This is a genomic window from Holdemanella sp. DFI.5.55 (assembly GCF_020593575.1).
GTDB classification, from domain to species: domain Bacteria; phylum Bacillota_I; class Bacilli_A; order Erysipelotrichales; family Erysipelotrichaceae; genus Holdemanella; species Holdemanella hominis.
The window spans coordinates 57672-104410 of record NZ_JAJDMK010000003.1; the positions used below are offsets into that span (position 1 = coordinate 57672).

Genomic DNA, 46739 nt, shown 5'->3' on the forward strand with positions numbered 1-46739 from the left:
CGTCAATCTTCTTACCTGATACAGAACCATAGATAAGTTCATTCTTGATTTCTTTTCCGTCATTCACTTTGATTTCAACCGTTGCGGTATCCTGACCTGCGTATTCAAATACAACCGGATACTTCGTATCAGAGAGAACATAATGCTCATCAGTTGTAATCTCTTTGACATAGTATTTGCCAAACGGAAGGTCTGACTTCATAACAGCAGTTCCATTTTCATTTACGCTGACAATCTCAATCAGTCCATCAGCCGGAATAACTGTACCGCTTGCAGATACAATATCTTCTGCGGCATAAAGACCAAAGCTGATATTTTTGATTTCTCCGTTGTCGCCAATACCAAATGTCTTATCCTTTTCAATGGCTTTTGCAAGGCTTACCTTCACTTTCTGTCTTTCGTTATAGAATGATGTGGAAGTTTCGGTAACAGAGATATTCTGACCTGCGTAAGTAAACTCAACCGTATGTGTTTCGCCACTGATTACCATTCCATAAGGTGCGGTAATTTCCTTGACCTCGTATTTTCCGAGATAAAGTTCTTTGCTCTTCACAAATCCATCGGAGCTTGTTGTGATAGTATCTACCACTTCGCCCTTTGAATAGCGGAGTGTACCGTCCGGTGTACTAATATCTTCCGCAGCACGGACTTCATAAACTGCACCCTCAAGTCCTGCCACTTCATAAACAGGCTGATAAATAACATCACTGTCCTCAGAACCACTTACATTGACACCACTAAATACTTCTCCGGTCTTTTCAACCGTGATAGTACCTTTCTGTGCCATATTCGGCTTATTGACTTTCACAACAGTTACGCCGCCCTCCTCTGTGGAATTTTCTTCGGTAATATCAAAATATACCGGAGTATCATCAAGTACATATCCGTATGGAGCTTGTACCTCTACGATAGAATATCCCTTGCCGTAATCCAGTTTCTCAGGTGTGACAAGAGAACCATTTGCATCGGTATAGAACACATCAATCGTGGTCGGTGTCGGATAAGTAAAGGTCATTTTGACCTGATTACCCTGCGGGTCGTAAATCTTAAATCCTGCTCCTGCATACGGAATACTCTTTCCGCTTTCTGCGTCCACCTTAACTACATTGACAAAGCTCTCGAAGTTACGGTTATTGATGAGATAACGATAAGTCTGTGCGTTCTGTGAAATGAACACATCAAAATCATCCATCATCTCTCTGCCTTCCCAACCGGAAGTCTGGTGTACGGTATAAATACCATACGGCATATCTTTTGTCTGACCGAAGCCATTTTCATCGCAAACGATAGTATCTCTCTCATCTTTATTTGCTGCGTCATAACTTCCGGCAGATTTCAAATAAATCTCAAAGGAAGCACCCTTTTCAGGAGTTTCAATCTTTGTTTCTCCATCATCAGTGTGTTTAATGATAGCCACATTACCTTTGATTACCTGCTCGGTTACATCATTGGAAGTAAGGTTGTGTTCCACTTCATAAAGTTTCGGGTCTGCACCTACTTCATGGATAGTCTTATCAAGCAAATATCCCTCTGACGGTGTAATTTCTCGGATTGTCCAGTCGGTATCACAAACATATTCTTTAGTAGTGAACTGACCGTTTTCATCCGTAACATACTTATCTACAAGCGTTTCGCCCTTATAGATACCGTAAACTGCTCCTGAAAGTTTGGCATTGCCCTGTGCTTCGCCCTTCTCAGCGTCGCTCTTTGTGACTGTTACAGTAAACTTCTTCAAAATGTTATTGAAGTTTCTTGTGGTTACTTCTTTCCACTTCACTGGTGCAGTCTGATTTTTTGGTACGACATAACGGATAGCTGTGTCCACTTCTTCAAGAGTATATGGTTCAGAACCACTGATAAGCACATCTTTGAAAGTTGCCACACCATTTTTGTCTGTAACTGCATACTGGTCAACAGCATCACCGGAAAGAGAAGTACCGTAAAGATGGAACTTCACACCTTCAACAAGGTTATCTTCTGAGGACTTCACTACCTGAAGGTCGCCACGCTTCAATTTGTTATTGAAAGTGACCTTTGCAACCTGTCCTGCTACAACAGTAACTCTATGTGTTTCCTGCGGCTCGTACTTATCGTATGCCTGCTCGGTTACGGTATAGATACCCGGCATAAGGTTATCAATCTGGAACTTACCGCCATTAGCTGTTGTAACCGTCTGATTGATACCGTTTCCGGTAATCGTGAAGTTGATACTGTCAACCTTGCCGTCCTCACTGGTCTTTACAATCTGACAAGAACCATAGCTGACTTTCATCTTCACAAAACCGTTGATACTGTCGCTTACTTCCTGAGCATAGCTGACAACATCCTGCACACTGGAGTTCTGACCGTGTTTACCCTCTGACCATACAACCACACCTCTTCGTACTGCATTTTTCTTCGTTGCGGTAATGGTAAATTCCTTACTCGGTGCAGTATCCATAGAAACAGTAAGTTTGTTACCATTCACTGAAAAGCTCACTCCACTGATGCTTGCCTTGAAATTATACTTAGACAGCACATTATTGGAATCTGTCAGAGTAGTTGTGTACTTGCTTCCGTTCCACTCAAGTTCTATTGTCTTTGCCGAACCGGATGATTTATTACAAAAACTCGGTATGGTCGCATGGTTCTGTACACTCTGCACCATACTGTTGTAATAACTAAAAATCTTATTGCGGAGCGGATGCTTTGCATTGATGACATCTTTCACATTGCTGCAACCACTGGCTGCTACATGATTGAAGTTCGCATCACGCTCTCCGATAACAGTTTCCCAGATAAGAAGCTGTGTGGCATAAGCCTGTGCAATGCTGTTTGCTGCCGCTTCATTCTGTGACCTCCAAGATGTCGAAATAGTCCCACGGTAGCCATACTGTAAAATACGACCAACGAAAAGACGGATTTCATCTCCGGAAATAACCCTGTTGGCTGCAAGGTTATTAAAATAATTTTCGTCATACTTATTCATTGTCTGACCGACCTTGAGCGAAATTCCCGGCTCAATACAATAAGCAACATTACCTGAGTATGAGCCAATAGCCTTAAGATTGGTAAAATTGGAACGTCCGGTATGCCAACCATTTTTCAAGGTCAAATTGCTATGTCCCCATACCCCATCGTAATTAGCATCGCCATCACGAGGGAAATCGACCATATAAACATCGGCTTTTTCTCCCGAAGCAGCATATGCTGTTGTCGAGCCAATGCCTGCAAAAGTGGTCACACACATAAGGGTCGCCAAGAAAAGCGATGTGACTCTTTTGAATTTTGACTTTATCATTGCGTTTCCTCCTGTAAAAATTGAAAACACACCGTATCGCTACGATGTGCCTTTGTGGATTTTTTCTTACGGCAGAATTTACCTGCCGAAAAACAAATGCGGATTTTTCGTTAATTTTTCATTTTACCATACACCTCCATTCCGTTCATACTGTGCGATTCCCCCTTAGAGATAGACATATACTTTGAGATAGTTATATTCAAGTGAGATAGTATATATCATTTTCGATAGGTAAAAGTACAACTAAGGGGTTAGAGTGTGAGAAAGGGGAACTGTAAAACAGGCTATCTGCTGTCACGCTCTGCACGGTTACGCAAAAACTTGTTGTAATGCTCCAATGCTTTGCAGACAAAATCCTCCGTCTGACTGACGGGAATGTTTTTCGGGATAAGCTGTCTTACTCTGTCACCCCTCAACACGATTTTTTCCTTTTGGTTCGGCTTTTCCTCAGACATAACAGCGTGGATTGCTTCTGTTGTAAGGTTCCCCTCGTTGAATAACTTTCGCATACGGATTGTCTGGTCGTGTGACGGGGTAGCGTCATTCAGGTCGATTTCATCAACCACATCACGCTGGCAATCTTCGTCAAGATAGGAAAGTTCTACGGCAGGACGCATTTTAATACGCCCCTCGTCAACAAATTCAAGCAGCTCGGGAACAAGGTTTGTCAGGCGGACATAACGGTGTATCTGATTTCTACTGTCGCCACATTCCTCGCTCATTAAATCAAGACTTTGCTTTCCTCGTAAATCAATCCCCACTGGGGATGCATTTTCTTTGCTCGGTCTGCCTGCTTGCCTTTTCATTGCTTCCAAACGCATTTTATAGGCAAAGGCTTTTTCACTCGGCAATATCTCTGACCTCTGAAAATTACTCTCAACCATTAAAATGGTCGCTTCATCTCTGTTCAGGTCTACAATCTCACTTCTCAGGGTTTCAAATCCTGCCAGTTCACAAGCTCGCTTTCGTCTGTGTCCTGAAACAAGTTCATATCTGCCGTCCTCTTTCTGCCTTACCGTTGCCGGAGTAATAACCCCTCTTTCCTTGACACTCTCCACAAGCTGCATCATATCTTCATCGTCCCTGACCTTAAACGGGTGGTCGGGGAAATCATCAATCAGCTCTAACGGAATATCTCGGATTTTTGAAAGCTGTTCTTCATCTCTCTGTGCCTGCGTGGTAAATAAATCATCGAGCTTCGTGAGAGTGAAGTCGCTCTTTCTTCCTGCCATCGGCTAACACCTCCTTTGTAAATTCAGCGTATGCCTTAGACACTGTGCTGTTTGGCTCATAAGCATAAATGCTCTTGCCTTTGGAAGAAGTTTCAGCGGCTTTTACGGCAATCGGGATTTGTGTTCGATACATCCTTATCTGATTACCGAAGTTTGCCCTGAGTGCTTCCACCGTACTCTTTGCAAGGTTTGTTCGGCTATCCACCAAAGTAAGCAGCATACCGTCTATCTTAATATCCGGATTGATATACTTCTTTACTTTTGAAATGGTCTGCACAAGCTGTGTCATACCCTTTGCAGGCAAATACTGAGCCTGAACCGGAATGATAACACTGTCTGCCGCCGATAAAGCATTGAGAGTAACCATACCAAGTGAAGGCATACAGTCTATAATTACATAATCATATCTGTTCTTCACTTGACTCAGATAGTTCTTGAGTGTAGTTTCTCTGCTCATTGCGTTCATAAGGTTAAATTCCATTGCTGAAAGCTCAAGGTTTGCCGGAACAAGGTCAACACCTTCTTCGTGGTGCAGGATACCAACCATAGGGTCTGTCATCGTTTCATTGATTACATCTGTGAGTTTCGTTGCAAGCGTGATACCCAAGCCGTCTGTATCCTGCCAACCAAGACAAGTCGTTAAATCTCCCTGCGGGTCTGCGTCAATAAGCAATACTTTCTTGCCCTGCATTGCAAGCCCGACTCCGAGATTAACTGTTGTGGTGGTTTTTCCGACTCCGCCTTTCTGGTTACATACGGAAATCGTTTTACAGTTTGACACTTCTTTTTGCCCTCCTTTCTGAAAATTCATAGCCACCGCATTATGGCTATGTACCTGACCGACTCATTTCCTAATCGGTCATAGCAATATTTGTTCTCAACACCCCTTGCCAAGCAAAATGCTTATGGGAAGTCACTAAGGAACAGACTGCTTATCTGTATCATAGGATTCTAACCTCTGCCGGGTACTCCGCCAGCTCCGTAGAGAAGTATCATTATCATTCTGACTGTCATCGCCATATCAGGAGCAACCTGATACTCATAACCGGAGTTCTCGCTATTCTGAAATACAGAATTCACGGCGTACCTGCTAAAGTGGCTATCATCAGAAATAAAGTCTTAGTGAATGACTTATTCAATTTTCAAGCGAAAAGGCTTCCGTTTTTGCTATCCGGAATGAACCCCTTCACTCATTTGGACAAAGGGGTATGAAATGCACACCCAAAATCTCCGCTTTTCCAAAAATATTTCAAAAAAATTTTTGGAAATTAAAAAAGCCGCCTGCTCCGGTTAGGAAACAGACGGCAAAACACGTTCTAAATGTATTCAATTTTAAATTTCTTTTTCTTTGCTCCAAGCACTTTGCAGAGGACATCATCTACTGCATCGGTGTATCGTCCCTGAGCTGCTAAATTGTTCTTCAGTTCAATGAGCGATTGTATCACTCGGCTTCGTTCTTCTTCATTTAAGTATAGATGATAGGTTTTCTCCCTCATTGGCTGTCCCTCCATCTTTCAAATGTATTTTTGATTATCTCCACATCTTCCTCTGTATCAGAAGAAATAAATATATGTACGCTCTGAAAAGCTTTCTTTAAGCTATTGGCATAATCCAGTTCTGTACCTTTCATCGGCAGTTTAATCAGCCTTATTCCTCTTTGCTTGCACATATATGCTTTCATTATTTCTATATTCTCGTCAGCACTTCCCGACTCAATAGCCAACTTTTCTGAAGGTATGTATGTTTCAAGCGAAACTCCAAGCAATCGGTCAGAACCAAGTTCTGCTTTCAAGCCTTTCTTATTAGAATAATAGCTGACAGCCAACGCAGGAAATAGAGATAAATATTCTTGCTCACAAATTCGGCAGCCTTTATTCAATATCGTCCTTTCATTTATCTTCATACTCCATGAATGACCGTGCCTGCATTTCCACCACGCTCTCTTTGCTGAAGTTCGTGATACCTCTGTCGGCTTCAGTTTATTCTGTTCATAATCCCATTTGCTAAGAAGCTGATTATCTGTTGTCGCCAAATCATTATATCCGGCAAGGACTTCTCTCTCCGCACAAACGGGGCATACCGTTCCTTTCACACGGGCATTGATAACTGATTTCCACTCATTACCGCATTTACTGCATCTCCACCAGACATTTTTCCTCGACTTTGCATTTACTTCATCAGGCTTCAATGGCAAGTTCTTCTTCGACCATTCAGAAGCAATTTCAGGGTATGTTGTCTGCAAATCGTTAAACCCTTTCAGGAATATGTACCCACTGCAATACGGGCATTTACTGCCACCAGAACGGGTAGAAATAAGGGTGTTCCACTCTCTGCCACAATCCTTACACTTCCACCAAGCCTTACGATTTGCAAAGACCGTAACCTGAGTTGGAAGTAACGGATAATTTCTGTCCGACCACTCGGCAGCTATATCCGGCAGAAGCGTTGCAAGGTCATTAAATCCTGCCAACACTTTATTGTGGGAGCAATATGGGCAACCAGTTTTATTTATTGTCCTGCTCTTAACGACAGCTTCCCATTCGTGACCTTTCTCACATTTCCAAATTACTTTCTTATGAGAACCAATAGAAACCTCTGTCGGTTTTATCTTATTCTTTTTCGACCACTGCTTTGCCAGTAATGGCTCTAATGTCGCCAAATCGTTAATACCTGCAATCACTCTCGCACCGGAGCATATCGGGCATTTCTCTCCACTGGAACGAGCCTTAACGCTTGTCTGCCATTCGTGACCGCAAGCACCTTTCCACCATACTTTTTTATTTGAACCGAAAGTAATGTCATCAGGTGTAAGCGGTAAATTCTTCTCTGACCACTCCGAAACAAGTTCCGGGTGTACTTCTGCTAAACTGTTATTCATAGCCAAACCTCAACCTCCTTGTGCTTAGAGTATATGAAGTTTTAGCTTTATCTTGTAGTTTGCGAATATCCGTATAAATAGAAAAAGCCCTTTGAGAAAAGGATTTCTCCTCTCTCAAAGGGCAAGTTTTATAAGCTTAAAATCTATCATCATTTAATAAGCTTTGCAATTCAATAAATCTTCTTTGAATTTTTCTAAATCAAATTTTCCTTTTGTTTTTACCTTTTTTATAGCTTTGATAAGCATTTCTTCAATTAACTGAATTTTTCCATCACTATCTGCATTATAATAGCTTTCAAAATCCATTCTAACATCAATCATTGCACAAGTTCCCAAAGATACTATTTGAACTTTCTCTTTCCATAATCCTTGATTATATACTTCCTTTGGAGCAACAATGGGTGTTATTCCAATTATAGTTAAAGTTTCACTGTATTCTTTTGTTTTGAAGTAATTATGTAGATTCTGACAATATCTATATACCTCATCATCTACTCCATAATGATTTGTAAAATAAGCCGGAGAATTTATATTCAATTCCATTTAAAGCACCTCCCCAAAACTATTTCTTTATGTCCTTCTGCAACATACTATCTCCATCATTTTACATTTTTATATGAAATCACAATATGACTTGGTGCAAATAATACTGATGCAATAATCAATAGCACTGACCTACTCATAATACCACTAAATAAGAACAACATTGAAGGAATAATAGAAAGTGCTAATGCTCTGAAAACGCTGTTTTTCTTAAAACATATAATCCAAATAGCACAATAAAGCATTACCAATATGGTATCTACAATCAGATATAGTGCAAATGCTTCGTCAGACCACCACCCGAACCAAGTTCCCGGAATATTGATTATCATGAATCCGAAACAACCCAATCTCCCTACTTGTTCTGTGACCTCAACATATTTATTGTTCCACTTATTATCAAATCCATCTTTGCACTTAATCGCAAATACAACATTGGGTATCATAATGACTGCAATAAAAATCAGCCCAAAAACATTAAACCATTCCATATTATCTACCATCACAAACTCTGATTTTCTCAATTCTCCAAACCGGAATTTACTTTAATAAATATTTTTCAAACGCTTTATGATTATCAAAGTGGACTTCTCTAAAAAACAGAACTAACCAAATAATATAGGTTGGTATAGCTATATATGGGGTTAAAAAGCAGGATAATAATGCTCCTGCCAACATTATAATAGCCCACATAAAGCACTGATTTCTTATATCACGAGAGATATGAGCTTTATCATACAATGCCTGTTCTTCTTTAGAAAATGAATTAAATCCTGAAACAAATTTTGCTGCTTTTTCCTTAAAAATCGCAAATAACACACCTATAATCAGAAATGGTATTACCAAAATTATACACGACCAAAATCCTATATTCATAATACATACCTCCGCTTCAAACTCCGATTTGTATTTCTGTTTGTTTTAAAAATGGGCAACTCCGATTGGAATTGCCCACTCATTGCACTAATTATGCGATTTTTTCTTACTTGCACCGATTTCTGCATCAATTGATGTAAGTTTGATGTAAATCGCTGTTTTTTTAGTTTTTTATCAAATGAAGTACGTCCCGTCTATTCGGTAAAACGGTACATCTTTACATCATCTTAATAGAGCTTTGCACCTGCCGGAATATGGTCATCAACCATCAGAAGATGGAGCTTTTCTTCGCCTTCTTCTTCGTGGATAGCACTGAGGAGCATACCGCAAGAGTCAATGCCCATCATAGCTCTCGGTGGAAGATTTGTGATAGCGATAAGCGTCTTTCCAACCAGTTCTTCAGGCTCATAATAAGCGTGAATACCGCTTAAAATGGTTCTGTCTGTGCCTGTTCCGTCATCAAGAGTAAACTGTAACAGTTTCTTTGACTTCGGTACTGCAACACACTCTTTAACCTTTACTGCACGGAAATCTGACTTGCTGAATGTATCAAAATCAACAAATTCCTCAAATAAAGGCTCTACCTTTACCTTAGAAAAATCAATCTTTTCAGACTCAGTTTTTACATTTTTTTCAGGTGCTTCAGAAGCTGTATTATTTACATCATTTTTCTTATTTACACCATCTAAGGACTTCATTGTCGGGAATAATAATACTTCACGAATTGTTCTTTGATCTGTCAACAACATTACGAAACGATCAATTCCAAGTCCTACACCACCAGTTGGAGGAAGACCATATTCCAATGCTTCTACATAATCTGTATCCACTTCGTTGGCTTCATCATCACCTAATTCACGAAGTTCTAATTGTTTTTCGAAACGTTCTCTTTGATCAATTGGATCATTTAATTCAGAGAATGCGTTCGCATATTCATGTCCACAAATGAACAATTCATAACGATCCGCAAATCTAGGATCCTTCGTATTCTTCTTAGCTAATGGAGAAATGGATGTTGGGTGACCATATACAAATGTTGGTTGTACAATAGTTTCTTCAACATATTTTTCGAAGAATAAGTTGATAATGTGTCCAACTGTATTTTGAATCTTTTCAACTTCGATATCATGTTCCTCAGCTAATTTCAAAGCTTCTTCATAACTCATATCTTGCCAGAAGTCTACACCACAAGCTTCTTTGATCGCATCCACCATGTGAATACGTTTAAAAGGAGCCTTTAATGATAATTTTGTTCCTTGATATGTAATATCTGTAGTACCCAATACTTCATTTGCAACAGAATCAAATAAACCTTCAATCAAGTCCATCATTCCGTGTAAATCGCTATAGGCAACATACGCTTCTACTGTAGTAAATTCAGGGTTATGCATCGCATCCATACCTTCATTACGGAATAAACGTCCAATTTCATAAACACCTTCTAAACCACCAACGATTAAGCGCTTTAATGGTAATTCAGTCGCAATACGCAAATAGAAGTCCATATTTAATGTGTTGTGGTGCGTTACGAAAGGTCTAGCACTTGCACCACCTAAGATTGGTTGCATAACTGGAGTTTCAACTTCCACTAAACCTTGACCATCCAAATAATGTTGGATTGCACGAATAATTTTTGGTCGAGTTAAGGCAATTCTTTTTGCCTCTGGATTCATGATCAAGTCTACATAACGACGACGGAAACGCTCTTCAACATCTGTCAAACCATGGAATTTTTCTGGTAAAGGACGAAGTGATTTTGAAAGGTGTGTATAGTTTTTAGCACGAACAGACAATTGTCCATGATCTGTCTTCATGACAGTACCTTCAATACCTACGATATCTCCAATGTCATTTTTCTTGAAGATTTCATATTGATCATCACCAATTTCATCTTTACGAACATAAATCTGAATTTGACCTTCACGATCCTGGATGTTCATAAAACCAGCCTTACCCTGACGACGCTTCGTCATGATACGACCTGCAATCTTAACTGTTACTTGTAATTCATCTAATTCTTCTTTTGTCTTGTCTCCATAAGATGAAGTAATAATACCCGAATTTGAAGTACGATCATAGCGAGATCCAAATGGATCAATACCCATGTCAATCAAATCTTGCATCTTTTGACGACGAACTTGTTCTTGTTGCGTTAACTTTTCCATTGTTTTCTCCTTTTTCTTTTATCCATAAAAAAAGGCACTTGCCACAAAGGGACGAAGTGCTCGTGTTACCACCCTAATTTACCAAACAAATCACTTTGCCCAGCCTTAGTCACTGTCTATAAACAGCTCTTCCTTTAATGCAGGAAATACAAATAGCTCCAAGTCTTTATTCCCAATTAGTCCTACACTTTTTTTCACCAACCAAAAGCTCTCTAAAGTATTTCTAAAAGGTACTCGCCCTCTTCATTGCCTTTTTATACGCTCTTATCCTACTAGACAATACACAATTTGTCAATTTAAGATTTATCCATATATCGAATATTTAATTCTTTAATACAGTTTTTAAATAAAACATCGATCTTGGCATAATATGTTTCTACATCCGGTTCGAAATCATGAGAAATCCAATACTTTAAAAAGTATAATAAATCATTCGCATAATAATCCACTAAAAAATCTACTGTGAACCTTGAATCCATACCAGTCACATCTAAATAAGAAAATACATTTCTAAATATTTCTTTAAACACATTACTCATTAAATCTTCAAAACCATTCTGTCCTGTGATTCTGTAACAAGACTTAAAAAAATCACGATTATCACTTACAGTCTGAAAGATGTGTTTTATAATTTGAGGATTTGATTCATGCTCCATTCCTTTATAAAACATACGATGAATCAAGTATTCTAAAGCCTCATACTTATCCATAAAATGATTATAGAAAGTTCCACGAATAACACCTGTTTTATCGCAAATCTGTTTGATTGTGATCTTTTCGAAAGGCTTTTGTTGCATCAAAATATACAATCCCTCACTCAGAAGATCTTTCATCGTCACCTTTTCATTAAATGTCATGAAATCACCTCTACAATCGAATTAATCTAAAAATTAACGATAAACTCATAAATAAGTATACGATTCCGCAAAGAAAATAATAAGCCTTTTGATATCCGGCCCCATTATAATATCCAATATAAAAATGAATCATATAGCCAGCAAGTACAATTAAAAATAAGACTAAAGACTCCATCAAATAAGGAAGATTCATATAATAACAGCCAACTCCAACAAAGAAACAGTCCAGTCCTCCAATAAGAGCCAATTTAATAATTTGTTTTGTATCAAACTCTTGTAGTCTTTCCACAAACTTTCCACGCTTAAAACTATAGATGACCATTCCAATTCCAAGAATCAAAAAGACAAATATCGCAACATATTTATTCAATATTGCCCAAGGACGTCCAAAAATATATGTGGACATTCCATGTCCTAATAAAAATATACCCGAACTGCATAGCGCAAAAATCAATCCATAAACCAATGCTTTTGAAAAGCGAATATTACGAATTGAAGCCCCCTGTTCTAGTGCACATACAAATACGTCTAAACTCAGACAAATACTCAAAATTCCAAATATCAACATAACAATCCACCCTCACTAACTTTATTGTATACGAACTTTAAAAATTTTAAAATTATGGATGAACATATTTCATTAAATGTATTTATGCACTACAATAAACCTATGAAAAACATCATTGACCACATCAAAGAATACGGAAATTTAACCCTTGAAGAATACCCATTTAATAATGTGGACTCTTTGATTCTCTCACAAATCTCCTATATTAAATTTGAAAACTCCACTATTGATGTTGAATCCGAAGTCCATTTATTAAATGAATTTGAAAATGAAATTAATGATTTATGTACTAATACACGAGTACCCGAATTAAACGAGGAATTATTCCTTCAAACGATTCATTCACTACGATATGAAGCTATTACGATTTCTCATCTACAAACCAATTTTGACAAAGACAACGAAAAACAATTCTGTGCTATGACTTTTCATTTGCCCAACCAAACAGACTACATTGCCTTTCGCGGTACAGACGCAAGTTTTGTGGGATGGAAAGAAGATTTTAATCTATGTTTTCAAGAAAATATTCCCAGTCAAATTTCTGCATTAAACTATGTAAACAACTATAAGACAAAACACAAACTCATCTTAGGAGGACACTCCAAAGGAGCTAACTTAGCACTTTATGCCACTATCCATACACACAATCCAATTTATTGTACATACAACCATGATGGGCCTGGATTTCTTACACCTTATCAAACTAATAAGAAAGTATTCAAGACCATACCACAATCGAGTGTTATTGGACTCTTACTTGAAGAAACAAATAATTATCAAATCATCCAAAGTGATGCCATATCCATCCTTCAACATGATCCATTTACGTGGTGCGTTGAAAATGGTGACTTTATTTATCTAGAACAAAATGATCAACTATCCAAACATACACAATCCACACTATCAAAATGGCTTAAATCCATTGATATCAATACTCGCAAACAAGTTATTGATACCATTTACTCTATCTTTTCAGATTATGAAAACCCAAAAGATTTAAGGAAGAATATCGATATGGTTGAGATGGTCAAATCCATTCAAAATATGGATAGTCAAACGAAGAAAATGATTAGTGAAACCATTCAAGTCTTATTCAAATGCATTCAAAACGAAATCAAGCGAGGAAACTAAATTCCTCGCTTAAATAATATATAACTATAGATACACGGAATAATAGTCGCTACAAGAATCACAACAATGCCCATTGTCACATAACCAAGTAATCCAAGTACTATATATAAGATTCCAGCAATGACCATACAATAGCCACCTACACGATTTGACAACACCCAGTTTTCATCGCTATTCAAAGACCACGAAGTTTTAATTCCAACCGCATAATTTCGCTTTACCTTTGGCAAATAATTACCGAGTATAATCAATAAAATGCCAACTAAAATATTCATCACAAAACTAACATCAAAAGAATACCCCAAGCCAAAATAAATAATTGTCATACTTGTCACAATACAAACAACTGGACAAATCATAAATAGAATATTCATCATAAAATCTGGAATATTATTTCGCTTTGGATCTTTTACCGTCACAAAACAAGTAAATACATGAATTGCCAAGCACAAAAACAACATACCAAATAAACCCATAAACTTAGGCATTGTACCATCAACTTGTCCATTTACATCAAAATGGGTTGGCACAACATCTGGTAATTGATTATAGAAAACTAGATTCAATACGAATGGAACCACAAACAAAGCTAAACTAAATTGAAACCATTTATTTTTCAACATCTTCATTCCCTCCTAAAAAAGACTTAAAATAACACAACATCTCCTCAAAAACAGATGCGTTGATTTGATAAAAAATAAAATTTTTATCCTTCTCTTCACAAATCAAACCTGCATCCTTTAATAAGGATAAGTGATAAGAAACAGTTGCCTGAGACATATCAAAATGACTTGCGATATCTCCAGCTGACATCTTGCCTTTTTTTAATAAACTCAAAATGTCTCTTCTGACTGGAGCACCTAAAGCTTTAAACGTTTTTTCAAACAAAACACCACCTCCTATTTAGAAATATTTCTAAATAGATTATACATCGTTTCTTGATAATTTCAACTATATTTAGAAAATTTTCTAAATAGATAATAAAAAGAATCAGGAAGATTATTCTCCCTGATACGTTGTATATTTTTGATATTCCTTTGTCGTTTCTTCATCAAAACAATACAAACTGATTTTCATTGTATAATCACTATTTGCATCCAACCAATCCGCAATTGTCTTTAATGCTAATGGCACTGCCTTTTCTACAGGATAGCCATAGACTCCACATGAAATACATGGAAATGCGATTGTATGAATATCATACTTACGAGCTAAACTCAAACTATTCCAATAACAATCCCTCAACATATGCTCATCTTCATGTTTTGCCGAATACATCGGACCCACAGTATGAATCACATACTTTACCTTTAAATCATACCCTTTAGTAATCTTGGCCTGTCCTGTATGACAACCATTTAATAGCTTACACTCTTCAAGTAACATGGGGCCGGCCGCTCTATGAATAGCGCCATCTACACCGCCGCCACCTAAAAGCGATTCATTGGCTGCATTGACAATACAATCTCCATCAAAAGTAGTGATATCTCCTTTTACTACTTTGATTTCACTCTCTAGATTCTTATTGTCTAAAATCATTTCAATTAAAACTTTTGGTAAAAAATACGAATCTTTCCAAGGATTTAATACAACTCCACTTACACCTTGTGTATCATGCACCATATTTAAAACATCCATCACACTTTGATTTAATGTTTCTGTATCCTGCCCCAAATCCACTTGAGCCTGTGTAGTAAAAGCTACAAATACATCTTGACCATCATCTAAAGATAATCTTCGATAGACTTTTTCACCCTCGACATCGCCGACAGGAATAATAAATTGTTTTTGTTCTTTTGCCAGTTTACGAATATGCGAAAGAACCTCCATATTTTTTTCACGAGTCCCCTCTTGATATAATTCTTGAATCAATGTTTCTAATCTTTCCATACCTATTTCCTTACTACAAATGTCAAACTAAAAGGAAAAGCCCCAATCACATCTTGATAAATAGAGTCATCAATAAAGAATCCCTCTTTCATTGCACTTTCCTTTAATAGCGAATCTAACGAAATAAATTCTTCTTCGCTAATTTTAAAATCATTAAAACAATACCCATCATTAAAGCGTTGATAGTTAAATACTTCATCCATTAAATCCCAAGTACTTACTTCACTACCATCTTCTAATGTATCCATATAGTTTAATAATTCATTTACGATTTCTTGTTGTCTTTCTTGTACCATAAAAATCACCTACACTTATTCTAACACAAAATGAAAAAGAGGCATGGCCTCTTAATCAATTTCTAAATATTCTTTGATTCTTTGAATCTGATTCAACCCATCCAAATATCCCATGTAGTAAAGATCAGCGAGTTTATCCACATCCCTCTCTACACGCGATACATTCACTGGCTTGCTTGGGGCAATCGTAAAGATTCTTCCCTCATTTTCAAGCCTTACTAATTCATCACACTGTTTATTGTAGTCACTATTCATCGATTCCAACTTCTGTTCTAAAGCTGGATATTCAGCATACAATCTTTTTGTCATTTTTTGAACGAAAGGATTCGCTTCACTCTTTCGATACTCTCTTTGACGTGTACGAACCACAATGATTTTCTCATAATCATGATCCAACGCCCATTGATACGCTATCTTATCACTGCAGCCACCATCCAAGTATAAACCATCTTCAATTTCAACCATCTTTGAAACATAAGGCATGGTTGCACTGGCTTGTACGGCCTTAAAAATATCCTGCGTTTTATTCTTACTAAAATATTCGGGCCTTCCCGTTTTACAATTTGTACATACCGCAATAAAATCACGCGTTGGATTCATAAAACGAGGTGTATTTAACGGATCAAAATATTGAGTTCCTTTCATCAAAAAATCAAATCCAATAATTCCTTTGTTGTTTTTAAAAGCTTCTAAACCAACATATCGAGAATCATGACGATACCCTAAATTAATTCTAGCACTACGACCAATTTGACCAGCCACATAGTTAAATCCATTCAAAGCCCCTGCACTTGTACCAACTGTACACTGCATATTGATTTCAAACTGCATTAAAGCATCTAATACCCCTGATGTATATAATCCTCGAAAAGCTCCGCCTTCAAGGACGATACATCCAGGTACAATTTTATTTGAAGTATTTCCATTTGGAAGTTTGGATATTCCCGAAAAACGCTTATTATTCTTCTTCATAACATCCCTCCTTCTTAGCTGAAAATTCTATACTCATTTTTTTAATTTGTCTACTTTTTTTGTTCATTCCAAAGTTTGTCAGCCATTGGCTTCCAGTTTTTTGCATATGGAACCGTCTTTTCCAATAAGTGATCCACATCTTCTGGGGATTCATAATCTGTATTGACTGCTTTACTTTGTTTCACCAATTCTTGAATACGACCAGCGTTTTCTAACATTGGACAAGGTCTTAACATATTTTCATTAAATGGTTGATTATCATGATAAGCCTGGAATAATGGAGATCTAAGTGCATCGAGTAATGTTGTATTGTGAATGTTACAGTTCGAATAATGAATGAATACACATGGTTCTACATCGCCCTTGGCATTGATATGAAGATATCTTCTACCTCCAGCAATACATCCACCCACATATTGCGCATCATTTTGAAAATCCATAGTGAAAATTGGTTTTTCACTTCTGAACTTACGAATCTGATGATAAACATACGCTCTTTGTTCTGGTGTTGGAAGTAATTCTTTCACAGCCTCATTTCCTACTGGCATATAGTGGAAGAACCAGCAGAATAAAGCACCTGAATCAATCATTAAATCAAAGAATTCATCACTTGCGATATCTTTATAGTTTACACTTGTATAACAAGTACTAATTCCAAAAGGCAATTTGTGTTTCTTTAATAATTCCATGGAACGTTTTACATTTTCATAACAGCCTTCACCACGTCTAGAATCATTCGCTGTTTCGAAACCTTCCAAACTAATGGCTGGAACAAAGTTTTTAACTCGCAACATATCCTGACAGAATTCTTCATCAATCAATGTTCCGTTTGTGAAAGATAAGAAAGCACAATCTGGATGCATTTCACAAATCTTAATCACATCCTTTTTACGTGTTAAAGGTTCTCCACCCGTATAAATGTACATGTAAGTACCTAATTCTTTTCCTTGACGAATAATCGAATCAATATCATCTAAAGATAAATTTAATTGATGTCCATATTCAGCAGCCCAACATCCTGTACAATGTAAGTTACATGCAGATGTTGGATCTAATAATACAGCCCAAGGGATATTACAATTATATTTTTGTGCCAACTCCTCTTGTTTTGTACTACCATTTAGTGATGCATTAAAAATAAAGTTTTTAAATACAGCCTGACGAACGCCTGCATTCAAATCATAAAGCTTCATGATATAGTCATACCAAACACCTTTTTCATCGATTTGTTCACGAATCACTTTACGCTGTGAACCATACCAACCTTCAGGCATAACCTTATCTACTAAATTCATTAATTTAGGAATATTTGTTTCTGGATCCTTATCCAAATACTTCAAAGCTTGACTCATTCCAAACTTTTGAACACTACTCTGTAAAGAACTAAAATTCATAACTCTTCCTCCGGTTTCATTTATAATTTTATTCTAGTTCTTTAAAAATGGGTTTTTAATAGACAAATTTTCAAATGTGTAAATATTTATGAGCTATGGTCATTATTTTTATGCCATTTTGAGATATATGCCATATATGGTTTATATATTTATGAACCACGGTCATTTGTTGTAAAAAAGAAGATGTTTTCACACCTTCTTAGATTTCATTGGCAGCCTTATATCCTGTACGAATAGCACTTGCGATATCTGCTGTTCTTTCACCACTGCAGTCACCTACATAAGTAAATGGAACAGTTAACTTACTATCATCAAATACATTCCTTTTAGAACCTAATGCATTTACAATTGTATCCGCTGTAATTTCAACATTTGTTTCATCTTTTGTATTCACTACATAGATGACATTATCTTTAATTTCACTAACACGTGTATTCACAAATTTTTGAACATTGTGTTCTTTAAAATCAGCTTCCATCAATGGTAATACAGTTTCAGATTCTTGTGCTGCAATCTTATCCATCATTTCAATGATTGAAACTTCTAGCCCTTTACTTGCCAAATATTCAGCCATTTCAGCACCTACTAAACCTCCACCTAAGACAACACATTTACCAGATACTTCTTGACCATTCAAGATATCCCAGCTGGATACAACATTTGAATTTTCTACCGACATAAGAAGATCCATATTGTGAGCACCAATGGCCAAGATCACATGATCAAATCCATTCAATTCATCCATTGTTGGTTCATGGTTTAATTGAATATCTACTTTATCGGACAAGAATTTTTCATAGTATTGAACAGAACGTAAGATTTCATCTTTCTTGGTGGAACTGAAGCAATATTGATTTGTCCACCTAAACGATTTGATTTTTCAAATACAGTCACTGTATGTCCTCGTTTATAAGCTACACGAGCCGCTTCTAATCCGGCAAGACTAGCACCTACGATTGCGATATTCTTAGTTTCTGTACATGGTTGAATGAAGATTGTTTCTTCATCTCCATTTTCGGCATTTAAAACACAACTTAAGTAACGACGAGATTGGATGGCATCTACACAACCTTTATTACAGTTCAAGCATTCACGAATGCATTCACCATTTTCCACTTTTTTGGCAATATCTGGATCTGTTAATAAACTTCTTCCATATCCAATGATATCTGCCGTACCATCTTCAAGAATCTTTTCACCAGCTTCAACACTGACAACACGACCCACTGTTGCAACAGGACAAGAAACAACGGATTTCACTTTTTCACAAGCACCTAAAATCCAGTTATAAGGAACAGCACCCATAGGAGGAATTGTATCGCCCATGTTTCCTGTGTGGTTAGCTTAAGCCACTTGAATCATATCAATTCCTGCTGCATCTAACATTTTTGCGAATTCAGCCTCTTCATCTTCCAATAAATCACCTTTACCACGTAAAGATCCATCTGGATTAACTGTAATAATTGGAAGTTTATATTCGACCATCATTGATGGAGCCGCTTCTTTAATTGCTCGTAAAACTTCTAATGCAAACGCGTATGATTTTCTAAGCTACCACCATAATTATCTGTACGATGATTTAATAATGTTGAACATAATGAACCTATAAACGGTCACCATGAATTTCAATCGCATCAATACCTGCTTTTTGCGCTTTTCTAGCACATTGGGCAATACTATTTTTAATTGCTATTAATTGTTCAGCAATTGCTTCCGTCACAAAGTGCTGCATATCATGATGTAATTTTGCGTATGCACCCTTTGTCAATTCGTCACAGATTTTTTGTTGCTTTTAGCCTCTTCTAAATTATTGGCAACCTTCGCTTTTACAGCCAATTAACCAGCAATACCAGCTTCCACAATCATTTTTCCTACGCCTTGAACATCATATTCTGGATGGAACAATTGTAAAGCTACTTTACAATCGTGTTCATGTAAGGCATCAGCTAATTTTTTATACATTTCAATTTGCGATTCATCATATAGTTTTGGTGTAGGATTTGCAGTACGAACAGGAGCCACATCGCCAATAACGATATAAAAATATCCCCCTTGTGCAAGTCTTGTATGGAAAGCTAATGAACGAGGCTCAATCAATCCGTCTCTTTCTTCACATCCTGTTGTCAAAGGGGGAAACATAATTCTGTTTTTAAAAGTTAAGTTACCAACTTGAATTGGTTATAATAATTCACTTATCATAATTTCTGCTAGATATTTTTAGCAATTTCATGCGCATTTGTGATCGCATCTTTTAAAGTTCCCACTTTTTCACAATCCCCAATATAGTGTACATTTTCAGCTTCCACTTCCACTTTCTTAGGTGCATATCCTACAGCAAAAATTAAAGTATCCGCTTCTGTAATTTTGTGTTCAACACCCTCTTTTACGTAAGTAATAGATTCTTCATCCACATTTGTTACTTGTGCATTCAATTCGATGCGAACACCTTTCTGCATCAATCTTTGAGTCAATCTAGATTTTGCAGCTCCACCTTCACCAGGCATTAAGTTATTTGTCATTTCTAATAATGTAATTTTACGATTCATTGGGAATAAGTCATTGATTAATGGTGCTAAATAATCCGCTGTTTCACATCCAACACTTCCACCACCTAATACAACAATATTACGTCCTGGATACTTCTTTCCAGATAATACATCGTCTGCAGTCATACAATTTTTGAATACTTTGAATGGTGGAATTTCTTTTGGTGTAGCTCCACTTGAACATACGATTTCGTAATCTTTAAATTCATTTTCAAGCCTTTCTTTTGTGACTTCTGTATTTAAACGAATTTCAATACCTTCATGATCTAATCGACGAATCATAAATTTAATAACTTTACACAATTCTTGTTTCGCGATTGGAACAGCCGCAAGTCTTAATTGTCCACCAAGTTCATTCGATTTTTCACAAAGAACAACTTCGTGTCCACGTTTTTTGGCAACATATGCTGCTTCCATACCAGCAGGACCACCACCAATAACTAAAACTTTTTTCTTAGTTTCTGCAGGTGCAATCGTATCATCTTCCACGCTTGGATTTACTGTACATCCAATACGTTTACCCATCATGATTCCTGTTAAACAACGTCCACATCCAATACATGGACGAATATCGTCTACTTTACCTTCGAATGCTTTATTTGCGAATTCACTGTCACATAAGTTTGGACGTCCAATCATACACATATCACATTTTCCGTTTACGATTAGTTCTTCAGCCATCCAAGGTTCGTTAATACGAGCAACTGTAGCGACTGGGATATTTACATGCTTTTTAATTTCTTCACTTGAGTGAGCGTGAGGTGCAGCACTTGTACCAGGAGCTGGCATACTTGATCCACGTTTGATTGTATTACCACCAGATACGTGAATAAAGTCAACTCCAGCTTTTTCTAATTGTTTACAAACATAAATCTGATCATTTAATGTCAATCCACCTTCACTATATTCATCACCACTAATACGAACATCGATAATGAAGTCATCTCCACAATACTTGCGAACAGATGCAATAACTTCTAAACATAAGCGTAAACGTCCATCAAGACTTCCACCATATTCGTCCGCACGTTTATTATATAAAGGTGTTAAGAAACCACCTAATAATCCATGAGCATGCGCACATTGAATTTCAACACCATCACCACCGGCAATCTGTACACGGTGAGCCGCTTGACCAAATTGATCAACAATTGTGTGTAATTCTTCAATGGTTGCTGGTCTTGGTGCACTTTGTGCATAGTAAGGACCTACACAACTTGGTGCAATTAATTGAGGTGTTCCTGGTACTGGGAATGCCATATAAGCTGGGTGGAACAATTGTGCTAAGATTTTAGTTCCATATTGGTGTACGCCATCCACCAATTTTTTCCATCCTGGAATAAAACTGTCATCATAAATTGACATATCTCCTGGAAGATATACATAAGTTGGTTCTACAGTTACAACTTCAGTAACGATAAGTCCAACTCCACCTTTTGCACGTGCAGAATAGTGTGCTACTAAATCATCTGTAACATACCCTTTATCGGCCATATTTGTTGAAATAGGTGGCATAAAAATACGGTTTTTTACTGTTGTCTTTCCAATTTCAATTGGTTCAAATAAATGTGGAAAATTATTCATTTTATAAACTCCTCCTCATAGATTCTTGTTATTTTACTCACAAATAGACGCAAAAAGCCTATCTCTTTTTTTGTATATTATTATGAATTAAAAAATAAAAAGAATGCGCTACCATCATTATAACGCATTTATTAACATAAAATTATCTATTTAATTAATTTGTAAACTTTTTTTGGTTAGGTATCCTTAACAAGGATTTAGTACAACATTTTATCATTGATTGTAACAATAGGTTCTAATTCACTGCCATCCATATTTGAATCTCTCATCATTGAAGTGCCAAGATTCTCTGAAATAAATTTCTAATAAATAAGAAAAGGACTTCAGTTTCATTTTCCTGAAATCCTTGCATGTTTTATTTACCATATCTACGATTTGGTTTGTCATCTGTAAAACGTTTTGATCTACGATCATCATCAAATCTTCATCTAGGCTTATAGTCATCATCTTTTCGATCATCAAATCTGCGTCTAGGTTTGAAGTCGCCATCTTTTCGATCATCAAAACGTCTTCTTGGTTTATCATCCTCAAAACGGCGTTTTGGCTTGAAGTCTCCATCTTTTTTATCATCAAAACGACGTCTAGGTTTGAAATCTCCATCTCTTCTTGGTTTATAGTCACGATTTTTTCGATTATCAAAACGACGTCTAGGTTTATAGTCATCATTACAAACAAGTAGTGTAACACTTTCTACATGTGGAGTTTGACTAAACATATCGAGTGGTTGAATCTTGACAATACGATATTCTTTCTTTAATACGCCTAAATCTTTAGCCAAAGTAGCTGGGTTACAAGATACATAGATCATCGTTTTGATTTTTGATTTTAAAATAGTTTCCTTCATTGTATCATCCAAACCAGAACGAGGCGGATCCACAATCAATGTATCCACTTCTTTTTCTTGTACTAAATGTGCTAAGGCACTACCCGCATCTTCACAAATGAAAGATACATTGTCTGCATGATTTAACATCGCATTTTCATTGGCATTATCAACCGCATCCTGAATGGATTCAACACCAATGATTTCTTCAGCTTTATCTTTCACAAATAAACTGATAGCACCAATACCACTATAGGCTTCAACCGTAGTCTTTGATCTTGGCATCCAATCTTTAACCACATTATAAAGATTCACGGATTGTTTCGTGTTTAACTGGAAGAAAGATCTAGGAAGTAAAGATAATTGAATATCTTCTAATTGAAGATGCATCTTTTCTTCTCCCCAAATAAACCGCATATCCCCAAATACTTCACGCTTTGTTTCTGTTTTTACACTTTGCCAGATTGATACAACACCCTCTAGTTGAGTCACATCACGAATAAATTCTTCACTGATATCTTCTTTTCCCGTCACAAATATAATTTGAATCTTAGAATCAAATTCTTTCATCACCAATGTACGATAACCCGTTTTCTTTTTATCATCATACATCTTTAAATGATGCTCATTCATAATTTTTAAAACTTCCTGACGCGTTTGTTCCAACAATTTTGAATGCACATAACATCTTTTCATCTTTTGGAAATGGTTTGTATCACGCTCATACATTCCTGTATATAACTCCCCATATTCTTCACCAAAAGGAAGTTTGCAGCTATTACGATATGACAATGGCTCATGATTCTTTAAAATTGGTAAAATGCGACCATTATAATCCGCATACTTAATCAGCGTTTCTTTTAAATTACCCTCTTTCATCTTGCATTGTGCTGGATACTTTACGTGCATCAAAGCACATCCACCACACTCTTTCCAAATTGGACAAAGTGGGTAGCGACGCTTTGAACTCTGTTCAACTAAACGAGTTAATTCTCCAACTAAATAAGTACCTTCATCACTTTTAATATCAAATTCAATAACTTCATCCGGAATAGCATTTTCAATAAATACTGGCTTTCCTTCATGGAACGCAATTCCCTCACCATTAATTCCCCATTTTTTTACTGTTGTTTTCATGTTTTTTATACACAGTTACGACAAACTCAAACGTAACCTCTAACCTTTCTAATTGTTTTACACGATCAAGTCCAGCTTGACTCGTTTTATATCGATATGGTGTCATTTCTAGTAAAGACCATACATCATCTACCATCTTTTTTTTCTGAATAATTTCCTGGTTTACCAATTCATATTGTTCTAGTATTTCAGGCATTTCATTTTCGTATGGTGTGTCATACAATACTTCTTTTAATTCAAAACAATGCTTAGGACCCGGACCTACTACGATCCAATATCCATTTTCTTTTAGTATACGATAAATTTCATCTTGGCCTAAAGGCACAAAAATACTTGTAACACAATCTATACTCTCATCTAAAAAAGGCATATCAAATAAACTCCCCACAATATATTGCGTATGTTTATCTTGTTTAGACGCATGAAGAATCGCTTCCTTACTCAAATCAATCCCATAACTATGTTCAAAGTTCGCCCCTATCTCTTTTGTATAGTAACCCTGACCACAACCAGCATCCAAATAAATAGATCCATTAGCCTTTCCCTTTACATATTGACGCATAAAATCATAATAATCTTTTTTTAAAAAATCGGTACGCGCTTTGACCATCAAAGCATTGTCCCCATGATTCTTTGTCTGTTTACGCGATAAGTTCACATAACCTTGTTTGGCACAATCAAAAGAATGATTATTTTCGCATCGAAATGTTTTATTTTCTTTTATTAGTTTCTTTTTACACACCGGACATATCAACATAAAAAGATTATAACATAAAAGAAAAAGAGAAGCGCTATATTTCACTTCTCTTAGAATAAATCTTCTTCAACCTTAACTGGATGTACCCAAATATCATCTGTATTATCTATACAATCTTGTACCATCTTGTCAAAATCCCATTTTGCCTCATATTTTTCACACTTATCCACACGAGGTTTAGTGACCGGATTCTTTGGTGTAAAAATCGTACAACAATCTTCATAAGGAAGAATACTTGTTTCATATGTTCCAATCTTTTTAGAAAGATCAATAATTTCAACTTTATCCATACAAACAACTGGACGAATAATCGGCATATTTGTGACATCATTGATTGCTAGCATACTCTCTAAAGTTTGACTTGCGACCTGTCCAATCGATTCACCTGTTGCGATAGCTTGAGCATGTCTTTTCTTAGCTAGGCCTGTCGCAATACGCATCATCATACGACGCATCAATGTGATTGCATAACTTTCATCCGCATTTTGATAGATTGCCAATTGTAGATCTGTAAATGGAACAACATGAACTAAAACATCACCTTGATAACCAGATACAAGTCTAGCTAGTTCCATTACTTTTTCTTGGGCATTTTGTGAAGTATATGGAGGTGAAGCATAGTGAATACATTCAATGTGTACACCACGTTTCATCATTAAATAGCAGGCAACTGGAGAATCAATTCCACCACTTAATAAAACCATGGCCTTTCCGCCAACACCAACTGGATATCCACCAGCACCTTGAATACGATCTGTCATAATGTAAGCTGCATCTTGATGTACTTCAACAACAATTTTTACATCCGGATTATGAACATCAACTTTCCAGTCACTGTTCTTTAAAATCTTAGTTGCAACCCTACGATTAATATCGTCTGAAATATATGGGAATAGTTTATCACTACGACGTGCAGCCACCTTAAATGTTTTTGGTGTTGTTAAATCTAAAGATTCATAACAAGCATCAATGATTTGATCTAAATCTGGTTCCACTTTAATAGCCAATGAAAATGAAGATATTCCAAAAACTTTAGCTAAAATATCACTAACCTGCTTAGAATCTTCATCATGAAGATAAATATACATACGGTCGTGCTGTTTCTCAAATTCTAATGTTGGGAATGCTTTTAAAGCTTTACGAACATTGTCATAAAGCGCCTTAATAAAGTTGTTACGGTTTTTTCCTTTTAAACTCAATTCGCCATAACGAATTAAGATATGATTATAACGATAAGCCATAATTCTCTATAATCTCCTTACATGTTTCTATAAAATATTTTGCCTCTTCCAAAGTATTCTCATTAGAAAAAGATAAACGAATTCCATGTGTCGCATCAAATTCTGACTTGTGCATAGCCAATAACACTTCAGAAGCATTCGTATTTTGTGATGAACAAGTACTTTTTGCGGATACACAAATTCCCTTTTGATCCAAAGCGTTCAATAAGACTTCACTTGTTATTTGATCAAATGAAATATTAAGAATATAAGGAATCGCATCTTTTGGCGAATGTACATGCGCACCATTGATTTTAGTTAATTCTTCACGCAAATATTGGTTGATTTTTAAAACATGATCATAAGCCTTTGATTGTTCCTCTAAAGCTAAACGAATTGTCTTTGCCAAAACAATATTCGCCGGTGCATTCTCTGTTCCACCACGAAGTCCTTGTTCCTGTTGTCCACCTTGAATAATTGGAACAAGTTGAATCTTCTTTTTCTTCATTAAAATGGCACTACCCTTTAGACCATGAATCTTATGTGCAGAGATCGTAGCCATATCTAGTTTTTCAAAAGGAATATCAATTTTTGAAAAACTCTGTACACAATCCACATGAAATACACACGTTGGATTTTGGTGTACAATTTTTTCTAGTTCTAAAATAGGATTGATAGCTCCCATTTCATTATTCACATGCATAACCGATACTAAAATTGTATCTTTACGCATATGAGATTTTAAGCATTCTGGTGTAACAATTCCATCTTCATTAATTGGAAGAAATTCAACTTCAAATCCAAAACGCTTCAAAAACTCCATCGCATGACGAACACTCGAATGCTCAACATTGCTTGTGAGTACATGATGACCTCGATGTTCATTGGCCAAGGCATATCCTACAATAGCTAAAGTGTTTGATTCACTAGCAGCTGATGTAAAGATAATTTCACTTGGATCTACATGAAGCATAGAAGCAATATTTGATCGACTTTTTTCCATGAGCGAACTTGCCTGGCGCCCAGCCGCATGCAAACTATCTGGGTTGCCATAACAAGTTTCTAACACTTGCCCATAAACACGACGAACCTCTGTACGTACAGAGGTTGTCGAAGCATTATCAAAATAAATCATTACTGCACCTGGTTCATGACAGCAGGATCTTTTTGAGCTACTAACTTCTCATAAATTCCTGGGTGCATGTTTTCGATTGCTTGAATCGCAATCTTAAGTGCACGAGTATATTCTCCATTTTGGAAACATAACTCAGCACGAGTTAAATCCGAATCCATTTGTGCATGCGTACTACGGAAACGGTTACCAAACACAATCGCATTTTCTACCATAACAGCAACACCGACTAAATTGTTTGCGTTATTGTATAACTTATATACAAAGTCGATGGCATCCTGCAAATCTGCATTTAATGTTTGTACATCTAATGGTGAGTGATCCAACACTACACGAACACGTTGAATCAAGCGTTCGCCTTCTTTTAAATCTGCAGAAAATTGAGATGAGATACTAGGCAAATGACGTGTTACTGTATTTAAACGTACTTCATTTAAAATCAATTGTAATTTTGTCAATTGTTTTTTAGCACGTGATTCATCACTGCTTGCTCCCACTAACATCTCTTTCATATCCTTGACTTGATCGTGGAATTCATTAACATCTTCTGAAAATTTACGATAACCATGAACTACATCTACGCTAGGACGTTGATTTTGTTTCAATTCTTTTTGAATTTCATCACGACGATTTGATAAATCTTCCATTTGGATTTGTGCCAAAGAGAAGCGGTGTGTCCAATCTTCTAGACCAAAACGATCTTTAATATTGGCATAAAGCGCCATAATTTCCTCAAGTTCCTGACCAATGACATTAACTAGATCTAAATTAGATTGAAGACTTACATGGATTTCATCATAAGCTTCTTTTTCATTCGTTACATCATCTTGTAATGCTAGAATGTGATCTCCAATGATTTCCAAGTTTTCTTGTGCCATTTCAAATTCACCTGCATCCAATTGATCAATTGAACTAGACAAAGCACTTTGAATGGTTGTTAATTTTTCTTCTGGTTCTAAATAAGATAAGTCGATATCTTTTTCCTGTAATTCCTTAATGTGCAATCGAACTTCGTTGATTGCACGAGGCAATACATTTTTGGCCTTTTCATATAGTCCAGGGAAGGCTGCAATTTTAGAGCTAATCTCATCCACCATTTTTGAGATTTTTTCTTGTTCTTCCTTTGCCTTGTTAAATTCTGAAGCAAACATCCACTCTTCAAAATTAGAGAATTCATTTTCAATTTCCTCTAAGCATGAATCTACATAATTAACAGATCCATAAAATGAAGAACGATTATCTTGGTAAACAGTTTTCACATTGCGAAAACGCTCTTTTAAAGCATTTGCCGATTCACGAACCTCTGTTTCACGAGCCAAGACATGATCTAATGACTGAGTAACAATACGAATTCTTTCTTTTGTCTCATCCATCATTGTTTCTAAATCGTCCATAGCTCGCATAGATTTACGAAGACGATGTCTAGAAACATAATCATCTGCTTCATTAAACAAATCATCACAAGCACTTAAGTTTTTTTGACAAGTATCATATTTTGGAGTCAAGCTTTTCACTTTATCCATGATATCATCATTCACTCTTGCGAATGCCGATGCTTTGTTGAACTTGTAGGCCAAGGAATTGTTACGAATTTCATTCATTTCGATCTCAAGATCTGAAAGTCGTTTCGACGCCTTTTTACGTTTGATCATACGCATAATGATCCAAATCAAAATCAAGACTAGAATTGCTATACAAAGATAGATAATTACAGTCACAGAAAGTTGATTTCGAATGAACGCGTATACTGATCGAAAGAAATTCAAAACACTATCCATAGTGGTACCTCCTTGCAAACCATTCTTATTATAGCAAAACTTCAAAATCATTGCATCATTTTCTTGATTTTATTAATATTCTTTGATATGATACATAAGCATAAATTGATAGCAGCATACAAAGTTAAAGGATATGCGTTGCAGCCTTATTAAGCGATATGAGTAAGCTAATAGCTGATAGCGGAAAGTATCATTGTCAACACAGCCTTTAAAGATTTGTACTGTTATTGTTTTGTGAATGATATAAAACAATAGGAGGAAAAATTATGTCAAGAAACACAGGAAGCGTTTGGAAGAAGTCACGCCGCCTTGGATTCTCAGTATTAGAAACTGGTGAAGAAATAACTCGTCGTAACACAATTCCAGGACAACACGGAAATGCTCGTCGTCCAAAATTAACAAACTACGGTATCCAATTACAGGAAAAACAAAGAATTCGTCACACTTACCAATTAAGTGAAAAACAATTCTACAACACTTACTTAAAAGCAAGTAAAAAAGCTGGTTCTGCTGGTGAAAACTTCTTAGTAATGTTGGAATCTCGTTTAGATAACATCGTTTATCGTATGGGATTTGCACGTACTCGTCGTGCTAGCCGTCAGTTAGTAAACCACGGACACGTATTAGTAGATGGTAAGAAAGTAGATATCCCTAGTTTCCAAGTAAAACCAGGACAAGTTATCGAAATTCGTGAACGCGCTAAAAACTTAAGCGTAATCAACGAAGCTTTAGAAGCTGCAACAGCAACTGTTGATTTTGTTGAAGTAAACAAAGATGCTAAGAAAGGTACTTATGTTCGTTACCCAGAACGTAAAGAACTATTCACAGCTCAAGAAATCAACGAATTGTTAGTAGTAGAATTCTACAACCGTTAATCTTAGGCATAGAACAAGAAAGAAGCGAATTGATCGCTTCTTTTTTTGTGGATGTGTTTTCTTAATTCATGTATTTTATCTGTTGATCAACGTAGAAAATCAACTTTTTCAGCTACAAAGCCATAGTTTAGATATACCCTGTCATCCTTCTGGTATTTACGCGAATGAATACGACCATTAATTCCCACATAGTCTCCAATCTTACACGAAGCACTTACAGTTTCTGCGAGACCTCGCCATACTTCAACGATTACATCATCACTTTCATAAACACCTTCTGAATTTGGAAAATTACGCTGCACTCGAATTGGAAGCTCACAAGTTTTTAATCCATTGCTTGTCTCCTTTAACATTGGCATGTCCGTAATTTTTCCCACGATACTAAACGCATTCATAATTGATTATCCTCCTTCAATTCTGACCACCATATTTATCACCATCCTTCTTCAATGGTATTCTACAAATATGTCACATATAAAACAAACGACCTATCTTATCTATAGGCCGTCTTTTTATGCGTTTTACATGCGTTTTTCCCCTCTAATTTGCTAAAAAAAACACAAATTAGATCAGATAGAGTCATTCGGAAGAATTTTTGTCACACAAGAATGTGAGAAATCCAAATTCTTAATATAGGCATGTACTTGCTCAATTTCCATATTTTGAATGCTATTTAAATTTTCAATATAGTCATACTCCTCAAAGTGACTTCGAAGTAAATCATTGGCCAAGCCATCAAAATGATCTAAGCCACGCAAATTATTCGCGATTGCCTGTGCATGCAACGACTGATAGTCTTCATCAGAAATCGACTTATTCTGTACAAGCTCATTTACAAGTTCAATAAAGGCATTTGGATTTACTGTTTGAGCATAAAACAAGATATAACTATGATCCAAAGTAAAGTCCGCTTCTGCGCCTACAAACTGTGTAAAGATTCTTTGATCTAGCCATTCCTGAAAATTAGGATTTAAAGGACCCATGATAGAATCTAACCACATATTCACCGCAAAGTCTTTTTCGAATGCTTCTTCCTTTGTCTTGCAAGCATCCATCTTATAACCAACACATACAAATGGCTGATGAATATCCATATGATCGACATACTCTTTGCGATTTACTTCCTTTGGCTCTTCCTTAAAGACACGCTCAATCTTTTTATTTAACTTACTCAAAACATCTTTTTGACATTCCTTGATCCAATCCATGATTTCATTTGTATCTTTTCCAGTTACACCCACAAGACACAATTTACTAGGATCATAATTTAATGCATAAAATTGTTTTAAATCCTCCATGCTCATATCTTGAATATCTTCTTTTGAACCGAGTACATCAACTTTCATTGGATGATATTGAAATAAAGAAATCAAAGTTTCCTTAAAAAGACGTTGTTCAGGCGATTGTTGATACATATCATATTCACTAAGAATAATCCCCTTTTCTTTTTCAATCGTTTCATTTGTCACATCTAAATTTTCGACAAAATCCAATAAAAGTTTTAATGACTTTTTCACATCCGCCGTAGTCGAAAAATAAAATGCCGTTTCTGTATAAGAAGTATATGCATTTGTAGAACACTGTAGGTTCGCAAATAAATCACTTACATCTTCTCCATCCAAATAAAACATTTGATGCTCTAAATAGTGCGCAATTCCACTCTTATGTCTAATCACTTGCCCATCTACGCTTTGATCAATATCAAACCCTCCTACTTTAGCTCCTAAAAGAAATAGTGATTTTTGATAATCCGGTTTATGAACAAGAATCACCTGTAAACCATTTGACAATGTTTCCTTTTTAATATCCAAATTATAATTCATTTTCTTTCTCCGCAACAATGGCCACTGAAGCCAAATTCAATCGTAAGGCAACACGTGAGATATCTTCCTTTGTCACCTTCATAATTCTCTCAATTCTTTGCTCAGGCGTGAGCTGGCGATGTAAAAGATCATCTAAAAAAGCTTGCGCAATCAAAGATTGAGCATGATCTAATCCACTAATAATACGGTCCTTATAGTCCATCTTTGCGATTTCTAAATATCGATCATCATAATCCATGTTCAATAATCGATCTATTTGTGTTTCTATCAAATTTAATACTTTTGTGACATCCTTACGATTCACACCCGTATGAATTAACAAAGCTCCATCAAAGCGAATAATAGAAGAGCTTATAGAATAACAAAGACTATTCTTTTCACGAATTTCATCAAACATTAAATTCTTCTGGCTTTGCCCCAAAATACTATTTAAAATTAGTTCAGCCTCATAATCCGAACTTGAAATATCAACACCTGTCGAATAGACTTGCGAAATACAAGTTTGCGCAATATTCTTTTCAAAGGTTTTATAGCTTGTTTCTACGCGAGGAAGCAATGTTCTTTCCGATATAAAAGCACAATGCGAATCTAAACTATCAATATAATCATACAATTCATCCGTTACATAACCACAGATATAGAAGTGTTTTGCCATATCCATATATAATGTATAGGCTTTTTTCACATCCTCTAAAGTAAGTGTCGCTAAATCTTTTAAACTTCCCTGCACAGGAATTGAAATAGAATGTTTAGCATGTGCCATCTCAAAGGCATACATACAAGACAAGCTGGCCGGATCATCCATTTGTGCCAACAATCTATTTTTTAACAAATACACTGACTCCTTAAAGTTTTCCTCATCCAATACAGAATGAAACAGAACTTCATCCATAATATCTTTAATTTTATCTAAATAGCTTCTATCTTCAATCCAGTCTGGACGGACAAACTGAAAACGAACATCGAGTTGAACAAGATCTCCATAAGATGTTAAACCATAAGACACCTTTGTTCCATAAGCACGATTTAAGGTAGAAGCTAATTTTTGTTTCGAATTCATTTTCTGCGTTTTCGCCTTCATCATATACACAAGCACGTTTAAAGCACTAATTGTATTTCGATGAAAAGGCATCATGGTTTTACAAGAAACATAAACATCACTAAATTTTTGCGTTTGTATATAGTTCATAAGTAAACCTCCTTGAAAATATATTAATAATTCTACCACAAAAACAAAAAAAAAGGCTAGAATTCAATCTAGCCTACGTGAACGTATCCAATTAATGCCTTGTCACAAGAAACGCTTGATACAACAGTCTGGCTTCCATACCATCCACCATGAACTGCTTGTCCGTTTCCAATGTAAATAGCAACATGTCCTGAATAAACAATAATGTCACCTGCAACTGGACTTGATGTGATTGTACCAAGACTCAAATAGTCTTCTGGCCAACCGTGGAAATTAATTCCAACAGCTCTCAAAGCATTAGTAACTAACATTGTACAATCTTGTGTAGTTCCTACTTGTGCTAATGCAGCAGCAGCGATTGCTGAACTGTTCACACTTGGGGTTGGAGCTACATAATCTTTAGCTGGAGCATCAGGAGCCGATGGCTGTGCTGGCGCTTGTGTTGTAGTTGTTGTTGTGCTTTGAGCTGGAGCACTTTGAGTAGTTGTTTGTGCTGGAGCCTGAGCTTGAGTCGTTGTATCTTGAGTTGGAGTTGTTTCCTCAGAAGGGGTTACTTCAGTCGCAACACCATTTTCATCAATCTTATATCCATCTTTTTCGGCATTTTTAATCAAATCACCATTTTCATCGAACGCATATTTAGTACCTTCGATTTCAACGATTTGATTCTTAGTTACTTCACCGTTTTCTGCATAATACAATTTTTGACCGTTGATCTCTTGCCATCCTGTACGGAAAGTACCGTCTTCTTGAGTGAAATATGTTTTTCCGTCTACATCAAATTGACCTATAGCCATCTTTCCATCTTCACCAAAGAAATACTTCTGGCCATCGATTTCCTGCCATCCTGTTACACAATTTCCATCGGCATCAAAATAATATTTCGAACCATTTTCTTCAACCCAGTTTGTTGAAGTTTTGTTTCCTTTTTCATCGTAGTATGATTTACCATCATTACTCCAACCATGAAGAAGGACACCTTCTTTTTGGAAATTATACTCACTACCCTGAATTGTCACAGAACCTCTTGCAGCAGTTCCGTCTTGTTGGAAATAGTAAGTTTCATCTGAAACAGTCTGCCATCCAAACTGCATTTCTCCTTTATTATTGAAATAATAAAGTTCCTTATCGATTTTTGTTAAACCAGTAGCTGTCTGACGATTTGATTTTAAAACATAATAACGATCTGCGCCTTCACCATGCCATCCTGGTTGAACTTCTTTGGCATACATTGTCGAAACAATTGGTCCAGAAGTCAATAGACATAGGCTTACGGCTAAAATTTTACTGTGCTTTTCGATAAAATTCATCATATCACCTCTTCGTTACAACACCTGAAGTTTAACAAGATTTAAATTTTGTTGCAAATTTTCGCAAAAAAATTATTTACACTTTTTAGTAATTAATTTCTTAAATATTTCTTAATACACTTTATATAAAGTATCTAAATATAAATTATGGTAAATTATGTGATTTTGTAAAAAATTGTACATAATTTATAAAATGTATAACGTTGTCTACAAATCGTGAACAAATCTATCCTGTTCTAAGATTATTCGTATCAATCCTAAAAGCCATAAAAGAATCACTATACCGACAAGAATTAAGCCGCCTATTGAAAGCCATTTTAAGCAATTTATTACCAAATATACACTTGCAGAATTCATACCTTTTACAAGCCAAATAGAACACCAAACGTATTTAAATCCATTTAAAATTATAATAATTCGATATTTTTGAGCCAAAATCAACAATCCTACAATCCCCATTATGTCTATCAGTTTTATACAACTAACAACACCAGCAATATTCAATGATGGATTTGAAATCACATAATATATGATACGTATCAAAACACTCGATTCATAGTTGGATAAGTGGGCCTGCAAATTGAACAAACTTTCATAATCAGTTATAAAAAATAATTTAGAAAATAATATTAACTGCCAAATATTCTGCCATAACCAGTATATGGTTATAAATACAATAAAAATAAAGATTCGCTTTTCAAACGAATCTACATAACGATCAATCAACTTTAAGATTTTCAAGCCAATCCTCTCCCTTAAGTTCTTCATGTGTACTTAGTCCTGGATAATCAAGTTGGCGTAGTACTTCATAAACGATAATGGCAGCACAATTGGACAAATTCAAACTTCTCGCATTTGCGACCATAGGCAAGCGCATGCAACTATCTAAATGATGTTGAAGGATTTTTTTATCAACTCCCGTACTTTCTTTTCCAAGCACAAGATATACATCGCCTTCTTCTTTCGTAAAATCAAATTCACTTGGCGCTTTTTTACCATAACGAGTCATAAAATAATAGTGTTCACTTGGATTTTCAGCCACAAACGCATCCCAATCTTTATGAATGTGAATATCAGCATCCTTAATATAATCCATTCCTGAACGACGCAAATGCTTTTCATCCAAAGAAAAACCCAATGGTTCAATTAAATGTAAACGCGAACCTGTAGCCATACAAGTTCGAATGATATTTCCTGTATTCTGAGGAATCTCAGGTTCATACAATACTACATGCAACATATTATTTACTCCAATCCTTTAAAAATTTCTCAAGTGCTACTCCTCTATGAGATACACTATTTTTCTTTTCTTCACTCACATTGGCAAGTGTTGTCTTAAATTCAGGATAATAGAAGATTGGATCATATCCAAAACCATTTGTTCCAACCATTTCATCATGAATCAAACCTTCACACTCTCCACGATATACATATTCTTTTCCATTTTCATTAATATAGGCAATGACACACACATAGCGAGCCGTACGCGTTTTTCCCTTTACCTGATCTATAATATATTGATTCTTGATATCATAGCTTGTGTCTTCACCTAAAAAACGAGCTGAATACACACCTGGCTTCTTATCCATCGCATCTACTTCCAAACCAGAATCATCGCTGATTACAGGTTCATGAAGTTCATTAAATAAAGTACGAGCTTTAATTAGCGCATTCTCTTCAAATGTTGTACCATCTTCTACAATATCAATTTTATGATCCAGATCTTTTAAGCATTTAACTTGGCAATCCTTCAACATCGTCTGAAACTCTTCAACTTTATGAGCATTGCTCGTTGCTATCCAAATTGTTTTTTTCATTTTTTATCACCGATATATATTATAGAAAGAAAAAATGGGGTTTTCAACAAGAGTTGTGCTAAATTGAACCTCTCCGCATCGAAGTGACGACTGTTCTTAGATTGCATAAAAAAAACAAGTACAGTATCCATATGTGTATTGTGTGGTGTATATGTTCTAATCTTGCCAATCAGAAACGATATTGGCAACCAATGAAAACACAAGTTCTGTTGCGATGTCGATTTTCTCAGGTATTTTTAATCTAGATATTGGATTAAGAATTTTTATTGGAGGATAAACCATTAACCTTCTCAACATTCAATCCATCGGATATATTGCAGGTGCAATCACATAATCTTTTATATATGCCGACGCTAATATATGATAGAATAAATGGGTTGGAGGAATTTATGGAATACAAGAACGACAATAAATTTTATTTTGAAATTGAAAAAAGAATTCCTGGTCATTTAGGAAGAGCCGGAATTATACATACACCCCATGGAGACATCAAGACCCCTGCATTCATGTGTGTTGGAACACATGGTGAAGTTCGCTTTGTTTCTATGGAAGAATTAAAAAGTATTAATGCCCAAGCCATGTTGAGTAATGGATATCATTTACGAAACATTTCCCCAGAAATTGCTGAAAATGGAGGTTTATCCGCATGGTCAAAATGGAACGGTCCAACTTTAACGGATTCCGGTGGCTTTCAAGTGATGTCTTTAGGTTCTGGCTGCGGAAAAGTTGTCAGCATGAAACGTGAAGACAATATGAAGAATACCGAAGAAGAAAAACGTTTGGCCCACGTAACCGAAGATGGAGTACACTTTCACGATCCATTTACAGGGCAAGAAGATTTTATTGGTCCAGAAGAAAGTATGCAAATTCAATGTCGCATTGGAGCCGATATTCATATGGCTTATGATGAATTAACTTCTTTAGCCGATACATACGAATATAACGTTGAATCCTTGGCAAGAACTGAACGTTGGGCAAAGAGAAGCCTTGATGAACATAAGAAACATTGTGATGATTTAGGCTACCACCAATCTTTATATGGTGTCATTCAAGGTGGGCGTTGGGAAGATCTAAGAAGATCAACTTGTAAAAAGTACGCTCAAATGGATTTTGATGGTTATGGATTAGGTGGTGCTTTCCTTAAAGAAACGCTAGGTGATATCTTAACTTGGTGTAACGAAGAACTCCCTGAAAATAAACCAAGACACTTATTAGGATTGTCTCATCCAGATGATATCTTGATTGGTACAGAAAATGGTGCCGACACATTCGATTGTGTAGCTCCTACTAGAGAGGCAAGACATGGAAGATTGTATACAATGCATGGTCCTATCAATTTATCAAAATATAGAGATAGCGATGAAATCATTGATGAAGGTTGCGATTGTCCTACTTGTCTTTCTCATATCACACTTGGTGAATTAAGAAGACTATGGAAATCGCAAGACCGCACGGAATCCGCAAAGTATTTCGAACTTGCTTCTATACATAATCTTCGCTTTATCATCCGTTTAACTGAACAAGCTCGACAAGCTATTTTAGATGGAACATTTAAAGAATTCAAAGAATCTTTCTTAAATTCATACTACAAGAACAAGTAAATGCTTGTTCTTTTTTTGAAAAAAGAGAAATCAAACGATTCCTCTTAAATAAAATCTTGGCAAGATACCAATAAATCAATTTTCTTCCATTGTGTTTCCTCATCAATGCAGTTACCTTCTTCAACAGAGGCAAATCCACATTGTGGAGAAAGTGCAATATTATCACCGACTACAGCTTTAGCTTGTTCATAACGTGCCTTAATCGCATCATGCTCTTCTAATTCTTTACGCTTTGTAGAAATCAAGCCAGCTACAAATGTACGGCCAGTACCTTTTAAAACAGCCCATGGATCAAAGGTTCCACTACGAGCATCATCATATTCTACAAAATATCCATCGTATGGAATGCTCGCAACAGACTTGGCAATCGTATCATAGAATCCATGGAACAATGGATTTCCTTTGAAGTTTCCTTTACAGAAGTGTGTTGCGATCTGCATGTCTTCTGGACGATTTTCTAAAGCCTTAGTACTTACACGTACAAACCAATCTAACACTTGTGCTTTTGTATAACCCAATCCTTCTACTTTTGATACAAATGTATCATCAATCATATAGGTCCATGAAGTATCATCAATTTGAATATAGCGACATCCATGATTGTAAAAATCACGAATAGCTGCCTGATATGCCAATCCAATATCATCAATGACTGCTTCAATATCTGTTCCATAGTATGGCGTATCTTTGATACCTAACTGTAAAAAATGATCAATCAAAATCATGTTTGGTCCAGAAATACACTTCTTAGCTTCTACACCATATTTACTTGCCTCATTCTTCAAGAAATCCCATGCGTACATTTCTTTATGTGCTTTATTTGGATCATAAGAAATTTTACCTTCAATCATACCTAATTCAATATGATTGTTTCTTCCATTAATAAATTTATCCAAATGTTTTGTCGTAAAACCAGCAAATTCTTTTAACCAATCTAAATGCCACCAGCGACGACGAAATTCTCCATCTGTCACAAACTTCAATCCATGTTGTACTTCCTTCGCAACTAATTTTGCGATTTGTTCATCCTCTACATCACGCAATTGTTCATATGTGATTTCATTATTATTAAATTTAGCACGGGCCTCTTTAATTTCCTGTGGTCTTAAAAAAGATCCTACAATATCATATTTAATATTCAACATAAGTAATTTTCCTCCAACGTCATCATTTTATCATTTCTAGTTAATTATTGATAATATTTAATAATATACGCCCGTTATAACTTTTATCTATAATAAAAAAGAAAAGAATGTGATAAAATAATTTCTATGAACACAAAATCATATATACTCAACCAATTTCAAACATACCCACAACTAGAACTACAGGATTTAATGAAATTTTTATACCAAAGCAGTTTTGGTTGTGAACACTTACTTTCAAATCCTGATACAGTTAAAAAACAGATCCAACAAGAACTCGACACAAAACTAGATACATGTAATTCCATTGAATATCTAGATGGAAATTATGTTCGTCTTCATTTAAATTATGGATTGAGCGTAAATACACTGAGTACTTTATTTATTTTATCAAGTCAACAAGAAAAAAACGGCAAGGAACAGCTCGAAGAAAAGCTTCAAATCCTTATCGATATGATTTCCAATCAAGAACTTCCATTTTCTTTAAACAACGCTAAGCTAACTCTTTTAAAATGGAAAGAAGATGGATATCCTGCCATTCATCATTCCAATACATTCAATCAATTGTACCATCCATCTTATCGCTTAATACATAAAAAGTACGTTCCTTTCTTAAAACTATTTAAGCATATCGACAACAAGCATCCTTCTATTATTTCAATCGACGGACGTTGTGCTTCGGGTAAGACTACACTTTCAAATCTTTTAAAACAAATATATGACTGTAACGTATTTAAAATGGATGACTTTTTCTTACAACCCCATCAAAGGACAAAGGAAAGGCTTGAAAGTCCTGGAGAAAATGTAGACCATGAGCGCTTTGAACAAGAGGTCTTGATTCCACTATCAAAACATGAAGATATAAAGCTGCATAAATTCAATTGTTCAACTTTGTCAATACAATCTGCTCACTTAATTCCATATAAATCATTTAATGTCATTGAAGGTTCTTATTCGATGCACTCAGATCTTCAAAAATATTATTCGTATTCTGTTTTCTTAACCGTGAGTAAAGAAGAACAACTTTCAAGACTTGAAAAAAGGAACCCAAATATGTTGAACAATTTTATTCAACGATGGATTCCTTTAGAAGAACTTTATTTTAAAACTTTTTCAATCCAAGACATATGTGACATAAAAATAGATACATCAAAGGCCTGAATCATCAGGCCTTATTTACATTATTCAACTTGTTCATCTTCCATACTAACAATACGACCTTCTCTTTGTCCAAGATCATATTTTTCACGGTACTCAGCCAATGTTGTTTTATAATCATCACCTTCAATCGCATATACTCTGGAATCGTGAATATGAATATCTGTATCTTTTTCACGAATCTTAATCAAAGCCACCATACTACTTGCACAGTGTGTGGCAATACGGTTTAAACTATTTAATAAATCATTGAATACTGTACCTTCTTCAAGACCACAGTTTCCTTGTGATAAACGTTCAACGTGACGCAATTTCATTTCATCACAAAGTCCACGAATGACAATTCCTAATGGAGATACGCGTCGAGCCAAAGCTAAATCATCTTCTAAATAAGCATGATATGTCATATTCATTGATTCACGAACGGCCTCCACAACAAGGTTTAACTCATCCATAGCGGCATTTGACATTTCCATACGATTTTCATTGATACTCTTTGACATCTCGGCAATATCTGCAGCGTGATCCCCAATTCTTTCAAAGTCACTAATTGTATGAAGATATAAAGAAGCTTGTCGAGTTTGCTCTGTATTTAATGCTTGTTTTGTCAGCTGCATTAAATAAGAGCCTAAACGTGCTTCATATTTATCAATCAAATTTTCTTTACGATGTACTTTATCATATTTTTCTGGTTTAAACTCATTTATCAAGTTCATTGAACGATTCACGTTATTACGCACCTTTTTAGCCATACCATTCATGACACGATGACATTGTGCAATCGCCAAAGCAGGATACGGAATCAAACGTTCTTCTAGTAAATCAAAGTCAGCTTGTTCTTCTAGATCTTCTGGACTGTCTTTGACAATACGCATCAATAATTTTTCAATTTGGGGAATAAACCAGAATAAAACTAATACATTTCCACAACGAATAGCTGTATTCATTAATGCGATATTTACTGGAGACATAACTTCATTCACAAAGCTATACTGCATAAATATATTTGAACCATAGAATAGAATTGACCAGATAATCATACCAAATAAGTCGTTGATCAAATATTCTAATGCGGTACGTTTACCATTTTTATTTGCGCTTAAGGCAGAAATCAACACAGGACATGCAGCACCAATACCAATTCCTAAGTTAATTGGAAAGGCTGCCGCAAATGTCAATGAGCCTGTCATAGATAGTGCTTGTAAAATACCAACCGCTGCACTAGCACTTTGTAAAACAGCAGTAAACAAAATACCTACTAGAATACCCATTACTGGATTTGAGAACATTGTAAGCATACTAATGAATGTTTCGTTTGTTCTTAAAGGCGAAACGGCTCCGCTCATTTGTTGCATACCTGTCATTAAAATCGCAAAACCAAGCATGATATTTCCAACATTTTTATGTGTAGTACGTTTTCCAAATGTCTTTAAACAAATACCAATAAACGCAAACAACGTTGTGATCGTAACTGTTGAAAATAAGCTTGCGATCCCACTAGAACCACCTACATAAGATAAACACAATATCCAACCGGTAATACTTGTACCAATATTAGCACCCATGATAATACCGATAGCTTGTCTTAGTTTCATCATACCTGAGTTAACAAAACCAATGACCATTACTGTCGTAGCACTACTAGACTGAATAACAGAAGTAACACCTGCACCTAAGGCAACACCTTTTAAGCTTGTGTTTGTCATCTTGTACAAGAATGCTTCTAACTTGTTACCGGCTACGCTTTTTAGCCCATCGCCCATTAATGACATACCGAACAAAAATAACGCAATGCCTCCTAATAGGGATAAGACCATTGTAACTATTTCCATCTTGAACTCCTTTATAAAATGAATATTTAATTTTCAATTTTTACGCAAATTGCAACGTCTTTATTATGCAATAAAAACAATGTCAAAACAATATTAAATTTGTGTTAATTTTCTGTAAAATGAAGTTTTTTTCTGAAAACGCTAAAAAAAAAGATGACTTTAGAAGCCTAAAATCATCTTTGCGATCATCTCAAAAAATTGAATCATATTTGAACGTAACATACCCAACGGATAATCTAATAAACCTGAAAAAATCAGTGAGATAAATAATAGATTCATCCATGGTGCACCATCAATAAATTTATAGTATTTATCATCGGGTAAAAACGAAAACAATACTTTTGAGCCATCTAATGGTGGTACTGGAATCAAGTTAAAAATGCCAAATCCAGTTGAAATCAATCCTGTATATGTCAATGTATTCGATATCAAATATCCTACACTAGACATCATAAAATATGGAGCAAATTTATAGAGTGCATAAAATAAGAATACACAAATAAAACTTAATAGAAAGTTTGCGATTGGACCCGCAAAACTTGTCCATATGATTCCTGTCTTCGCATCTTTGTAGTAACGTGCATCCACGGGTACTGGTTTTGCCCAGCCAAATCCACATACTAATAGACAGACAAGTCCAATCCAGTCAACGTGTTTAAAAGGATTTAAGCTCAATCTACCTTCCATCTTAGCCGTAGGATCTCCCATCCAATAGGACACAAGTCCATGTGCCATTTCATGAATCGACATGGAAAGAACAACGGCAATGACAAGATAAATAATATTTGATAAATTAAACATTAAATCTAAAGTGCATTACATCGCCATCTTGAACGACATAATCCTTTCCTTCTAGGCGTAAGCGTCCTGCTTCTTTAATAGCTAATTCGCTACCCAATTCATCGATATCTTCAAAACGATATACTTCAGCACGAATAAATCCCTTCTTGAAATCTGTGTGGATAACACCTGCACAATCCGGTGCTTTCATGCCTTTTTTAAATGTCCATGCACGACATTCATCTTCTCCAGCCGTTAAGAATGTACATAGATCCAATACGGCATAAGCCTTTTGAATCAATTGATCCAAACCAGATGTTTCAACACCTAATTCTTCTAAGAAAGCATCTTTTTCTTCTTTATCTAAACCAGACAATTCTTCTTCCATTTGCGCACATAAGGCAACAACCTGGTTATTCTGGCTTTGTGCATATTCTTTTACTTGATTATAGTAAGCACATGAATCTGGATCCATGATACCTTCATCATCTAAGTTGGCAACATAGATCATAGGTTTAGCTGTCAATAAGTTATAGCCTTTCATCAAGATTTGTTCATCTTCATTCAATTCTAATGAACGAGCTGGTTTTCCTTCTTCTAAGATTGGTTGTAAACGATCTAATAAAGCCAATTCATCCAATGATTCTTTATCCTTGTTTGTCTTAGCCTTACGTTCGATCTTACTTCTACGATTTTCAATTGTCTGAAGATCCGCTAAAGTTAATTCTAGATTAATAATTTCAATATCACGAATTGGATCTACACTATTTTCAACGTGTGTTATATCTGGATTATCAAAACAACGAACTACGTGACAAATCGCATCTGTTAAACGAATGTTTGATAAGAATTGGTTACCAAGTCCTTCACCTTGACTTGCTCCCTTAACTAATCCCGCAATATCTGTAAATTCAAATGTTGTATAGATTGTTTTTTTTGGATTGAAGATTTCAACTAAGCGATCAATACGATAGTCTGGTACTTCTACAACGCCTACATTGGGCTGAATTGTCGCAAATGGATAGTTTGCGGCTTCTACCTGTGATTTCGTGATAGCGTTAAATAAAGTTGACTTTCCTACGTTTGGAAGACCAACGATTCCTGCAGTTAATGGCATAAATTCAATACATCCTCTCTATTCTTCTTCATGTCGAATTACTTTTTTTAATTTCTTTTCAAATTTTTGTCTAGGCATTAAAACACTGGCTCCACAACCTAAACATTTAATGCGAATATCAGCACCCATACGAATAATTTTCCATTCATTGGACTTATGACAAGGATGCTCTTTTTTCATTTCTACAATATCATTTAATCCATATTCCATAATTATTCTCCTTGCACATGCATATGATATGCATCCAGCGTATTTGATAATAACATACAAACCGTCATTGGACCAACACCTTTTGGCACTGGACTTACATAACTTGCCTTTTTCGCAACCGATTCAAAGTCACAATCCCCTACAAGTTTTCCATTGACACGATTGATACCTACATCAATAACGACAGCTCCTTCTTTTACCCAATTTTCATTGACCATTTGAGCAACACCCATCGCAACAATTAAAATGTCGGCTTGTGAAGCAATCTTTTCAATATCCGGTGTCTTTGAATGAACGATTGTCACTGTCGCATTCCGATTTTGAAGCAACAGCGCAATTGGTTTGCCTACAAGGTTACTTCTTCCACAGACCACAGCACGTTTACCAGATAAATCTTTACACCCAATGGAATCTAACATAGCCATAACACCTTGTGGCGTACAAGGAATAAATCCTGGACGATTCGTAAGTAAACAACCAGCATTCATGGGGTGTAAGCCATCTACATCTTTTTGTGGATCAATCAATTCTAAGGCTGCTGTTTCATCCAAATGCGAAGGTAAAGGCATTTGCACTAAAATACCATCGACTTCAGAATCTAGGTTCAAACTCATAATCACATCATTTAATTCTTTTTGCGATACATTTTCGTCTAGACGAATTGTTCTTTGAAGCATCCCAATAGAAGAACAAGCCTTTTCTTTACCACGAACATAAGACATACTTGCGGGATTATTTCCAACAAGTACAACACTTAATAATGGTAGCCTTGCCCCTTCTGCACGGATATCATCAATTTTTTGTTTCATATCCGCCTTGATTCGATCCGCAAGTGTATTTCCAAATATAATTTCCATTAAAATAACTCCTTTGAATCCAATACAATTGTTACTGGACCATCATTCAATAATTCAATCTTCATATCAGCACCAAAAATACCTGTTTCAACGTGCATACCTTGTTCTTGTAGTTTCTGATTGAATTGATCATACAATGTTGTAGCTAAATCTGGCTTACCTGCATTTGTAAAACTTGGGCGATTCCCCTTTTTACAATCCGCATATAAGGTAAATTGAGAAATAGAAAGAATACTTCCTTCTACGTCTTGAATGGATTTATTCATCTTCCCGTTTTCATCTTCAAAAATTCGCAAGAATAAAATCTTATGAATCATTTTATCAATAATTTCATTTGTATCTTCATTATTGAATCCTACAAAAATACAATATCCATAATCAATTTGACCTGTTATTTGACCATCTATCGTACATTTTGCGTTCTTTGCCCTTTGAATTACTACTCTCATCCTTTTTTCTCCAATATACAAACACTAAGGCTTACAATGCCCTCTTCATTTCCTACAAAGCCAAGTTTTTCTCCACGCGTAGCCTTAATTGAAACATCTTCTATATCACAATGCAATACATTTGAAATATTCGTTCGCATAGAAATAATGTGTGGTGCCATTTTAGGTCTTTCAGCCAAAATAGTCGCATCTACATTACCAATCTGATATCCCATTTCATCCATCATATCATAGATATGTCCTAATAAAACAAGACTGTTCGCATCTTTATATTTAGGATCTGTATCCGGAAAATGTTTTCCTAAATCACCTAGTGCAAGAGCACCTAAAATACTTTCGCCAATCGCATGTGTTAAAACATCGGCATCCGAATGTCCTAAAAGTCCTTTAGAATGTTCAATTTCAACACCGCCCAAAATAAGTTTACGACCCTCTACAAGCTGATGAATATCTACCGCTTGTCCAATACGTATATTATGCATAAACCACCTTAGACGTTCTTTCAGCGCGATTTTTAAGCTCTTCGTTTCTATAGCCTAAAATACAATGTCCAATACCTTCATAAGATTCTGGTATTCCCCATTTGTCTTTTAATTCTTTACCATATTCAGTTTCAAACACTTCTTTAGCACGGTGGATCCAACATGAATCAACACCTAAGGCATTTGCAGCATTCATTAAATTCCCCATAGCCAAAGCTCCATCGTATAAATATGTAGGTGCATGAGTATCCGCGAAGACAATAATCAAACTTTTTGCGCCATAAAACGGGTCTGCCGATGAATTCATAACCTCTGCATTCTTTTTAGATAATTCTTTTACTAATTCTTCATCCTCAACAGCGACAAAGGCAAAGATTTGACGATTCATGCCACTAGGTGCACATTGCCCGGCATAAATAATTTTTTCAACCAAATCATGACTCACCTTTTTGTTATTATATTTTCTTACACTTCTTCTCTCTACAAGATTTTTATATGCTTCATTCATAATATTTTGCCTCCAAAACCACCTCATATTATACAATACAAAATCTTATTATACAAAAAAAGCCTGGCTAAAAGTTTAAAATTATCTAACAACACGAATAAATTGTGGAGATGCTGCTGTGCTTAAATATGCACTAGCAATTACAGTCTTACCTTCGTAGTTTCCATGAACAGCTTGTCCATTTCCAATATAGATAGCGATGTGGTCAACACCACGTCCACCATTGTTATAGTACAATAAGTCACCTACTTGAGGATCGTTAGTGTAGTATCCATATTGACCTGCGTATTGATCTGGCCATAATTGATAAGCATCGCTTACACCGGCATTTGCCAAAGCTTGTTGTACAACTTGTGTACACCATAATCCATCAGTTACACCTACTAATTTTTGTGCTTCAGCAGCAATTCTTTGCCCTAAAGTACTAGTTGCTGGTGTTTCTGCAGGAGCTTGTACTTCTGGTGCTGGAGTTGTCTGTTCTGGAGCAGGTGTTACATTTTGCTCTGGAGCTGGAGTCTCAGTCTGTT

50 protein-coding genes and 1 other annotated feature (1 of these 51 only partly in view) are annotated in these 46739 nt (G+C 35.9%); of the genes, 4 read left to right on the top strand and 46 right to left on the bottom strand.

Translation table 11 applies throughout. The annotated features are described in order from the left end of the window. The 11 genes from LJE08_RS01565 to LJE08_RS01615 all read right to left on the bottom strand — a co-directional run. Positions 1-3280: the 5' portion of a SpaA isopeptide-forming pilin-related protein gene (locus LJE08_RS01565; protein ID WP_227402232.1), read on the bottom strand. Its footprint begins 971 nt before the window's first position; 3280 of the gene's 4251 nt are visible here — the first part of the coding sequence; the start codon lies at positions 3278-3280; the stop codon falls past the left edge of the window. Between the two features lie 284 nt (positions 3281-3564). Continuing rightward, a complete protein-coding gene (locus tag LJE08_RS01570) occupies positions 3565-4512 on the bottom strand; it encodes a ParB/RepB/Spo0J family partition protein (RefSeq protein ID WP_023920498.1) in 948 nt (315 codons plus the stop codon). Then, a complete protein-coding gene (locus LJE08_RS01575) occupies positions 4469-5293 on the bottom strand; it encodes a ParA family protein (RefSeq protein ID WP_008789315.1) in 825 nt (274 codons plus the stop codon). Before LJE08_RS01575 ends, LJE08_RS01570 begins: the two co-directional genes overlap by 44 nt. A 535-nt stretch (positions 5294-5828) precedes the next feature. Then, the gene (locus LJE08_RS01580; protein WP_227402233.1) at positions 5829-6008 is read right to left on the bottom strand and encodes a hypothetical protein; all 180 of its coding nucleotides are present in this window, start codon (positions 6006-6008) and stop codon (positions 5829-5831) included. Further along, complete coding sequence (locus LJE08_RS01585; RefSeq protein ID WP_227402259.1) at positions 6005-7390, bottom strand: zinc-ribbon domain-containing protein; 1386 nt, start codon at positions 7388-7390, stop codon at positions 6005-6007. The genes LJE08_RS01580 and LJE08_RS01585 overlap by 4 nt, the downstream gene beginning before the upstream one ends. 153 nt (positions 7391-7543) lie before the next feature. After that, positions 7544-7933, bottom strand: coding sequence for a hypothetical protein (locus tag LJE08_RS01590; protein WP_227120188.1), 390 nt, complete (start codon positions 7931-7933; stop codon positions 7544-7546). A 56-nt stretch (positions 7934-7989) separates the two neighbouring features. Next, positions 7990-8457: a hypothetical protein gene (locus LJE08_RS01595; RefSeq protein ID WP_227402234.1), complete on the bottom strand. Its 468-nt coding sequence runs from the start codon at positions 8455-8457 to the stop codon at positions 7990-7992. Between the two features lie 16 nt (positions 8458-8473). Beyond that, complete coding sequence (locus LJE08_RS01600; RefSeq protein WP_021982867.1) at positions 8474-8809, bottom strand: DUF3784 domain-containing protein; 336 nt, start codon at positions 8807-8809, stop codon at positions 8474-8476. Positions 8810-9036: 227 nt separating this feature from the next. Further along, positions 9037-10974, bottom strand: a complete 1938-nt coding sequence (gene lysS, locus LJE08_RS01605; protein ID WP_227402235.1) for a lysine--tRNA ligase — start codon at positions 10972-10974, stop codon at positions 9037-9039. Between the two features lie 44 nt (positions 10975-11018). Beyond that, positions 11019-11230, bottom strand: a binding site (T-box leader). Positions 11231-11270: 40 nt separating this feature from the next. Further along, complete coding sequence (locus LJE08_RS01610) at positions 11271-11831, bottom strand: TetR/AcrR family transcriptional regulator C-terminal domain-containing protein (protein ID WP_117923978.1); 561 nt, start codon at positions 11829-11831, stop codon at positions 11271-11273. Between the two features lie 10 nt (positions 11832-11841). Continuing rightward, on the bottom strand, positions 11842-12399 hold the full coding sequence (locus LJE08_RS01615; RefSeq protein WP_227402236.1) for a manganese efflux pump: 558 nt from the start codon (positions 12397-12399) through the stop codon (positions 11842-11844). A gap of 54 nt (positions 12400-12453) precedes the next feature. Between LJE08_RS01615 and LJE08_RS01620 the strand changes: the two genes are divergently transcribed. Next, the gene (locus LJE08_RS01620) at positions 12454-13530 is read left to right on the top strand and encodes an Mbeg1-like protein (protein ID WP_227402237.1); all 1077 of its coding nucleotides are present in this window, start codon (positions 12454-12456) and stop codon (positions 13528-13530) included. Here the strand turns inward: LJE08_RS01620 and LJE08_RS01625 are convergent. The 18 genes from LJE08_RS01625 to LJE08_RS01710 form a co-directional block, all read right to left on the bottom strand. Beyond that, complete coding sequence (locus tag LJE08_RS01625; RefSeq protein WP_227402238.1) at positions 13527-14153, bottom strand: SdpI family protein; 627 nt, start codon at positions 14151-14153, stop codon at positions 13527-13529. The two genes, LJE08_RS01620 and LJE08_RS01625, sit on opposite strands and share 4 nt — an antisense overlap. Further along, a complete protein-coding gene (locus tag LJE08_RS01630; RefSeq protein WP_186998305.1) occupies positions 14140-14418 on the bottom strand; it encodes an autorepressor SdpR family transcription factor in 279 nt (92 codons plus the stop codon). Before LJE08_RS01630 ends, LJE08_RS01625 begins: the two co-directional genes overlap by 14 nt. 111 nt (positions 14419-14529) lie before the next feature. Further along, positions 14530-15420 carry an O-acetyl-ADP-ribose deacetylase gene (locus LJE08_RS01635; protein ID WP_217255997.1) on the bottom strand — a complete coding sequence of 297 codons (891 nt, stop codon included), beginning with the start codon at positions 15418-15420 and terminating at the stop codon, positions 14530-14532. Between the two features lie 2 nt (positions 15421-15422). Next, positions 15423-15716 (bottom strand): hypothetical protein, encoded by a 294-nt coding sequence (locus tag LJE08_RS01640; protein ID WP_117923966.1) that lies wholly within the window; start codon positions 15714-15716, stop codon positions 15423-15425. 51 nt (positions 15717-15767) lie between these two features. Beyond that, a complete protein-coding gene (locus tag LJE08_RS01645) occupies positions 15768-16688 on the bottom strand; it encodes a patatin family protein (RefSeq protein WP_227402239.1) in 921 nt (306 codons plus the stop codon). Positions 16689-16738: 50 nt separating this feature from the next. Continuing rightward, positions 16739-18082: a radical SAM protein gene (locus tag LJE08_RS01650; protein ID WP_117923962.1), complete on the bottom strand. Its 1344-nt coding sequence runs from the start codon at positions 18080-18082 to the stop codon at positions 16739-16741. 199 nt (positions 18083-18281) lie between these two features. Next, a complete protein-coding gene (locus LJE08_RS01655) occupies positions 18282-18869 on the bottom strand; it encodes an FAD-dependent oxidoreductase (protein WP_227402240.1) in 588 nt (195 codons plus the stop codon). Continuing rightward, positions 18854-19408: an NAD(P)-binding protein gene (locus LJE08_RS01660; protein ID WP_227402241.1), complete on the bottom strand. Its 555-nt coding sequence runs from the start codon at positions 19406-19408 to the stop codon at positions 18854-18856. Before LJE08_RS01660 ends, LJE08_RS01655 begins: the two co-directional genes overlap by 16 nt. 18 nt (positions 19409-19426) lie before the next feature. After that, positions 19427-19570 carry a hypothetical protein gene (locus LJE08_RS01665; RefSeq protein WP_217256002.1) on the bottom strand — a complete coding sequence of 48 codons (144 nt, stop codon included), beginning with the start codon at positions 19568-19570 and terminating at the stop codon, positions 19427-19429. 115 nt (positions 19571-19685) lie between these two features. Then, the gene (locus tag LJE08_RS01670) at positions 19686-19850 is read right to left on the bottom strand and encodes a hypothetical protein (RefSeq protein WP_186998312.1); all 165 of its coding nucleotides are present in this window, start codon (positions 19848-19850) and stop codon (positions 19686-19688) included. A 68-nt stretch (positions 19851-19918) separates the two neighbouring features. Further along, positions 19919-20221 (bottom strand): hypothetical protein, encoded by a 303-nt coding sequence (locus LJE08_RS01675; protein ID WP_238635941.1) that lies wholly within the window; start codon positions 20219-20221, stop codon positions 19919-19921. Positions 20222-20289: 68 nt separating this feature from the next. Next, the gene (locus LJE08_RS01680; protein WP_227402242.1) at positions 20290-22212 is read right to left on the bottom strand and encodes an FAD-dependent oxidoreductase; all 1923 of its coding nucleotides are present in this window, start codon (positions 22210-22212) and stop codon (positions 20290-20292) included. A gap of 240 nt (positions 22213-22452) precedes the next feature. Then, on the bottom strand, positions 22453-22659 hold the full coding sequence (locus tag LJE08_RS01685) for a hypothetical protein (protein ID WP_227402243.1): 207 nt from the start codon (positions 22657-22659) through the stop codon (positions 22453-22455). Beyond that, complete coding sequence (gene rlmD / locus LJE08_RS01690) at positions 22637-24172, bottom strand: 23S rRNA (uracil(1939)-C(5))-methyltransferase RlmD (protein WP_227402244.1); 1536 nt, start codon at positions 24170-24172, stop codon at positions 22637-22639. The genes LJE08_RS01685 and rlmD overlap by 23 nt, the downstream gene beginning before the upstream one ends. Beyond that, on the bottom strand, positions 24141-24929 hold the full coding sequence (locus LJE08_RS01695; RefSeq protein ID WP_227402245.1) for a putative RNA methyltransferase: 789 nt from the start codon (positions 24927-24929) through the stop codon (positions 24141-24143). The genes rlmD and LJE08_RS01695 overlap by 32 nt, the downstream gene beginning before the upstream one ends. A gap of 50 nt (positions 24930-24979) precedes the next feature. Next, complete coding sequence (gene thiI / locus LJE08_RS01700; RefSeq protein ID WP_227402246.1) at positions 24980-26170, bottom strand: tRNA uracil 4-sulfurtransferase ThiI; 1191 nt, start codon at positions 26168-26170, stop codon at positions 24980-24982. Then, positions 26154-27284: a cysteine desulfurase family protein gene (locus LJE08_RS01705; protein WP_117923942.1), complete on the bottom strand. Its 1131-nt coding sequence runs from the start codon at positions 27282-27284 to the stop codon at positions 26154-26156. Before LJE08_RS01705 ends, thiI begins: the two co-directional genes overlap by 17 nt. Continuing rightward, positions 27284-29059 (bottom strand): septation ring formation regulator EzrA, encoded by a 1776-nt coding sequence (locus LJE08_RS01710; protein ID WP_227402247.1) that lies wholly within the window; start codon positions 29057-29059, stop codon positions 27284-27286. Before LJE08_RS01710 ends, LJE08_RS01705 begins: the two co-directional genes overlap by 1 nt. Positions 29060-29325: 266 nt before the next feature. On the opposite strand from LJE08_RS01710, the gene rpsD reads away from it, so the two are divergent. Further along, a complete protein-coding gene (rpsD, locus tag LJE08_RS01715) occupies positions 29326-29934 on the top strand; it encodes a 30S ribosomal protein S4 (protein WP_227402248.1) in 609 nt (202 codons plus the stop codon). Positions 29935-30020: 86 nt separating this feature from the next. On the opposite strand, the gene LJE08_RS01720 is transcribed toward rpsD, so the two are convergent. From LJE08_RS01720 to rdgB, 7 genes are all read right to left on the bottom strand, one after another. Beyond that, entirely contained in the window at positions 30021-30329 is a 309-nt protein-coding gene (locus tag LJE08_RS01720; protein ID WP_117923939.1) for a single-stranded DNA-binding protein, read from the bottom strand. Between the two features lie 174 nt (positions 30330-30503). Next, on the bottom strand, positions 30504-31757 hold the full coding sequence (yfmH, locus tag LJE08_RS01725) for an EF-P 5-aminopentanol modification-associated protein YfmH (protein ID WP_117923937.1): 1254 nt from the start codon (positions 31755-31757) through the stop codon (positions 30504-30506). After that, entirely contained in the window at positions 31747-32946 is a 1200-nt protein-coding gene (locus LJE08_RS01730; protein ID WP_227402249.1) for a pitrilysin family protein, read from the bottom strand. The genes yfmH and LJE08_RS01730 overlap by 11 nt, the downstream gene beginning before the upstream one ends. Before the next feature lie 68 nt (positions 32947-33014). After that, complete coding sequence (locus tag LJE08_RS01735; protein ID WP_227402250.1) at positions 33015-34259, bottom strand: NlpC/P60 family protein; 1245 nt, start codon at positions 34257-34259, stop codon at positions 33015-33017. A gap of 204 nt (positions 34260-34463) precedes the next feature. Further along, positions 34464-34997 carry a hypothetical protein gene (locus LJE08_RS01740; protein WP_186998322.1) on the bottom strand — a complete coding sequence of 178 codons (534 nt, stop codon included), beginning with the start codon at positions 34995-34997 and terminating at the stop codon, positions 34464-34466. Next, positions 34975-35496, bottom strand: a complete 522-nt coding sequence (locus tag LJE08_RS01745) for a tRNA (cytidine(34)-2'-O)-methyltransferase (protein ID WP_227402251.1) — start codon at positions 35494-35496, stop codon at positions 34975-34977. The genes LJE08_RS01740 and LJE08_RS01745 overlap by 23 nt, the downstream gene beginning before the upstream one ends. Position 35497: 1 nt before the next feature. Further along, positions 35498-36073 carry an RdgB/HAM1 family non-canonical purine NTP pyrophosphatase gene (gene rdgB, locus LJE08_RS01750; RefSeq protein ID WP_186998323.1) on the bottom strand — a complete coding sequence of 192 codons (576 nt, stop codon included), beginning with the start codon at positions 36071-36073 and terminating at the stop codon, positions 35498-35500. A gap of 389 nt (positions 36074-36462) precedes the next feature. Between rdgB and tgt the strand changes: the two genes are divergently transcribed. Further along, complete coding sequence (gene tgt, locus LJE08_RS01755; RefSeq protein WP_186998324.1) at positions 36463-37674, top strand: tRNA guanosine(34) transglycosylase Tgt; 1212 nt, start codon at positions 36463-36465, stop codon at positions 37672-37674. Between the two features lie 44 nt (positions 37675-37718). On the opposite strand, the gene LJE08_RS01760 is transcribed toward tgt, so the two are convergent. Further along, positions 37719-38819 carry a methionine synthase gene (locus LJE08_RS01760; protein WP_227402252.1) on the bottom strand — a complete coding sequence of 367 codons (1101 nt, stop codon included), beginning with the start codon at positions 38817-38819 and terminating at the stop codon, positions 37719-37721. 126 nt (positions 38820-38945) lie between these two features. Here LJE08_RS01760 and LJE08_RS01765 point away from each other — a divergent pair, with 126 nt between their 5' ends. After that, positions 38946-39980 (top strand): hypothetical protein, encoded by a 1035-nt coding sequence (locus LJE08_RS01765; RefSeq protein WP_186998326.1) that lies wholly within the window; start codon positions 38946-38948, stop codon positions 39978-39980. Between the two features lie 20 nt (positions 39981-40000). Here the strand turns inward: LJE08_RS01765 and LJE08_RS01770 are convergent, their stop codons facing one another. From LJE08_RS01770 to LJE08_RS01810, 9 genes are all read right to left on the bottom strand, one after another. After that, positions 40001-41809: a Na/Pi cotransporter family protein gene (locus tag LJE08_RS01770; protein WP_227402253.1), complete on the bottom strand. Its 1809-nt coding sequence runs from the start codon at positions 41807-41809 to the stop codon at positions 40001-40003. 159 nt (positions 41810-41968) lie between these two features. Continuing rightward, positions 41969-42610 (bottom strand): site-2 protease family protein, encoded by a 642-nt coding sequence (locus LJE08_RS01775; protein WP_186998328.1) that lies wholly within the window; start codon positions 42608-42610, stop codon positions 41969-41971. Continuing rightward, a complete protein-coding gene (ychF, locus tag LJE08_RS01780; RefSeq protein WP_117570827.1) occupies positions 42603-43706 on the bottom strand; it encodes a redox-regulated ATPase YchF in 1104 nt (367 codons plus the stop codon). The genes LJE08_RS01775 and ychF overlap by 8 nt, the downstream gene beginning before the upstream one ends. Positions 43707-43724: 18 nt before the next feature. After that, positions 43725-43916: a DUF951 domain-containing protein gene (locus LJE08_RS01785; protein WP_117570826.1), complete on the bottom strand. Its 192-nt coding sequence runs from the start codon at positions 43914-43916 to the stop codon at positions 43725-43727. A 2-nt stretch (positions 43917-43918) separates the two neighbouring features. Next, a complete protein-coding gene (gene folD, locus LJE08_RS01790) occupies positions 43919-44773 on the bottom strand; it encodes a bifunctional methylenetetrahydrofolate dehydrogenase/methenyltetrahydrofolate cyclohydrolase FolD (protein WP_227402254.1) in 855 nt (284 codons plus the stop codon). Further along, complete coding sequence (gene dtd, locus LJE08_RS01795; RefSeq protein ID WP_117923915.1) at positions 44773-45222, bottom strand: D-aminoacyl-tRNA deacylase; 450 nt, start codon at positions 45220-45222, stop codon at positions 44773-44775. The genes folD and dtd overlap by 1 nt, the downstream gene beginning before the upstream one ends. Continuing rightward, the gene (gene ispF, locus LJE08_RS01800; RefSeq protein WP_227402255.1) at positions 45219-45704 is read right to left on the bottom strand and encodes a 2-C-methyl-D-erythritol 2,4-cyclodiphosphate synthase; all 486 of its coding nucleotides are present in this window, start codon (positions 45702-45704) and stop codon (positions 45219-45221) included. The genes dtd and ispF overlap by 4 nt, the downstream gene beginning before the upstream one ends. Beyond that, positions 45697-46212 (bottom strand): nitroreductase, encoded by a 516-nt coding sequence (locus LJE08_RS01805; RefSeq protein ID WP_117923911.1) that lies wholly within the window; start codon positions 46210-46212, stop codon positions 45697-45699. Before LJE08_RS01805 ends, ispF begins: the two co-directional genes overlap by 8 nt. Positions 46213-46293: 81 nt before the next feature. Next, the coding region (locus tag LJE08_RS01810) for a C40 family peptidase (RefSeq protein WP_227402256.1) at positions 46294-46739 on the bottom strand (446 nt) is incomplete at its 5' end.

Bases quoted from the DNA above. Each gene is read 5' to 3' on its own strand.
- LJE08_RS01785 (WP_117570826.1), bottom strand. From the start codon at position 43,916: ATGGAATATGGATTAAATGATATTGTAGAAATGAAAAAAGAGCATCCT.
- LJE08_RS01675 (WP_238635941.1), bottom strand. From the start codon at position 20,221: ATGTTTCCCCCTTTGACAACAGGATGTGAAGAAAGAGACGGATTGATT.
- LJE08_RS01645 (WP_227402239.1), bottom strand. From the start codon at position 16,688: ATGAAGAAGAATAATAAGCGTTTTTCGGGAATATCCAAACTTCCAAAT.
- folD (WP_227402254.1), bottom strand. From the start codon at position 44,773: ATGGAAATTATATTTGGAAATACACTTGCGGATCGAATCAAGGCGGAT.
- ispF (WP_227402255.1), bottom strand. From the start codon at position 45,704: ATGCATAATATACGTATTGGACAAGCGGTAGATATTCATCAGCTTGTA.
- LJE08_RS01775 (WP_186998328.1), bottom strand. From the start codon at position 42,610: ATGTTTAATTTATCAAATATTATTTATCTTGTCATTGCCGTTGTTCTT.
- LJE08_RS01650 (WP_117923962.1), bottom strand. From the start codon at position 18,082: ATGAATTTTAGTTCTTTACAGAGTAGTGTTCAAAAGTTTGGAATGAGT.
- LJE08_RS01610 (WP_117923978.1), bottom strand. From the start codon at position 11,831: ATGACATTTAATGAAAAGGTGACGATGAAAGATCTTCTGAGTGAGGGA.
- LJE08_RS01600 (WP_021982867.1), bottom strand. From the start codon at position 8,809: ATGAATATAGGATTTTGGTCGTGTATAATTTTGGTAATACCATTTCTG.
- LJE08_RS01720 (WP_117923939.1), bottom strand. From the start codon at position 30,329: ATGAATGCGTTTAGTATCGTGGGAAAAATTACGGACATGCCAATGTTA.
- LJE08_RS01765 (WP_186998326.1), top strand. From the start codon at position 38,946: ATGAACACAAAATCATATATACTCAACCAATTTCAAACATACCCACAA.
- LJE08_RS01770 (WP_227402253.1), bottom strand. From the start codon at position 41,809: ATGGAAATAGTTACAATGGTCTTATCCCTATTAGGAGGCATTGCGTTA.
- LJE08_RS01705 (WP_117923942.1), bottom strand. From the start codon at position 27,284: ATGATTTATTTTGATAATGCTTCGACAACCTCTGTACGTACAGAGGTT.
- LJE08_RS01635 (WP_217255997.1), bottom strand. From the start codon at position 15,420: ATGGAAAGATTAGAAACATTGATTCAAGAATTATATCAAGAGGGGACT.
- rlmD (WP_227402244.1), bottom strand. From the start codon at position 24,172: ATGAAAACAACAGTAAAAAAATGGGGAATTAATGGTGAGGGAATTGCG.
- rpsD (WP_227402248.1), top strand. From the start codon at position 29,326: ATGTCAAGAAACACAGGAAGCGTTTGGAAGAAGTCACGCCGCCTTGGA.
- dtd (WP_117923915.1), bottom strand. From the start codon at position 45,222: ATGAGAGTAGTAATTCAAAGGGCAAAGAACGCAAAATGTACGATAGAT.
- LJE08_RS01735 (WP_227402250.1), bottom strand. From the start codon at position 34,259: ATGATGAATTTTATCGAAAAGCACAGTAAAATTTTAGCCGTAAGCCTA.
- LJE08_RS01680 (WP_227402242.1), bottom strand. From the start codon at position 22,212: ATGAATAATTTTCCACATTTATTTGAACCAATTGAAATTGGAAAGACA.
- LJE08_RS01805 (WP_117923911.1), bottom strand. From the start codon at position 46,212: ATGAATGAAGCATATAAAAATCTTGTAGAGAGAAGAAGTGTAAGAAAA.
- LJE08_RS01615 (WP_227402236.1), bottom strand. From the start codon at position 12,399: ATGTTGATATTTGGAATTTTGAGTATTTGTCTGAGTTTAGACGTATTT.
- thiI (WP_227402246.1), bottom strand. From the start codon at position 26,170: ATGGCTTATCGTTATAATCATATCTTAATTCGTTATGGCGAATTGAGT.
- LJE08_RS01620 (WP_227402237.1), top strand. From the start codon at position 12,454: ATGGATGAACATATTTCATTAAATGTATTTATGCACTACAATAAACCT.
- LJE08_RS01760 (WP_227402252.1), bottom strand. From the start codon at position 38,819: ATGTTGAATATTAAATATGATATTGTAGGATCTTTTTTAAGACCACAG.
- lysS (WP_227402235.1), bottom strand. From the start codon at position 10,974: ATGGAAAAGTTAACGCAACAAGAACAAGTTCGTCGTCAAAAGATGCAA.
- LJE08_RS01710 (WP_227402247.1), bottom strand. From the start codon at position 29,059: ATGGATAGTGTTTTGAATTTCTTTCGATCAGTATACGCGTTCATTCGA.
- LJE08_RS01660 (WP_227402241.1), bottom strand. From the start codon at position 19,408: ATGGGCGATACAATTCCTCCTATGGGTGCTGTTCCTTATAACTGGATT.
- LJE08_RS01730 (WP_227402249.1), bottom strand. From the start codon at position 32,946: ATGAACTATATACAAACGCAAAAATTTAGTGATGTTTATGTTTCTTGT.
- LJE08_RS01665 (WP_217256002.1), bottom strand. From the start codon at position 19,570: ATGATGGTCGAATATAAACTTCCAATTATTACAGTTAATCCAGATGGA.
- LJE08_RS01590 (WP_227120188.1), bottom strand. From the start codon at position 7,933: ATGGAATTGAATATAAATTCTCCGGCTTATTTTACAAATCATTATGGA.
- LJE08_RS01640 (WP_117923966.1), bottom strand. From the start codon at position 15,716: ATGGTACAAGAAAGACAACAAGAAATCGTAAATGAATTATTAAACTAT.
- LJE08_RS01695 (WP_227402245.1), bottom strand. From the start codon at position 24,929: ATGTTGATATGTCCGGTGTGTAAAAAGAAACTAATAAAAGAAAATAAA.
- LJE08_RS01585 (WP_227402259.1), bottom strand. From the start codon at position 7,390: ATGAATAACAGTTTAGCAGAAGTACACCCGGAACTTGTTTCGGAGTGG.
- rdgB (WP_186998323.1), bottom strand. From the start codon at position 36,073: ATGAAAAAAACAATTTGGATAGCAACGAGCAATGCTCATAAAGTTGAA.
- tgt (WP_186998324.1), top strand. From the start codon at position 36,463: ATGGAATACAAGAACGACAATAAATTTTATTTTGAAATTGAAAAAAGA.
- LJE08_RS01570 (WP_023920498.1), bottom strand. From the start codon at position 4,512: ATGGCAGGAAGAAAGAGCGACTTCACTCTCACGAAGCTCGATGATTTA.
- LJE08_RS01580 (WP_227402233.1), bottom strand. From the start codon at position 6,008: ATGAGGGAGAAAACCTATCATCTATACTTAAATGAAGAAGAACGAAGC.
- yfmH (WP_117923937.1), bottom strand. From the start codon at position 31,757: ATGAATTATAATTTGGATATTAAAAAGGAAACATTGTCAAATGGTTTA.
- LJE08_RS01685 (WP_227402243.1), bottom strand. From the start codon at position 22,659: ATGATGACTATAAGCCTAGATGAAGATTTGATGATGATCGTAGATCAA.
- LJE08_RS01625 (WP_227402238.1), bottom strand. From the start codon at position 14,153: ATGTTGAAAAATAAATGGTTTCAATTTAGTTTAGCTTTGTTTGTGGTT.
- ychF (WP_117570827.1), bottom strand. From the start codon at position 43,706: ATGCCATTAACTGCAGGAATCGTTGGTCTTCCAAACGTAGGAAAGTCA.
- LJE08_RS01745 (WP_227402251.1), bottom strand. From the start codon at position 35,496: ATGTTGCATGTAGTATTGTATGAACCTGAGATTCCTCAGAATACAGGA.